Annotated in this window: 46 protein-coding genes and 1 pseudogene (1 of these 47 cut by a window edge); 24 read left to right on the top strand and 23 right to left on the bottom strand. The window is 67.1% G+C overall.

Annotation, left to right across the window (positions count from 1 at the left end):
- Window positions 1-64 precede the first annotated feature (64 nt).
- From AC6H42_RS25460 to AC6H42_RS25445, 4 genes are read right to left on the bottom strand one after another with little or no spacing between them, the layout of a single operon-like run.
- Window positions 65-775, bottom strand: coding sequence for an ABC transporter ATP-binding protein (locus AC6H42_RS25460; protein ID WP_057155095.1), 711 nt, complete (start codon window positions 773-775; stop codon window positions 65-67).
- Window positions 772-1,551, bottom strand: a complete 780-nt coding sequence (locus AC6H42_RS25455) for an ABC transporter ATP-binding protein (RefSeq protein ID WP_057155097.1) — start codon at window positions 1,549-1,551, stop codon at window positions 772-774. The genes AC6H42_RS25460 and AC6H42_RS25455 overlap by 4 nt, the downstream gene beginning before the upstream one ends.
- Before the next feature lie 8 nt (window positions 1,552-1,559).
- Window positions 1,560-2,546, bottom strand: coding sequence for a branched-chain amino acid ABC transporter permease (locus tag AC6H42_RS25450; protein ID WP_082551778.1), 987 nt, complete (start codon window positions 2,544-2,546; stop codon window positions 1,560-1,562).
- A gap of 9 nt (window positions 2,547-2,555) precedes the next feature.
- On the bottom strand, window positions 2,556-3,476 hold the full coding sequence (locus AC6H42_RS25445; protein ID WP_057155207.1) for a branched-chain amino acid ABC transporter permease: 921 nt from the start codon (window positions 3,474-3,476) through the stop codon (window positions 2,556-2,558).
- Window positions 3,477-3,696: 220 nt separating this feature from the next.
- On the opposite strand from AC6H42_RS25445, the gene AC6H42_RS25440 reads away from it, so the two are divergent.
- The 10 genes from AC6H42_RS25440 (at window position 3,697) to AC6H42_RS25395 (ending at window position 15,434) form a co-directional block, all read left to right on the top strand.
- Window positions 3,697-5,322: an AMP-binding protein gene (locus AC6H42_RS25440; RefSeq protein ID WP_497549245.1), complete on the top strand. Its 1,626-nt coding sequence runs from the start codon at window positions 3,697-3,699 to the stop codon at window positions 5,320-5,322.
- 70 nt (window positions 5,323-5,392) lie between these two features.
- The gene (locus AC6H42_RS25435; protein WP_497549244.1) at window positions 5,393-6,586 is read left to right on the top strand and encodes an ABC transporter substrate-binding protein; all 1,194 of its coding nucleotides are present in this window, start codon (window positions 5,393-5,395) and stop codon (window positions 6,584-6,586) included.
- An 81-nt stretch (window positions 6,587-6,667) separates the two neighbouring features.
- A complete protein-coding gene (locus AC6H42_RS25430) occupies window positions 6,668-9,064 on the top strand; it encodes a bifunctional salicylyl-CoA 5-hydroxylase/oxidoreductase (protein ID WP_057155102.1) in 2,397 nt (798 codons plus the stop codon).
- Window positions 9,065-9,066: 2 nt separating this feature from the next.
- Window positions 9,067-9,882 carry an SDR family NAD(P)-dependent oxidoreductase gene (locus tag AC6H42_RS25425; RefSeq protein WP_057155104.1) on the top strand — a complete coding sequence of 272 codons (816 nt, stop codon included), beginning with the start codon at window positions 9,067-9,069 and terminating at the stop codon, window positions 9,880-9,882.
- Window positions 9,883-9,893: 11 nt separating this feature from the next.
- Window positions 9,894-10,433, top strand: coding sequence for a MarR family winged helix-turn-helix transcriptional regulator (locus tag AC6H42_RS25420; protein ID WP_057155106.1), 540 nt, complete (start codon window positions 9,894-9,896; stop codon window positions 10,431-10,433).
- A gap of 11 nt (window positions 10,434-10,444) precedes the next feature.
- Window positions 10,445-11,299 (top strand): enoyl-CoA hydratase family protein, encoded by an 855-nt coding sequence (locus AC6H42_RS25415; RefSeq protein ID WP_497549243.1) that lies wholly within the window; start codon window positions 10,445-10,447, stop codon window positions 11,297-11,299.
- 9 nt (window positions 11,300-11,308) lie between these two features.
- The gene (locus AC6H42_RS25410) at window positions 11,309-12,466 is read left to right on the top strand and encodes an acyl-CoA dehydrogenase family protein (RefSeq protein ID WP_057155110.1); all 1,158 of its coding nucleotides are present in this window, start codon (window positions 11,309-11,311) and stop codon (window positions 12,464-12,466) included.
- Between the two features lie 49 nt (window positions 12,467-12,515).
- On the top strand, window positions 12,516-12,914 hold the full coding sequence (locus tag AC6H42_RS25405) for a RidA family protein (RefSeq protein WP_057155112.1): 399 nt from the start codon (window positions 12,516-12,518) through the stop codon (window positions 12,912-12,914).
- Between the two features lie 2 nt (window positions 12,915-12,916).
- Window positions 12,917-14,542, top strand: a complete 1,626-nt coding sequence (locus AC6H42_RS25400) for a 3-hydroxyacyl-CoA dehydrogenase (protein WP_497549247.1) — start codon at window positions 12,917-12,919, stop codon at window positions 14,540-14,542.
- Window positions 14,535-15,434 (top strand): alpha/beta hydrolase, encoded by a 900-nt coding sequence (locus tag AC6H42_RS25395; protein ID WP_057155114.1) that lies wholly within the window; start codon window positions 14,535-14,537, stop codon window positions 15,432-15,434. Before AC6H42_RS25400 ends, AC6H42_RS25395 begins: the two co-directional genes overlap by 8 nt.
- Before the next feature lies 1 nt (window position 15,435).
- Here AC6H42_RS25395 and AC6H42_RS25390 read toward each other — a convergent pair whose 3' ends face one another.
- Window positions 15,436-16,032 (bottom strand): YdcF family protein, encoded by a 597-nt coding sequence (locus tag AC6H42_RS25390; protein ID WP_497549242.1) that lies wholly within the window; start codon window positions 16,030-16,032, stop codon window positions 15,436-15,438.
- 11 nt (window positions 16,033-16,043) lie between these two features.
- Window positions 16,044-16,469, bottom strand: a complete 426-nt coding sequence (locus tag AC6H42_RS25385) for a GNAT family N-acetyltransferase (protein ID WP_497549241.1) — start codon at window positions 16,467-16,469, stop codon at window positions 16,044-16,046.
- Between the two features lie 333 nt (window positions 16,470-16,802).
- On the opposite strand from AC6H42_RS25385, the gene AC6H42_RS25380 reads away from it, so the two are divergent.
- The 3 genes from AC6H42_RS25380 to AC6H42_RS25370 all read left to right on the top strand — a co-directional run bounded on the left by AC6H42_RS25380 (window position 16,803) and on the right by AC6H42_RS25370 (window position 18,863).
- Window positions 16,803-17,402, top strand: coding sequence for an FMN-dependent NADH-azoreductase (locus tag AC6H42_RS25380; protein ID WP_497549240.1), 600 nt, complete (start codon window positions 16,803-16,805; stop codon window positions 17,400-17,402).
- Between the two features lie 41 nt (window positions 17,403-17,443).
- Window positions 17,444-18,322, top strand: a complete 879-nt coding sequence (locus tag AC6H42_RS25375; protein ID WP_157200911.1) for a pirin family protein — start codon at window positions 17,444-17,446, stop codon at window positions 18,320-18,322.
- Between the two features lie 70 nt (window positions 18,323-18,392).
- On the top strand, window positions 18,393-18,863 hold the full coding sequence (locus tag AC6H42_RS25370) for a hypothetical protein (protein WP_497549239.1): 471 nt from the start codon (window positions 18,393-18,395) through the stop codon (window positions 18,861-18,863).
- A gap of 153 nt (window positions 18,864-19,016) precedes the next feature.
- Here the strand turns inward: AC6H42_RS25370 and AC6H42_RS25365 are convergent, their stop codons facing one another.
- The gene (locus AC6H42_RS25365; RefSeq protein ID WP_497549238.1) at window positions 19,017-20,195 is read right to left on the bottom strand and encodes an acyltransferase family protein; all 1,179 of its coding nucleotides are present in this window, start codon (window positions 20,193-20,195) and stop codon (window positions 19,017-19,019) included.
- A 71-nt stretch (window positions 20,196-20,266) separates the two neighbouring features.
- On the opposite strand from AC6H42_RS25365, the gene AC6H42_RS25360 reads away from it, so the two are divergent.
- On the top strand, window positions 20,267-21,229 hold the full coding sequence (locus AC6H42_RS25360; RefSeq protein ID WP_057155128.1) for a M14 family metallopeptidase: 963 nt from the start codon (window positions 20,267-20,269) through the stop codon (window positions 21,227-21,229).
- A 112-nt stretch (window positions 21,230-21,341) separates the two neighbouring features.
- Entirely contained in the window at window positions 21,342-21,665 is a 324-nt protein-coding gene (locus tag AC6H42_RS25355; protein WP_057155131.1) for a putative quinol monooxygenase, read from the top strand.
- On the opposite strand, the gene sugE is transcribed toward AC6H42_RS25355, so the two are convergent.
- The gene (gene sugE / locus AC6H42_RS25350) at window positions 21,662-21,976 is read right to left on the bottom strand and encodes a quaternary ammonium compound efflux SMR transporter SugE (RefSeq protein ID WP_057155133.1); all 315 of its coding nucleotides are present in this window, start codon (window positions 21,974-21,976) and stop codon (window positions 21,662-21,664) included. The two genes, AC6H42_RS25355 and sugE, sit on opposite strands and share 4 nt — an antisense overlap.
- Window positions 21,977-22,043: 67 nt before the next feature.
- On the opposite strand from sugE, the gene AC6H42_RS25345 reads away from it, so the two are divergent.
- The 3 genes from AC6H42_RS25345 (at window position 22,044) to AC6H42_RS25335 (ending at window position 23,902) form a co-directional block, all read left to right on the top strand.
- Window positions 22,044-22,403, top strand: coding sequence for a DUF1304 domain-containing protein (locus tag AC6H42_RS25345; protein WP_057155135.1), 360 nt, complete (start codon window positions 22,044-22,046; stop codon window positions 22,401-22,403).
- 105 nt (window positions 22,404-22,508) lie between these two features.
- Window positions 22,509-22,811, top strand: a complete 303-nt coding sequence (locus AC6H42_RS25340) for an ArsR/SmtB family transcription factor (RefSeq protein WP_057155137.1) — start codon at window positions 22,509-22,511, stop codon at window positions 22,809-22,811.
- 35 nt (window positions 22,812-22,846) lie between these two features.
- Complete coding sequence (locus AC6H42_RS25335; protein WP_497549237.1) at window positions 22,847-23,902, top strand: alkene reductase; 1,056 nt, start codon at window positions 22,847-22,849, stop codon at window positions 23,900-23,902.
- A gap of 85 nt (window positions 23,903-23,987) precedes the next feature.
- Here AC6H42_RS25335 and AC6H42_RS25330 read toward each other — a convergent pair whose 3' ends face one another.
- The 8 genes from AC6H42_RS25330 to ssuE all read right to left on the bottom strand — a co-directional run bounded on the left by AC6H42_RS25330 (window position 23,988) and on the right by ssuE (window position 31,688).
- Window positions 23,988-24,410, bottom strand: coding sequence for a DoxX family protein (locus AC6H42_RS25330; protein WP_057155139.1), 423 nt, complete (start codon window positions 24,408-24,410; stop codon window positions 23,988-23,990).
- Window positions 24,407-26,179: an amidohydrolase gene (locus AC6H42_RS25325; RefSeq protein ID WP_057155141.1), complete on the bottom strand. Its 1,773-nt coding sequence runs from the start codon at window positions 26,177-26,179 to the stop codon at window positions 24,407-24,409. Before AC6H42_RS25325 ends, AC6H42_RS25330 begins: the two co-directional genes overlap by 4 nt.
- A gap of 77 nt (window positions 26,180-26,256) precedes the next feature.
- Entirely contained in the window at window positions 26,257-26,823 is a 567-nt protein-coding gene (locus AC6H42_RS25320) for a YceI family protein (RefSeq protein ID WP_057155143.1), read from the bottom strand.
- Window positions 26,824-27,043: 220 nt separating this feature from the next.
- Complete coding sequence (locus tag AC6H42_RS25315) at window positions 27,044-27,937, bottom strand: ATP-binding cassette domain-containing protein (protein WP_497549236.1); 894 nt, start codon at window positions 27,935-27,937, stop codon at window positions 27,044-27,046.
- An 11-nt stretch (window positions 27,938-27,948) separates the two neighbouring features.
- The gene (gene ssuC / locus AC6H42_RS25310; RefSeq protein WP_497549235.1) at window positions 27,949-28,848 is read right to left on the bottom strand and encodes an aliphatic sulfonate ABC transporter permease SsuC; all 900 of its coding nucleotides are present in this window, start codon (window positions 28,846-28,848) and stop codon (window positions 27,949-27,951) included.
- Window position 28,849: 1 nt separating this feature from the next.
- Window positions 28,850-29,992: an FMNH2-dependent alkanesulfonate monooxygenase gene (gene ssuD / locus AC6H42_RS25305; RefSeq protein ID WP_497549246.1), complete on the bottom strand. Its 1,143-nt coding sequence runs from the start codon at window positions 29,990-29,992 to the stop codon at window positions 28,850-28,852.
- Window positions 29,993-30,010: 18 nt separating this feature from the next.
- Window positions 30,011-30,988, bottom strand: coding sequence for a sulfonate ABC transporter substrate-binding protein (locus AC6H42_RS25300; RefSeq protein ID WP_497549234.1), 978 nt, complete (start codon window positions 30,986-30,988; stop codon window positions 30,011-30,013).
- Between the two features lie 34 nt (window positions 30,989-31,022).
- The gene (gene ssuE / locus AC6H42_RS25295; protein WP_082551781.1) at window positions 31,023-31,688 is read right to left on the bottom strand and encodes an NADPH-dependent FMN reductase; all 666 of its coding nucleotides are present in this window, start codon (window positions 31,686-31,688) and stop codon (window positions 31,023-31,025) included.
- 205 nt (window positions 31,689-31,893) lie between these two features.
- Here ssuE and AC6H42_RS25290 point away from each other — a divergent pair, with 205 nt between their 5' ends.
- The 5 genes and pseudogenes from AC6H42_RS25290 to AC6H42_RS25270 form a co-directional block, all read left to right on the top strand.
- A complete protein-coding gene (locus AC6H42_RS25290) occupies window positions 31,894-33,072 on the top strand; it encodes an acyl-CoA dehydrogenase family protein (RefSeq protein WP_497549233.1) in 1,179 nt (392 codons plus the stop codon).
- Between the two features lie 10 nt (window positions 33,073-33,082).
- Entirely contained in the window at window positions 33,083-33,916 is an 834-nt protein-coding gene (locus AC6H42_RS25285; protein ID WP_057155153.1) for a methionine ABC transporter ATP-binding protein, read from the top strand.
- Entirely contained in the window at window positions 33,909-34,571 is a 663-nt protein-coding gene (locus AC6H42_RS25280) for a methionine ABC transporter permease (protein ID WP_057155155.1), read from the top strand. Before AC6H42_RS25285 ends, AC6H42_RS25280 begins: the two co-directional genes overlap by 8 nt.
- Before the next feature lie 15 nt (window positions 34,572-34,586).
- Complete coding sequence (locus AC6H42_RS25275) at window positions 34,587-35,450, top strand: MetQ/NlpA family ABC transporter substrate-binding protein (protein WP_497549232.1); 864 nt, start codon at window positions 34,587-34,589, stop codon at window positions 35,448-35,450.
- A gap of 222 nt (window positions 35,451-35,672) precedes the next feature.
- Window positions 35,673-35,972 (top strand): annotated as a pseudogene (locus AC6H42_RS25270) (5,10-methylene tetrahydromethanopterin reductase); the annotation flags it as partial.
- Here the strand turns inward: AC6H42_RS25270 and epsC are convergent.
- Window positions 35,969-36,898 (bottom strand): serine O-acetyltransferase EpsC, encoded by a 930-nt coding sequence (epsC, locus tag AC6H42_RS25265; RefSeq protein ID WP_057155161.1) that lies wholly within the window; start codon window positions 36,896-36,898, stop codon window positions 35,969-35,971. The pseudogene AC6H42_RS25270 and the gene epsC overlap by 4 nt on opposite strands.
- A gap of 192 nt (window positions 36,899-37,090) precedes the next feature.
- Here epsC and AC6H42_RS25260 point away from each other — a divergent pair, with 192 nt between their 5' ends.
- Window positions 37,091-38,275: a multidrug effflux MFS transporter gene (locus tag AC6H42_RS25260; RefSeq protein WP_057155163.1), complete on the top strand. Its 1,185-nt coding sequence runs from the start codon at window positions 37,091-37,093 to the stop codon at window positions 38,273-38,275.
- Here AC6H42_RS25260 and AC6H42_RS25255 read toward each other — a convergent pair.
- The 6 genes from AC6H42_RS25255 to AC6H42_RS25230 all read right to left on the bottom strand — a co-directional run.
- Window positions 38,253-38,510: a hypothetical protein gene (locus tag AC6H42_RS25255; protein WP_057155164.1), complete on the bottom strand. Its 258-nt coding sequence runs from the start codon at window positions 38,508-38,510 to the stop codon at window positions 38,253-38,255. The two genes, AC6H42_RS25260 and AC6H42_RS25255, sit on opposite strands and share 23 nt — an antisense overlap.
- 80 nt (window positions 38,511-38,590) lie before the next feature.
- Window positions 38,591-40,318: a ShlB/FhaC/HecB family hemolysin secretion/activation protein gene (locus AC6H42_RS25250; protein ID WP_497549231.1), complete on the bottom strand. Its 1,728-nt coding sequence runs from the start codon at window positions 40,316-40,318 to the stop codon at window positions 38,591-38,593.
- A complete protein-coding gene (locus tag AC6H42_RS25245; RefSeq protein ID WP_497549230.1) occupies window positions 40,318-50,196 on the bottom strand; it encodes a YDG domain-containing protein in 9,879 nt (3,292 codons plus the stop codon). Before AC6H42_RS25245 ends, AC6H42_RS25250 begins: the two co-directional genes overlap by 1 nt.
- Before the next feature lie 59 nt (window positions 50,197-50,255).
- Window positions 50,256-50,714, bottom strand: a complete 459-nt coding sequence (locus AC6H42_RS25240; RefSeq protein ID WP_057155170.1) for a DUF6916 family protein — start codon at window positions 50,712-50,714, stop codon at window positions 50,256-50,258.
- Window positions 50,715-50,716: 2 nt separating this feature from the next.
- A complete protein-coding gene (locus AC6H42_RS25235) occupies window positions 50,717-51,217 on the bottom strand; it encodes a GNAT family N-acetyltransferase (RefSeq protein WP_057155172.1) in 501 nt (166 codons plus the stop codon).
- Window positions 51,218-51,219: 2 nt separating this feature from the next.
- Window positions 51,220-51,438, bottom strand: the final stretch of a protein-coding gene (locus AC6H42_RS25230) for a phage tail protein (protein ID WP_057155174.1). It continues 303 nt past the right edge of the window; only the last 219 of its 522 coding nucleotides appear in the window; its start codon lies off the right edge, out of view; the stop codon is at window positions 51,220-51,222.

Raw genomic sequence — 51,438 nt, 5'->3', positions numbered from 1 at the left:
GTTGCGCCGCCCGGCGGCTTACGCGCGGCGCGCCCCGCTAACCCGCCGGGCGGCGCGCCTGCCATCACACCCCCACGTAGCGGTGCCATACATCGGGCGCCGCGCGCAACGTGGGGGAATCCCCAGACCATACCACCTTGCCGCGTTCGATGATCGTATGCTGGTCCGCAAAGCGCGTCAGCCGCTCCACGTATTTGTCGATCACCAGCGTCGTCTGGCCCACGCTGCGCAGCCGCTCCAGGCAAGCCCAGATCTCTTCCCGTATCAGCGGCGCCAGGCCTTCGGTGGCCTCATCGAGTATGAGCAGGTGCGGATTGGTCATCAGCGCGCGGCCGATGGCCAGCATCTGCTGCTCGCCGCCGGACAGCTGCTTGCCCATGTTGCGCGCGCGCTCCTTCAGGCGCGGGAACAGCTCGTAGATGCGCGCCAGCGTCCATGGCGCGGCCGATTGCGAGCGGTTGGCGGCGAACGCCACCAGATTCTCCTCCACCGTGAGGTTGGGGAAAATCTGCCGCCCTTCGGGCACAATCGCCAGCCCTGAGCGGGCGATGCGGTCCGTAGTCATGGCGTCGATACGCTGGCCATTGAACGTGATGCTGCCCTTGCCGATCCGGTTCAGCCCCAGGATCGAACGTATGGTGGTGCTCTTGCCCATGCCGTTGCGCCCCAGCAGCGTGGCGATGTCGCCGCGCTTGATCTCGAACGTCACGCCGAACAGCACCTGGCTGCTGCCGTAGGCGGCCGTAATGTCCTGCACCTTCAGTATCGCGCTCATGCCGTCACCTCATCGCCAACTTCATCGCCCAGTTCGTCGCCCAAATAGGCTTTTTTCACTTCGATATTGCCGCGGATCTGGTCCGGCGTGCCGGTGGCGATGATGCGCCCGGCCACCAGCACCGAAATCCGGTCCGCCATGCGGAACACGGCATCCATGTCGTGCTCGATGATCAGCACCGCAATCTCCGGCCGCAGGCTTTCGATCAGCGGTATCATCTCCACCGACTCCTCGTGCCCCATGCCGGCCATCGGCTCGTCCAATAGCAGCAGGCGCGGACGCGTGGCCAGCGCCAGGCCTAGTTCCAGCTGCCGCTGCGCGCCGTGCGCCAGGCTGCCGGCCAGCTTGTCCACGTGCGGCCCCAGGCCGACCCGCTGCGCCAGGTCGCGCGCCTGGTCGAACAGCGCGCGCTCGCTCAGCGCCGCACGCCAGAAGCGCATGCTGGAGCCGCTGCGCGCCTGCACCGCCAGCGCCAGGTTGTCCAGCACCGAGAAGCGCGGGAAGATATTCGTGATCTGGTAGGAGCGCGCCAGCCCGGCCTGCACCCGCAGGTGCATCGGCATGCGTGTGACATCGTTGCCGGCAAACGCGATCCGGCCGCTGTCGGACGCCAGCGCCCCGGAGATCTGGTGGATCAGCGTGGTCTTGCCGGCGCCGTTGGGACCGATGATGGCGTGGATCTCGCCCGCATTCACGGTCAGGTTCAGATGGTCGGTGGCGGTCAGCCCGCCGTAGCGCTTGACCAGCCCCTGCAATTCCAGGATTGCACCGCTCATTGCCTCGCTCATTTCCGCTCTCCCTTAAAACGGTCCGCCAGGCTGGCCATACCCTTCGGCAGCAGCAGTACCACGATCAGCAGAATCACGCCCAACGGCAACTGCCAGTGTTCGGTGTACCCGGCCAGCACTTCCTCCAGTACCAGCAGGCCGAAGGCGCCCAGCACACCACCCCAAAAATAGCCGGCGCCTCCCAGGATCACCATCACCATCAGGCTGCCGGACTGGGTCCAGTGCACCAGGCTTGGGCTGACCAGCATGTTCTGGTTGGCGATCAGCGCTCCCGCCAGCCCGGCCAGCCCGCCGGCGATGGCGAAACAGGTCAGCTTGTAGCGGAACACGGGGTAGCCGATGGCGGCCATGCGGGTTTCGTTGTCGCGCACCGCCTGCAGCACGCGGCCGAAGCGCGAGTTGACCAGGCGGTGCATCAGCAGCAGGCAGCCGGCCAGCAACGCCAGCACCACATAGTAGAAGGCAGTGTCACCCGCCAGATCGAGGCCGGGCACGCCCAGCGAAGAGCGCGACATCAGGTTCAAGCCGTCCTCGCCGCCGTAGCTGCGCAGCGAAATGAACAGGTAGTAGACCATCTGCGCGAAGGCCAGGGTGATCATGATGAAGTAGATGCCGCGCGTGCGCAGGCACAGCGCGCCGATCGCCAGGGCCATCAGCCCGCCCACCAGCATGGCGGCCGGCCAGCTTATCCAGGCCGACACCACGCCATGCTGCATCAGGATACCCACCGCGTAGGCGCCGGCGCCGAAATAGGCCGCGTGGCCCAGGCTGACCATGCCGCCGAAGCCGAGTATCAGATTCAGGCTGCTGGCGGCCAGCGCGAAGATCATCAGCCTGCAGGCCATGCTGATGTAGAACTCCAGTCCCAGCGCCTGCGCGCCCAGCGGGAAAAGCAGGAACAGCGCCAGCAGCACCAGGGTGCGCGGCAGCGCAATGCGGTGGTGCAGCTTGCTGTGCAGATTGGTCTGTGAAATGCCATACATGATGGGCTCCTAGCCTCGTGCGGGGAACAAGCCCTCGGGTTTGAAAAACAGCACGGCGGCCATCAGGATATAGATCAGCATCGACGACAGGGCTGCCCCCAGGTCGGCCATCAAGCCTTCCGGCGCCAGCGCTGCCGTCAGCACCGGCAGCAGCGTGCGGCTCAGCGTGTCGACCACGCCGACCAGCAGTGCGCCGGCCAGCGCACCGCGGATCGAACCGATGCCGCCGATGACGATCACCACGAACGCCAGTATCAATATGCCCTCCCCCATGCCCGACTGCACCGTGAGTATGGGGCCGAGCAAGGCTCCCGCCAGCCCGCACAGCGCGGCGCCAAAGGCGAACAGCAGCGTAAACACGCGGCCGATATTGGCGCCCATCACCACCGCCATTTCGCGATTCGAGGCGCCGGCCCGCACCACCATGCCGATCCGGGTCTTCACCACCACGAAATACAACAGCAGCGCCACGGCGAAGCCGGCGCCGATGATGAACAGGCGGTAAGAGGAGTAGCTGAAGTGTTCAGTGAACTGCACCGGCGTGGCCAGCGCGGCCGGCACGTTGAGCGAAATTGGTGCCGCGCCCCACAGCATGCGCGCGGCCTGGTTGAAGATGAGGATCAGCGCGAACGTGGCCAGCACCTGGGACAGGTGGTCGCGCCCGTACAGCCGCCGCACCACCGCCAGTTCCAGCACCACGCCCAACAGCGCGGTGGCGCCCACCGCCAGCAGCAGTCCTATCCAGTACGATCCGGTCAGCCCGGTGAAGCTGGCGGCGAAATACGCGCCCGCCATATAGAGCGAGCCGTGCGCCAGGTTCACCAGGTCCATAATACCCAGTACCAGTGTCAGCCCGGCCGCCAGCAAAAACAGCATCAGACCGAATTGCAGGCCGTTCAGGCCGTGCTCGATCAGTAGCGCGATATCCATGCCCATCCCTCTCCGAAGAAGTGCCTTGAAAAATACTTTAAGCTTCAAGCATGCTACCCGAATTTGGCTCAGCATCAAGCTTTTTCGCTTGCTGGCGCGGCTTTTTTTCAGCCCCGGATATTTTTCTTGACGCCTATATATTTTAAGCTTAAAGTATATTTCAATCGCAGTGCACCAGCAGTTCGGACTCCCCCGCAGACATCGTCAACACGGAGCAGAAATGATCGCTACAGGCTACACCGACACCTTCGCACGGGACAATTTACCGCCGCGCGAGCTATGGCCCGACATGACCCCCTTGCTGCCGGCACTGCACTACCCCGAGCGCCTGAACTGCGCCGCCGCACTGCTGGACCAGATGGTGGCCAAAGGCCACGGCGCCAGCCCCGCCATCCACAGCTACAAACTATCCTGGACCTACGCCGAATTGCTGGAAAAAGTGGACCGCATCGCCCATGTGCTGCGTGCCTCCCGAGGCAACGGCCTCGGCCTGGAGGCCGGCAACCGCGTCCTGCTGCGCGGCGCCAACAGCCCGATGATGGCGGCGTGCGCGCTGGCTGTGCTGAAGGCCGGCTGCGTGCTGGTGCCCACCATGCCGCTGCTGCGCGCCAAGGAACTGTCCGTGGCCATCGACAAGGCCAAGGTCAGCGCGGTGCTGTGCTGCGCCGCGCTGGCCGAGGAAATGGAACTGGCGCGCAGCCAGACCGGCATGGCAGGGCCTGCCGTCTACTTCGGCGAAGGCGGCACGCTGGAACGGATGATGGAGGCCCAGCCGTCCAGTTTCGCAGCCGCCGATACCGCCGCCGACGACGTCTGCATCATCGGTTTCACATCGGGCACCACCGGCGTTCCCAAAGGCACCATGCACTTTCACCGCGACGTGCTGGCCATTTGCGACTGCTTCCCCCGCTCCACGCTGGGCTCCGCCGCCAGCGACGTTTTCATCGGCACGCCGCCGCTGGCCTTCACCTTTGGCCTCGGCGGCCTGCTGCTGTTCCCGCTGCGCGTGGGCGCCGCCGCCGTGCTGCTGGACCGCCTGACGCCGGACTTGCTGCTGAAGGCGATCCAGGACTTCCGCGCCACCATCTGTTTCACCGCCCCCACCTTCTACCGCCTGATGGCGCCGCTGGTCCAGGACTACGACCTGACTTCGCTGCAGAAGGCCGTGTCGGCCGGCGAAGCGCTGCCGAACGCCACGCGCACACTGTGGCGCGAGAGCACCGGCCTGGAGATCATCGACGGCATCGGCGCCACCGAAATGCTGCACATCTTCATCTCGGCTTCCGGCGACGCGGTGCGCCCCGGCGCCACCGGCAAGGCCATCCCCGGCTACCAGGCTTGCGTGCTGGGACCGGACGGCGAAGCGCTGCCGCCCGGCGAAGTCGGGCAGCTGGCCGTCAAGGGCCCCACCGGCTGCCGCTACCTGGACGACGCGCGCCAGCAACAGTATGTGCGCAACGGCTGGAACCTCACCGGCGACGCCTACCGCATGGACCAGGACGGCTACTTCTGGTACCACGCGCGCACCGATGACATGATCATCTCGGCTGGCTACAATATCGCCGCGCCGGAAGTGGAGGAAGCGCTGATGTGCCATCCGGCCGTGGCCGAATGCGCGGTGGTGGGCTGGCCGGACGAGGAACGCGGCCAGATCGTCAAGGCCTTCGTGGTGCTGCGGCCGGGCCACGAGGCCGGCGCCGAACTGGCGCGCACGCTGCAGGAGCACGTCAAGCAGACCGTGGCGCCTTACAAGTATCCGCGTGCCGTAGAATTCCTGGCGGCGCTGCCGCGCACCCAGAGCGGCAAGCTGCAGCGCCATGTGCTGCGCAGCGCGCCGCTCAAGTAAGCCCGTCACCAGGCCGATTGCCATCACACATAAGCACAACAACCATCCACCACCCAGCCAGGAGCCGCCAGTGAAACTCACCGCCACCGCATTCCGCCACACCGCCCTCGCCGCCGCTTCCGCCGCCGCCCTGCTGGCTGCGACCGCCCCGGCATCCGCCGCCGACAGCGTGAAGGTAGGCATGGTCACCACGCTGTCCGGCGCGGGCGCCGGCCTGGGCGTCGACATCCGCGACGGCTTCGCGCTGGCGCTCACCCACCTGGGCAGCAAGATGGGCAACCTGCCGGTGGAAATGGTCACCGGCGACGACCAGCAATCGCCCGACGTGGCCAAGCAGATGGTCGACAAGATGATCAAGAAGGACAAGGTCGACTTCATGACCGGCATCGTGTTCTCCAACCTGATGCTGGCAGTCGGCCCCACGGTGTTCAACTCCAAGACCTACTTCGTCAGCGCCAACGCCGGCCCGTCGCAGTATGCGGGCGAGCAGTGCAACCCCTATTTCTACAACGTCGCCTGGCAGAACGACAACCTGCACGAGGCGGTGGGCCAGCAGGTGCAGCAGCGCGGCTTCAAGAACGTGGCCCTGATTGCGCCGAACTACCCGGCCGGCAAGGACGCGCTGACCGGCTTCAAGCGTTACTACCGTGGCCAGGTGGCCGGCGAAATCCTCACCAAGCTGGGCCAGCTGGACTACGGCACGGAAATGGCGCAGCTGCGCGCCATGAAACCGGACGCGGTCTACATCTTCCTGCCGGGCGGCATGGGCGTGAACTTCATCAAGCAGTTCGTCGACGCCGGCCTGTCCAAGAACCTGCAGCTGTTCGGCCCTGGCTTCTCGGCCGACGAGGACATCATCCGCGCGGTGGGCGCGCCGATGCTGGGCATGTTCAACGCGTCCCAGTGGGGACACGACATCGATAACCCGCAGAACAAGCGTTTCGTGGCCGACTTTGAAAAGACCTACGGCCGCCTGCCCAGCCTGTACGCATCCCAGGGCTACGACGCGGCCATGCTGATGGATTCGGCGGTGCGCGCCGTGAAGGGCAACCTGGCCGACAAGGCCGCCGTGGGCAAGGCGCTGCAGGCAGCCAGCTTCAAATCGGTGCGCGGCGACTTCAAGTTCAACCGCAATCACTACCCGATACAGAAGTACTACGCGCGCATGATCGGCAAGGACGCACAGGGCCGCATCACCAACCGCACGCTGGGCGTGGTGTTCGACGCCCACCAGGACGCCTACGTCGGCGCCTGCAAGCTGTAATGAACGCAGGGGGGTTAGCGGAGGACGCCGAGTCCGGAACGCGTAACCCGCCACCACAGGTAACGGAAACAAGGAGTCACGATGAACATCACATGCATAGGCGGCGGACCGGCCGGACTGTATTTCGGCCTGCTGATGAAGAAGCAGAACCCTGCCAGCCAGATCACCGTCGTCGAGCGCAACCGCCCGTACGACACCTTCGGCTGGGGCGTGGTGTTTTCGGACCAGACGCTGGGCAACCTGGTCAACGCCGATGAGCAGACCGCGCGCACCATCCTGCAGTCCTTCAACCACTGGGACGACATCGACACCCACTTCAAGGGCGCCACCGTCACCTCGGGCGGCCACGGCTTCTGCGGCATCGGCCGCAAGCGCCTGCTCAACATCCTGCAGCGCCGCTGCGAAGAGCTGGGCGTGAAGCTGGTGTTCGAGACCGATGTGGCCGACGACCAGGAGATCGCGGCGGCCTACGACGCCGACCTGGTGATCGCCAGCGACGGCTTGAACAGCCGTATCCGGGGCCGCTACGCCGCCAGCTACCAGCCGGACATCGAGCAGCGCCAGTGCCGCTTCGTCTGGCTCGGTACCAAGAAGCTGTTCTCCGCCTTCACCTTCGCTTTCGAGGAAACCGAGCATGGCTGGTTCCAGGCGCACGCCTACCAGTACGACGGCGACACCTCGACCTTCATCGTCGAGACGCCCGAGGACGTATGGCGCAAGGCCGGCCTGGACCAGATGAGCCAGCAGGAATCGATCGCCTTCTGCGAGCGCCTGTTCGCCAAGCACCTGGACGGCAATGCCCTGATCAGCAACGCCACCCATTTGCGCGGCTCGGCGGCATGGATCACCTTCCCGCGCATCATCTGCAACAACTGGGTGCACTGGAACACCGTGGGCGGAAAACGCGTGCCAGTGGTCTTGATGGGCGACGCCGCCCACAGCGCCCACTTCTCGATCGGCTCCGGCACCAAACTGGCGCTGGAGGACGCGATCGAACTGGCGCGCTGCTTCGAGAAACACGGAGAGGCCGGCATGGAGCAGGTGCTGCAAGCCTACCAGAAAGTGCGCGCGGTGGAAGTGCTGAAGATCCAGAGCGCTGCCCGCAACTCCATGGAATGGTTCGAGAACGTGGAGCGCTACACCGCCATGGAAGCCGAGCAGTTCGCCTACTCCATGCTGACGCGCAGCCAGCGCCTGTCGCACGAGAACCTGCGCGTGCGCGACGCCGGCTACGTGGAACGCTACGAACGCTGGATCGCCGAACAGGCCCACGCCCAAGCCGGCTTGCCGCCGCCACCCGCCGGCCGCCACAGCATTCCGCCCATGCTCACGCCCTTCAAGCTGCGCGGCACGGTACTGAAGAACCGCATCGTGGTATCGCCCATGGCCCAGTATTCGGCGGTGGACGGCGTGGCGGGCGACTACCATCTGGTGCACCTGGGCGCCCGCGCCATGGGCGGCGCCGGCCTGGTGTTCGCCGAAATGACCTGCGTCTCCGCCGATGCCCGCATCACCCCGGCCTGCCCGGGACTATACGCGCCGGAACACACGGCGGCATGGAAACGCATCGTCGACTTCGTACACAACAACACCAGCGCCAAGATCGCCATGCAGATCGGCCACGCCGGCGCCAAGGGCTCCACCCGCCGCGCCTGGGACGGCATCGACCAGCCGCTTGAGTCGGGCAACTGGCCGCTGGTGTCGGCTTCCGAACAGCAGTACCTGCCCGGCGTGTCGCAGACGTCGCGCGCGGCGACGACTGAAGACATGGACCGCATCAAGGCCGATTTCGTGTCCGCCACCGTGGCGGCGGCCGAAGCGGGCTTCGACTGGCTGGAGCTGCACTGCGCGCACGGCTATCTGCTGTCGTCGTTCATCTCGCCGCTCACCAACCGGCGCCAGGACGAATACGGCGGCTCGCTGGAAAACCGCTGCCGCTATCCGCTGGAAGTGTTCCAGGCGGTGCGCGCCGCCTGGCCGCAGGACAAGCCGATCAGCGTGCGCATTTCGGCACACGACTGGGTCGAGGGCGGCATCACGCCGGACGACGCGGTGGCCATCGCCCGCCTGTTCAAGCAAGCCGGCGCGGACATGATCGACTGCTCGTCGGGGCAGGTCAGCAAGCAGGAAAAGCCGGTGTATGGCCGCATGTTCCAGACCCCGTTCGCCGACCGCGTGCGCAATGAAGCGGCTATTCCCACCATCGCCGTGGGCGCCATCTTCGAAGCGGACCACGCCAACAGCATCATCGCCGCCGGCCGCGCCGACCTGTGCGCGGTGGCCCGTCCCCACCTGGCCAATCCGGCCTGGACGCTGAACGAAGCCGCCAGGATCGGCTACCTGGACGTGGAATGGCCGCAGCAGTACACGGCGGGCAAGGTGCAGCTGGAGCGCAACCTGGAGCGCGAACGCCAGGTTGCGGCGGCCAACAGCGGCATGACGCCGCAGCAGATCGCAGCCAAGCTGCTGGAAGGATGAGCATGAATTCCCTCACCAGCGCCGGCGCCGGCCCGCTGCACGGCAAGCATGCCCTTGTTACGGGCGGCGGGCGCGGCATCGGCAGCGCCATCGCGCTGGCCCTGCTGCTGCAAGGCGCACGCGTCACCCTGGCCGGCCGCACCGCCGCCGTGCTGGAGCAGACCGCGCATGAGCTGGCGTCCGCGCTGGCCGGCGCGACCGCGCCCGCCGTAGACTACGTCACCGTCGACGTCACCAGCCGCGACTCGGTGGACCAGGCCATGGCCGAAGCGGCGCGCCGGCACGGCCGCATCGACATCCTGGTCAACAATGCCGGCCAGGCCGCGTCCGCGCCCTTCGCCAGGACCGGCAGCGACATCTGGCGCCAGATGATGGCGGTGAACCTGGACGGCAGCTATCACTGCATCCAGGCCGCCTTGCCCGGCATGCTGGCCGCGGGCTGGGGCCGCATCGTCAACGTCGCCAGCACCGCCGGACTCACCGGCTACGCTTACGTATCTGCCTACTGCGCCGCCAAGCACGGCGTCATCGGCCTTACCCGCGCGCTGGCGCTGGAACTGGCTACCAAGGGCATTACCGTCAACGCGGTGTGCCCGGGCTACACCGAAACCGACATCGTCAAGGACGCCGTCGCCAACATCATGGCCAAGACCGGCCGCAGCGAAGAGCAGGCGCGCGCCGAACTGGCCGCCGGCAATCCGCAGAAACAACTGGTGCAGCCCGAGCAAGTGGCCGACGCCGTGGCCTGGCTGTGCCAGCCCGGCGCCAGCGCCATGACCGGGCAATCGCTGGCAGTGGCCGGCGGCGAGATCATGTAAGGAAGCAGAGAATGGCTATCAAAAACCCGGCCGCGCAGGCCACGGACGCCCAAGCCGCGCCGTCCGCCCAGGTATTCGACCTGGAATCGCGCCTGACGCAAGACCACCACCAGTCGCTCAAGCTGTGGCTGCGCATGCTCTCCTGCACCACCATGATAGAGAGCGAAATCCGCACCCGCCTGCGCAATGAATTCGGCATCACCCTGCCCCGCTTCGACCTGATGGCCCAGCTGCAGCGCCATCCCGACGGCTTGCGCATGGGCGAGCTGTCCAAGCGCATGATGGTCACCGGCGGCAATATCACCGGCATCACCGACCAGCTGGAGCATGAAAAGCTGGTGCTGCGCGTGCCCGATCCTAAGGACCGCCGCGCCTACAGCGTCAAGCTCACCGCCGCCGGGCGCCGCTCGTTCGAGCGCATGGCGCAGGTGCACGAAAGCTGGATCGCCGAGCTGCTGGACGGCCTCTCGGTGAAAGAGAAGAACGACATGATCGCGCTGCTGTCGCGCATGAAAGGCCATCTGAGCGATGGCCCCCACCAGGACGAATAAGGAACACCGCCATGCGCTACCTCCAGGGAACCCCGCACCAACTGCCCGGCAACAGCCGGGCGCTGGCCGACTACCAGGCCGCGCACTTCAAGTTCGAAGTGCGCGCCGGCGTCGCCACCGTCACACTGAACCGCCCCGAACGCAAGAATCCGCTCACCTTCGGCTCTTACGCCGAGCTGCGCGACCTGTTCCGCGCGCTGGCCTACGCCGACGATGTGAAAGCGGTCGTCATCACCGGCGCCGGCGAGAACTTTTGCTCCGGCGGCGACGTGCACGACATCATCGGCCCGCTCACCAAGCTGGACATGCCCGGCCTGCTGGCCTTTACACGCATGACGGGCGACCTGGTGAAAGCCGTGCGCGCCTGCCCGCAGCCGGTGATCGCCGCCATCGACGGCATTTGCGCCGGCGCCGGCGCCATCCTGGCCATGGCGTCCGACATGCGCCTCGGCACGGAGCGCAGCAAGACCGCCTTCTTGTTCACCCGCGTGGGCCTGGCCGGCTGCGACATGGGCGCCTGCGCCCTGCTGCCGCGCCTTATCGGCCAGGGCCGCGCCGCCGAGCTGCTGTACACGGGCCGCTCGATGGGCGGTGCCGAAGCCGAACGCTGGGGCTTCTTCAACAGCCTGCACTCGCCCGATGCCTTGCTGGCCGCCGCGCAGGCGCTGGCGCAAGGCCTGGCCACCGGCCCCACCTTCGCGCACGGCATGACCAAGAAAATGCTGCAGCAGGAGTGGAACATGGGCGTGGACGAAGCCATCGAAGCCGAAGCGCAGGCGCAGGCCATCTGCATGGCCACCAACGACTTCCACCGTGCCTACCACGCCTTCGTGGCCAAGCAAAAACCCGAATTCGAAGGCAACTAAGGAGCCGCAATGTCCGACAAAGATTACCTGAGCTGGCCCTTCCTGGAGCCGCGCCACCGCCAGCTGGAGCAGGAGCTCGACAGCTGGGCCACGCAGCACATCGCCCAGGAGCACGAACACGACGTGGATACCGCCTGCCGCACGCTGGTCACGCAGCTGGGCCAGGCCGGCTGGCTGTCGCACGCCATCGCCGGCACCGGCCACGGCGGCGCATCCAACGCGATCGACACCCGCGCCCTGTGCCTGATCCGCGAAACGCTGGCGCGCCACAACGGCCTGGCCGATTTCGCCTTCGCCATGCAGGGCCTGGGCTCCGGCGCCATCAGCCTGTTCGGCAGCGACGCCAACCGCGAAGCTTACCTGCCCCGGGTGGCGCGCGGGGCAGCCATCGCCGCCTTCGCACTGTCCGAGCCGCAAGCCGGCTCCGACGTAGCGGCCATGCAGTGCGCCGCCGTGCGGGACGGCGACAGCTACATCCTGAACGGCGAGAAGACCTGGATCTCGAACGGCGGCATCGCCGGCTTCTACGTGGTGTTCGCCCGCACCGGCGAACAGCCGGGCGCACGCGGCATCTCGGCCTTCATCGTGGACGCGGGCACGCCCGGCTTCGAAATTGCCGAGCGCATCAACGTCATCGCGCCGCACCCGCTGGCGCGGCTGAAATTCACCGACTGCCGCATCCCCGCCGCGCAGCGGCTGGGCGAAGCGGGCCAGGGCTTCAAGGTGGCCATGGCCACGCTGGACGTGTTCCGCACCTCGGTGGCGGCCGCCGCGCTGGGCTTCGCGCGCCGCGCGCTGGACGAAGCGCTGGCGCACGCCAAGCAGCGCAAGATGTTCGGCCAGACGCTGGCAGACTTCCAGATGACCCAGGCCAAGCTGGCGCAGATGGCCACCGGCATCGACGCCGCAGCCCTGCTCACCTACCGCGCCGCCTGGCAGCGCGACCAGGGCCGCAACGTGACCAAGGAAGCGGCCATGGCCAAGCTGACCGCCACCGAAACCGCGCAGCAGGTGATCGACGCGGCAGTGCAGATGTTCGGCGGCCTGGGCGTGGTCAGCGAGCACCCGGTGGAGCGGCTGTACCGCGAAATCCGCTCGCTGCGCATCTACGAAGGCGCCTCCGAAGTCCAGCAGCTGATCATCGCGCGCGAAATGCTGCGCGCGTGATCCGGCACCCAACAACTGAGCACAACCGCGCATAACTGAGAGGTACACCATGCAATTCCTGCAACCACCAGGCTGGGTTCAGCCCAAGGGCTACGCCAACGGCGTGGCCGCCAGCGGACGCACCATCTGCGTCAGCGGCATGATAGGCTGGGATGCCGAAGGCCGCTTCCAGACCAGCGACTTCGCCGGCCAGGTCGAACAGGCCCTGCGCAACATCGTCGCTGTGCTGGCCGAAGCCAATGCCGGCCCGGAGCACGTAGTGCGCATGACCTGGTACGTCACCGACAAAAAAGAATATGTCGCCGCCTACAAGGAAATCGGCGTGGCCTACCGTGCCGTGTTCGGGCGCCACTTCCCCGCCATGACGGCGGTGCAGGTGGCGGGCCTGATCGAAGACGAAGCCAAGGTGGAAATCGAAGTCACCGCCATCGTGCCGGAAGCGGCGTGACCATGCAGCCCGTCCCGCAAGGCCCGCTCACACAAGGCCGCCTGACGCTCGGCGTGGCCGGCGCCGGCGCCATGGGGCGCGGCATCGCCCAGGTGGCGGCGCAAGCCGGCATCGACGTGTACCTGTACGACGTGCAGGACGGCGCAGCAGCCAAGGCCGTGGCCACCGTGCGCGGGCAGCTGGCCACGCTGGCCGGCAAAGGCAAGCTCACCGCCGAAGCGGCCGATGCCGCCGGCGCGAAGCTGCACGCGGCGCCATCGCTGCAGGCGCTGGCCGATTGCGGCATCGTCATCGAAGCCATCGTTGAACAGCTGGAATCCAAGCGTGCGCTGTTCGACGCGCTGGAAGGCATCGTACGCCCCGGCTGCGTGCTGGCCACCAATACATCTTCCCTGTCAGTGACCGCCATTGCCGCAGGCGCGCGCCTGCCGGACCGCATCGCGGGCTGCCACTTTTTCAATCCCGTGCCGCTGATGAAGGTGGTGGAGGTGATCTCCGGCGCGTTCACCGGCGCCGAGGCAACGCAGGCACTGACCGCCTTCGTGCGGCGCCTCGGCCACACGCCGGTGCAGGCCAGCGACACGCCCGGCTTCATCGTCAACCACGCGGGGCGCGGCTACCTCACCGAAGCGCTCAGGATCGTACAGGAGCGTGTCGCCAGCTTCGAGCAGGTGGACACAGTGCTGCGCGGCGCCGCCGGCTTCCGCCTCGGCCCCTTCCAGCTGCTGGACCTGACCGGGCTCGATGTCTCCCATCCGGTGATGGAATCGATCTACCGCCAGTATTATCAGGAGCCGCGCTACCGTCCCAGCCCCATCACCGCGCAGCGCCTGGCCGCAGGGCTGCTGGGTAAAAAGACCGGGCAAGGTTTCTACCGCTACGACGGAGACAGCACGGCCCCGCAGGCCGCCGCCCCTGCCGCCGCCAACGCTGGCGCGCCCATCTCCTCGCCCCAGCCCTGGACCGGGCCAATCTGGATCGACACAACCGATGCCGATACCCACGCCAGCCTGGCAAGCCTGCTGCGCGGCCTCGGCGCCTTCATCGACATCTCCGCCCGCCCCTCAGCCAGCGCCTTGTGCCTGGTGGCGCCTTGGGGTGAAGACACCAGCGCCAGCATCGCACGGCTGGAACTCGACGCCGGCCGGACCTTGGGCATCGACCCGCTCTGCGCGACAGGAACGGACGGCGCCGTCCCCGTGCACGCAACGCTGATGCTCAGTCCCGCCACCGATACCGGCCTCGCCGGGCGCCTGCTCGCGCTGTTCGAGCAAGGCGGCCACCCGGCGACGCTGATCAACGACAGCGCAGGCTTCATCGTCCAGCGCGTACTCGCCACCATGATCAACATCGGCTGCGACATCGTCCAGCAAGGCATCTGCACGCCGGCCGACCTGGACAGCGCCGTCACCCTGGGCCTGGGCTACCCGCGCGGCCCGCTCGCCTGGGGCGACCATCTCGGCCCACAGCGCGTGCTGGCCATCCTGCGCAAGCTGCAGCAGCTGAGCGGCGACCCGCGCTACCGCCCCAGCCCCTGGCTGGTGCGCCGCGCGCAGCTCGGCCTGTCCCTGCTGCACACCAACGGCGCCAGAGAGCAGCAGGCCGAACAAGGGCAGCAGCATGCGTAATCCCGTGGACAACCTCAGACAGGACGCCGCCGCCCTCTACCAGGGATACAGCGCGGCAGAGCTGGACCGCCAGTACAACGCCCGCGCCACGGTGCCGGACGCCACCATCTACCTGCGCGCCTACGCCGAACAGAGTGCCGCCATGCGCGCCGTGCTACCTTGCCGCTGCGGCGTGGCTTATGGCGAGCACGAAGACGAACAGCTCGACATTTTCCCTGCACCCAAACCCGACAGCCCGGTGCTGGTGTACATCCACGGCGGCTACTGGCGCGCCCTGTCCAAGGACGACTCCAGCTTCATGGCCGCCACCTTCACGGCGGCCGGCGCCACCGTGGTCGCGGTCAACTACTCGCTGGCGCCCGGTGTCACGCTGGACCGCATCGTCGAGCAGAACCGCCGCGCACTGGCATGGGTGCACCGCCACATCGCCCAATACAACGGCGACGCGGCGCGGATCTACCTATGCGGAAGTTCGGCCGGCGGCCACCTGGTCGGCATGCTGCTGGCGCCCGGCTGGCAAAAGGCGCATGGCCTGCCCGAGTACGCCGCCGCAGGCGCCTGCCCGATCAGCGGCCTGATGGACCTCGCGCCCATCCCCGCCACGCATATCAATGAATGGGCCAAACTGGACGCCGCAGCCGCGCGCCGCCTGAGCCCCATCCACCACCTGCCCGAACAAGGCGGCCCGCTGCTGGCTGTCGTCGGCGCCACCGAGACTGCGGAATTCCGCCGCCAGAGCCGCAGCTACGCCGACGCCTGGCGCGCCAAAGGCCTGCAGGCCGACTACCTGGAGATCGCCAGCACCAACCATTTCGACGTGGTGCTGGAGCTGGCCAAAGCCGACAGCCTGCTCACGCGCGCACTGCTGCGCATGATGGGCATGGGCGGCTGATTCAACGCCCGGCCAAGTGCGGGTAGGCCGGGCAGCCGGCGATCTCTTCGAGAAAGCCTTCGGCCGTGTAACGCGGGATCTTGTCGAATTCGCTGAGCACGCGCGCGCGGAATTCTTCGTGCTCATGCCAGCGCTCGGCGGGCATGCCAAAATAGTTGACGGGCGAGACCGACACGCTCAAACCCGGCCAGTGCTTCTGCAGCGTCATCAGGTAGCGCCGGGTCGCGCATACTTTTCCGATGACCAGCACACTGCGAACCGCAGCAATGTCCATCACCTCCGCCACCCTGGCCCGGCCGAAGCGCACGTTCTCGCCGGTGTTCATCGCCGCCGTCTCCAGTATAAGGGCCGATCCCGGCATGCCAAGCGCCACCAGCCGCTCGGCAATCATATCGGCCTCGGCCTCCGGCGAGAATCCCGTCCGCCCGCCCGATACCAGCAGGCGGCGGAACATGCCGGCCTGCCACAGGCTATGCGCCACCTCGCAAAACTCGCGCACGCCGTGACGGGTACCAAACAGAAATCCGAGGTCCGAAACACGTGCCGGAAATGACGGCATGATGTATTCGGCAATGCGCTGCAAATCGTCGTGTGACATGCGCGTTGAAGTTACAGCTTTTTGGTCATGAAAATGCGGCTGATACCGTCCGTTGCGGAGTCTATCTCGCCAAACGCTACCCACCCATTCTTTTGGTAGAACCCGGGGGCCTGGAAGCTGATGGTGTAAAGCACGGCGGAACGGCAGCCGCGTTCGCGCGCTTCTTCCTCGAACGCCTTCAGGATTTTCGTTCCCAAGCCCGAGCCGCGCAGACAATCCGGAAGGTGGAACAGGTCCAGAAACGCCAGCCCCAGCGAAGTCCTGCCGACAATGCCGCCGACCACTTCGTCGCTGTCGGGGTCTCGCACCATCACGCACAACGGGCGGCGATCATTCAGGCCCGCAGCCTGCTGATTGAACTCATCCAGCCCTTTGCCGAGGATCTCCTCAAATTGAGGCTCCGCGCTATCGGTGACAACAATAATGCTCTGTTTCAAAGTACTTCCTTTTTGTTCCGAGCTCGCAGGCCGCCGATGTTCGATCACGAGACACCGACACGGTCACGCTTCGGGGTTTCAGGGCGCATCGCTAGTCCAGATCCAGATGCCGGAATAGGTATATGGAATTGCAATGATTGTCGAAGGATAGCACCGCGAGACCGCCTCGGACTGCACGCATTTCCACTAAATCTGCACTCGCCGCGTCAGGCCACGCGGCGATTGTCCCACTGACGATCCAATGAAACCCATTTACCCAGCTTAATCAAACAATTTGGGACTGTTAAAGTACATCCATCGCAGCACACAACCCAACACGAAGGAAACCACACCATGAACATCCTGCAAATCAACTCCAGCGCCCGCAGCACCGGTTCCGAATCCACCCGTCTGGCCGACTCCATCGTCGCCAAGCTGACCGCCGCCAATCCAGCCGCCTCGGTCGAGCGCCGCGACCTGGCAAGCAACCCGCACCCTGTGATCGACGAGCCCACCCTGCAAGCCCTGTTCACCCAGGCCGACCAGCGTACCCCGGAGCAAGCGGCCCGCGTGGCGCTGGACGATGCCCTGATCGCCCAGGTGCAGGCAGCGGACGTGATCGTGATCGGCGCGCCGATGTACAACTTCGGCATCACCGTGCAGCTGAAATCGTGGTTCGACGCTATCGCCCGTGCCGGCGTGACCTTCAAGTACGGCCCAACCGGCCCGGTCGGCCTGCTGAACGGCAAGAAAGTCTACGTGGCCCTGTCGCGCGGCGGCCTGCACCGCGACGCGCCGAGCGACACGCAACTGCCGCACGTGAAAGCGTTCCTGAGCTTCGTGGGCCTGACCGACGTGCAGTTCGTCTACTCGGAAGGCCTGGGGATGGGTCCGGACGCCGTCGCCAAGGCACAAGCCGAAGCGGACGCGCAAGTGGACGCGGTCCTGGCATAAAAGCGGTACCGGCTGCGCCCATCAACTAAAGGAGTATGGCAATGACACAAGTAACCAAGGAAAGCGTGCAGCAATCGCGCGGCGTGGAGCGCATCATCAACGGCCAGGCCGTGATGGATGGCGCGGGCGTGAAGATCAACCGTGTCCTCACCCAGCCTTTGCAGCGCCGCCTCGACCCGTTTTTGATGCTGGATAACTTCGGCAGCGACTCGGCCAACGACTACATCGCCGGCTTCCCCGAGCACCCGCACCGCGGCTTCGAGACGGTCACGTACATGCTCACCGGCCGCATGCGCCACAAGGACAGCGCCGGCAACGAAGGCTTGCTGACCAACGGCGGCGTGCAATGGATGACGGCCGGGCGCGGCGTGATCCACTCCGAGATGCCGGAGCAAGAGGAAGGCCGCATGGAAGGCTTCCAGCTGTGGCTGAACCTGCCCGCCAGGGACAAGATGCGCGACCCGTGGTACCGCGACTTCAACGCCGGCGAAGTGCCGTCGTTCAGCACGGATGGGGCGCAAGTGCGGGTGATCGCCGGCAGCAGCCACGGCGTGGCCGGTGCGGTGCAGCGTGAAGTGACCGAACCGATCTACATCGACGTGGAACTGAAGGCGGGCGCCAGCTTCAGCCAGCAGATCCCGGCCGGGCACAACGCGTTCGTGTTCACCTATCGCGGCGGCGTGCACATCGGCGGCAAGCCGGTGGCCAGTGGCCGCATGGCGATCCTGGAAAACGTCGCCGGCGCCGACGGCGTGACGGTGCAGGCGGCCGAAGACAGCCGCTTCATCCTGATTGCGGGCAAGCCGCTGAACGAGCCGATCGCCCAGTACGGTCCGTTCGTGATGAATACCCAGGCCGAGCTGATGCAGGCGGTGGAAGACTTCCGCGCCGGCAAGCTGGGCGAGGAAGCGCACGCTTAGCAACCATCAAACCAGCCGCTGGGGGAGCAAGACCCCCAGGGCTGTTCCCATTTTCCGCTAAAATGCCGCCATGACATCCCCACTCATCGGTTGGCTCAAACATCTGAGCCGTATTTGCGGCTTCGACACCGCCGACTCCTTCCCACCCGGGCATGCGCACGCGCGCACGCGCTGGAACGCCGCGTATTTCGACATTGCCTCGGACGTGAAGGCGGACGAAATGGAGCGCCGCATCTGCGAGGCCATCGGCAACACACCGCTGGTATTCATGCACATCACCGCGCCCACACCCGGCATGCAGCGGGCGCTGCTGGGCGTGATCGAATCGCGGCTGCGGCACAACCATGGCAAGGAAGCGGCGCAACTGGCCGCCCTGCTGATCAAGGCCTACCAAAGTCCCCACACGATGGAAGCGATGCCCGGCCTGCGCCGCGCCATCGACAGCACCCGCGACGACGAAGCCCCCGCCCGCGTACGCAGCCTGCTCGAATTCCTCAACAGCATGCAATCGCCCTACGACGTCATCGAAATGCGGCAATAGCCCCGCCAGCCTGAGCCGCATTTTCCCCACTTCAGGGTCAGACCCCGAGGTTGGTGCAGAGTCTGCCAGGCACCAGATCAGTGCCGCACCACGGGCAAAACCGGCGGAGGATCGATTCGCAACATGGTCTCCGCGTCCGCAAATTCCTACTCTTTAAGCCATTTCTGACAAGCGACCTGAGCCGCATTTCGCGGAGTCGGGGTCTGACCCCGATGTGGGGGCATGCGGCTCAGCTCGCTTGACGGGGCAGTAGCGGTCGCGCAATTTCATGAACGGGGTTTCGATGGCGGCGTAGAGTAGCCAACCGGCAGGCAGGCTGATCGCTGTCATGATGCCGATCCCGCTCCAGCTGGCGACGCTGATGCCGTGCTGGGCTAGCTCGGGCTTGAGTAGCAGGAATAGCTGCTTGTGCGTGAGGTAGATGGCGTAGGACCATAGCGCCAGCTTGCCGAAGCCAGGTATCGGCGTCTTTTCCAGCAGCGAGCCGGGACTGAGCGCGGCGATCAGCAGCAGTGTGACGCCCAGCGCCAGCAGCGGGTAGCCGAATACGGTCATGCCGTAGCCGTAATGGTCTTCCGCGAACAGGTACAGCGCCGTGCCGCCCACCGCCATGCCGGCCGCCAGCGCCCAGTTGCCGTGCGCGGTGAGCTTGCTCCATGCGCCGGCGTGGTGGTTTTTCAGCAGCGCCAGCGCCACGCCGGCCACCAGCTCGTCGAAGCGGCATAGCGAGGAGTAATAGATCACGTTGTAGTACGGGAAGCCGCCGTCGCTGTTGCCCACCTGGGTCTGCCACAGGTAGCTGCGGATGGCCATGCCGCCCAACAAGCTGGCGGCGACCGCCACCCAGGCCCACGCCAGCGAGCGCCGCATGGCGGCGATCAGCAGCGCGATGGCCGGCAGCAGCACGTAGAACTGTTCTTCCACGCACAGCGACCAGGCGTGCGAGAACGCGGTGCCGGGGGTGAGATTGAAATTTTGCGTGAAGGTGAGGAATTGCCACAGCGGCGGCAGCGTCAGCCCGGCGCGGAACCAGGGCCAGAAGGCGTACAGGGCGAGCACCGCGTAGAACGCGGGCAAGGTGCGCAAAAAGCGCCGGATGTAGAACGTGCGCAGCGAAAAACCGCCTTCGCTGCGCATGGCGCTGAAGATCTGGTTGCCGATCAGGTAGCCGGACAGCCCGAAAAACAGGTCGACGCCGGTCCATCCAATCTCTCCCCAGAAGCCGAACGGCGCGCGGTTGCTGACGAACAGGACGTAATGGTTCATGAACACGAGCACGATCGCTAATGCGCGCAGCGTGTCTAAACCATGAATTCGGGTTATGGATTTCATATGCTATTTTAAGGGCGAACGGCTGAATCCCCGCTAGAATAACGGCCATTCATCAGTTTCGGGGAACCAGCATGACTGTAGCAAGCGATCTGCATTTTAAATCCGTCAACTATACCGGCCAGGGCAAGGGCCCGCGCGTAATTATCACCGGCGCCGTGCACGGCAACGAGACCTGTGGGACCAAGGGCATCTCCCGCGTGATGGAGGAGATCGACAGCGGCAAGCTGCGCATCCTGAACGGCATGGTAACGTTCGTGCCCATCGTCAATCCGCTGGCGTACGCCAAGGGCGAGCGCTCGGGCGACCGCAACCTGAACCGCAACCTGTTCCCCAACGAAAACCCGCAGGATTTCGAGGACCGCATCGCCAACTGGCTGTGCCCGCTGCTCGGCCAGCACGAGGTGCTGCTGGATTTGCATTCGTTTAACGCGCAGAGCCAGCCTTTCGTGATGGTCGGCCCGCGCAACAACGATGGCAAGCTGCAGCCGTTCCAGCACGAGGAGAAGGAACGCGCGCTGGCGCGCCGCCTGGGCGTGAAGCGTTTTGTCGATGGCTGGATGGCGACTTACGGCGCCGGCGTGCAGCGCCGCCTGCGCGATGATTCGCAGCTGGAGACCGTGCTGCGCTATGGCGTGGGCACCACCGAGTACATGCGCTCCACTGGCGGCTACGCGCTGACGCTGGAGTGCGGCCAGCACGCCGATCCGCAGGCGCCGGAAGTGGCGTACCGCGCCATCATGAACACGCTCGCCTTCCTGGGCTTGATCGATGCGCCGCAGCCGGTGCCGCTGGCGCCGGAGGATAGCGAGTACCTGAGCATGGTGGAAGTGCATGACAAGCAGGATGCGGCCGACAAGTTCAGCCGCGTGTGGTCGAGCTTTGACCGCGTGGCCAAGGGCGATGAGATCGGCCGCCGCGCGGACGGCACGCCGGTGCTGGCGTCCGAGGACGCTATCGTGCTGTTCCCGGACACCAACGCCCGCGCAAACGCCGAGTGGTACTACCTGGCGAAGGCTAATCCGGCAGGCTTCTGAGGCAAGGCTAGGCGTTCAGTTTTCCTGAATAATTCCTTCCGAGTCCGTGCGTTGATTCGGATATTGATGGCTTCTATACTGGGTTTCATTCACCCCTCCACAGGAAACCATCATGTCCGATCAAACTGCCTTCATCGTCCGCCTGACCGCCAAACCCGAAGTGCGCGAGCGTTTTCGCGCCGAACTGTTCAATGTCGTGAACCGCATGGCGCAGGAGCCTGACTTCATCAACACCTGGGTGCATGAGGATGCCAACGACCGCAACACCTTTGTGCTGTACGAAACCTGGGGCTGCAGCCGCGACTTCTTCCTCGGCACCCACCTGGCCAAGGACTACCGTGTGCAGTACGAGGCCTTGCTGCCCGAGCTGCTGGCGAAGGAGCGCACCATCGATTTCCTCGATATCGTCGCTTCGTATCCGGGCCGCAGCGCTTAGTGCGCCAGTTTCAGGCCCAGAATGCCGCAGGTAATCATGGAGATGCAGACCAGCCGCAGCACGCCGGCTGGTTCGCCCAGCACCAGGATGCCGAACAGCGCCGTGCCCACGGTGCCGATGCCGGTCCACACGGCGTAAGCCGTACCCAGCGGCAAATCGCGCAGCGCCAGGCCCAGCAGCGCCATGCTGCCGCCCATGGACAGCAGGGTCAGCACCGACGGTACCAGCTTGCTGAAGCCTTCCGTGTATTTCAGGCCGACCGCCCAGCCTATCTCCAGCAGTCCGGCAACAAACAGGAACATCCACGCCATTTTCTCTCCTTATCGGGCCAGCGCGCAGTATATCATTGCAACATTTCCATCATGAAAAGGACGCCCGATGATATTCATTGCACAAGTCGTCACCGGCCTGGTGCTGTTGATCCACGTCTATATTGTGCTGCTGGAGACGGTGCTGTTCCGCACGCGCGGCCGCCGCGTATTCGGCCTGAGCGCCGAAAAGGCGGAGATCGTGCAGCCGGCCATGTCCAACCAGGGCTGTTACAACGGTTTCCTGGTGGCCGCATTGGCGGTGGGATTTTTGCACCCGGACCCGGCCACGGCGCGCGCTTTCACCGTGTTCGGCCTGTGCTGCGTGGCGGTGGCGGGTGTGTGGGGCGCGGCCACGGTAGCGCGCCGCATCCTGTTCGTGCAGACGGTGCCGGCGGGGATCGCCCTGCTGCTGCTCCAGCTGGCCTGACCTTCTTTGAGTTGCCGACGTGCCGCCAGCACGTTTTTTCTTTATATCGTAGAATACCGATATACGCATCGGATTTTATAGATGCGAGTATCGCTAAAGCCCAATATGGACATTGACATCGACGCAATCCACAAGGCGCTGGCCAATCCGGTCCGGCGCCAGATCCTGGCCTGGCTCAAGGAGCCGGAAGCCTATTTCGCCGACCAGGCCCACCCGCTGACCTTCGGTGTCTGCGCGGGCCTGATCGACCAGCGCACCGGCCTGTCGCAATCGACCGTGTCGGCCCACCTGGCGACCTTGCAAAAAGCAGGCCTGGTGACGGTGCAGCGGGTGGGACAGTGGAATTTCTTCAAACGCAACGACGACGTGATCCAGGGCTTTATCGACCATATGAACCAGGGCCTGTAATCAATGACCGGCCCGGCAACTCAAGGAAGATAACCATGGCTAACCTGTTTGACCCTATCAAGATCGGCGACCTGACCCTGAACAACCGCGTCATCATGGCGCCGCTGACGCGCGCCCGCGCCGTGGGCGGCGGCCGCGTGCCGAACGCGCTGATGGCGGAATACTACGTGCAGCGCGCCTCCGCCGGCCTGATCCTGAGCGAAGCGACCGCCGTCACGCCGCAGGGGGTGGGCTACGCGGACACGCCGGGGATCTGGTCCGATGAACAGGTTGCGGGCTGGAAAGTGGTCACCGACGCGGTGCACGCGGCCGGCGGCAAGATCTTCCTGCAGCTGTGGCACGTGGGCCGCATTTCGGACCCGAGCTTCCTGAACGGCGACGCGCCGGTGGCGCCAAGCGCCATCGCGGCCAAGGGCCATGTCAGCCTGCTGCGCCCGCAGCGCGAGTATCCGGTGCCGCGCGCGCTGGACCTGGAAGAAATCCCGGGCATCGTGGCCGCCTACCGCAAGGGTGCGGAAAACGCCAAGCTGGCCGGTTTTGACGGCGTGGAGATCCACGGCGCCAACGGCTACCTGCTGGACCAGTTCCTGCAGGACGGTACCAACAAGCGCACCGACGCCTACGGCGGCCCGATCGAGAACCGCGCCCGCCTGATGCTGGAAGTGACCGACGCCGTGGTCGAGGTGTGGGGTGCGGGCCGTGTCGGCATGCACCTGGCGCCACGCGGCGACGCCCACGATATGAGCGATTCCAACCCGGCCGAGACCTTCGGCTATGTGGCGCGCGAGCTGGGCAAGCGCGGCATCGCTTTCATCTGCGCGCGCGAAGCGGTGGGCGAGGATAGCCTGGGGCCGCTGCTGAAGAAAGCATTCGGCGGCATTTACATCGCCAATGAGAAGATGGACAAGGCTACGGCCAACGCCATCCTGGCGGCGGGCACCGCCGATGCGGTGGCCTGGGGCAAGGACTTCATCGCCAACCCCGACCTGCCCGCGCGCCTGCGGCAGGACGCGGCGCTGAATCCGCAGCGTCCGGAAACCTTCTACCATTCGACGGCGGAAGGTTACACGGACTACCCTGCCCTGGCGTAAGCCATCGGCGGTTCCGGCGGGTTGCGCGGCTGCGCCGCTAACCCGCCCTACGGCATCTACCGGCGCCGTAAGGCGCCGGCCTCATCTAGCCCACCAGCTTGGCGTCAACCGAATACCGTCCAGCGCCGGCCAGCGCGATGGTGCCGAACACGATCACCAGCAGCCAGCCGAACTGCCCTTCTGCAATGCTCCAGTCCGGGTGCACCAGCACCATGGACACGGCCAGCAGGAACACCACCGGCAATGCCGCCAGGCGGGTAAACAGCCCCAGCGCGATCAGCACCGGACACACCACCTCGGCAAACAGCGCGCACCACAGGGTGAGCGCGCGCCCCATGCCTAGCGGGTCGTCGATGTGCGCCAGCTCTTGCTGGTAGTGCACGATCTTGGGCACGCCGTGCACGTGCAGCAGCAGGGCCGCCCCCGCGATGCGGGCAAACAGCAGCCCCGCATCGGGCATGAAGGGGCCAATCAGTCTACGCAGCAGCGCCGTCTTTTGCGCCGTCATTTGTTCTGGTACCCGCCGTAGTATTTGACCGGGCTCCAGTCAGGCGAAACGTCCGGCACCGGCTGCGCGTACTGGCCGAATTCCTTGCCCGCATACACCACCTTGCCGTTGACCACGGTGAGCGCGCTTTCCAGGTTCTTGATCTGCTCTACCGGCATGCTGAAGTAGTCCTGCGGCAAAATCACCAGGTCGGCGTACTGGCCCTTGGCAAGCGTGCCCTTGACCTTTTCTTCGCCGCTCATCCAGGCGCTGCCGCTGGTCATCAGCTTGAGTGCTTCGTAGCGGCTCAGGATGTCCTTCGGCTGCCACAGGCTCAGGCCGCCGGCGGTCTTGCCCGTCACCGCCCAGTACACCGACGGCCACGGGCCGTAGCTGCTCACGCGGGTGCCGTCCGTGCCCAGGCCGACCGGCACTTTCATCTCCAGCATCTTGCGGATCGGCGGCATCTGGCGGGTTTGGGCGCCGTATTGCTTCCAGTAGTGCTCGCCCTGGAAGTACATGCGGTCCTGCACGGCGATGCCGCCGCCCAGCGCTTTCACCCGCGCCAGCTGCGCGTCGCTGATGGTTTCAGCGTGGTCGAAGAACCAGCGCAGGCCTTTCAGCGGCATTTCTTTGTTCACTTTCTCGATCACCGCCAGGTCGCGGTCGATCGATTCGCCGTAGGTGGCGTGGATGCGGAACGGCCAGCGGTTCTTCACCAGCAGGCGCAGCACGGCTTCCAGTTCGCCTTCCATGTGCTCCGGCATGTCGGGACGCGGTTCGAGGAAGTTCTCGAAGTCGGCCGCGCTCCAGACCAGGTTTTCGCCTGCGCCTTCGGTGGTGTAGCCGTTGGCATAGAACATGTGCTGGTTGCTGTCCGGCTTGGTCAGCGTGAGCCAGCGCTGGTAGTCTTCCAGTTCCTTGCCCGGCTTTTGCGCGAACAGGTAGTAGGAGGTGCGCACGGTCAGCTTGCCGTCCTTGGCAAGCTCGACGGTCACGCCGTAGTCGTCCGGGAAGTTCTGGCCGCCGCCGCCCGCGTCGATCGCGCTGGTCACGCCCAGGCGGTTCAGCTCGCGGTAGTAGTGCAGCGTGGAGTTGATCTGCTGGTCGCGCGGCAGCACGTTGGTCTTGGCCAGCGTGGTGTACAGGATCAGCGCGTTCGGCTTGGCGATCAGCTTGCCGGTCGGCTTGCCTTGCGCGTCCAGCTCCACCACGCCGTCCTTGAACTTGGTGTCCTTGTTGTAGCCCAGGGTCTCGATACCCTTCTGGTTCAGGAAGCCCAGGCCGTACAGGTACAGCAGGAAGACCGGTTTGTCCGGCACGGCGGCGTTGATTTCCTCCAGCGTCGGCAAGCGCTTTTCCTCGAACTGGAATTCGTTCCAGCCGCCCACCACCTTGATCCAGGCGCCGTCCGGCGTGCGCGCGGCCTGCTCCTTCAGCATTTCCATCGCTTTTTTCAGCGAGGTCACGCCGTCCCAGCGCAGCTCGGCGTTATAGTTCAGGCCTTCGCGGATGACGTGCAGGTGCGAGTCGTTCAGGCCGGGAATGACGGTGCGTCCGCCGGCGTCGATCACTTGCGTGTTGGCTTTTTTGAGCTTGAGGATCTGGGCATTGCTGCCGACGGCTTCGATTTTGCCGTCTTTCATCGCCACGGCCTGGGCAAAACTGCCCTCCTTGACCATGGTGGCCACTTTGCCGTTGGTGATGATAAGGTCGGCCGCGAAGGCCGGCGTGAGGAACGCCGCGGACAATGCCGCAGGCAGCACCAGCCTGGTGAATACCGGATTCATGTTGTAGTCCTTGTTTTTTCTAGGGCACATCAAAAATGGCGGCCGGCCGGCACTGCTTTACTGCTTACTTCAAATACTTATTCCTTGATCGCTTCGATGGCGAAGGTCAGGGTTACTTCATCGCCCACGTGCGGGGCGTATTTGCCGGCGTTGAAGTCGGACCGCAGGATCTTGGCGACGGCGTTGGCGCCGCAGGCGTCCTTCTTCAGCATCGGATGCGGCATGCACTGGAACGAGGTCACGGTCAGGGTCACCGGCTTGGTGATGCCTTTGATGGTCAGGTTGCCGTCCACCGAAGCCACTTTGTCGCCGGCGAAGTTCACCTTGGTCGATTTGTAGGTGATGGCCGGGAACTTGGCGGTGTCCAGGAAGTCCGCACCCTGGATGTGGGTGTTAAACAGCGGGAAGCCGGTGTTGACCGACTTGGTGTCGATGGTCACGTCCACCGAGCCGGTTTTCGCCGCTTTGTCGATCACGATCTTGCCTTCGGTCTTATCGAAACGGCTGACCTGGTTGGAATAGCCGAAGTGCGAGTACTCGAAGCGCGGCGCGGTGTGGGCAGCGTCCAGAACGTAGGTTTCCGGTGCAGCATTGGCAGCCATGGACACGCCAGCGGCGATCAGCAGAGCAACGATTTTTTTCATAGTAAGACTCCAGTCGGTAATGATTATCGGAACGGGCTGGTTGCCCGTGATCTTTGTGATTGAAGGCGATTATGCGCTGGCACAAATCGATTGTAAAACGGAAAATATACCGGTTTATTATCGAAAAAATCGATCATAGTCGCGTAGACTGAAGCAATCATGTGCGCAGTGTACAGATGGGCGCACGCAGCGCCCATCTGCCAAAGGTAGCATCTTTAACTCAGGCTTGTGCGCGCAGTACGTGCGAGAGAATGCGCTGCTCGAACGCGGCAAAGGCGGCGGCGGCACCGCCGTCGTGTCCAGCGGTGCGCACGGCGGCGCGGGGACGGGGGAGATCGATCGCCAGGTCCAGCGCAATGGCGCCATCCTCGATCAGCAGCACGCGGTCGGCCAGGGCCACGGCTTCGCTCACGTCATGCGTCACCAGCACGGCGGTGAAGCCGCGCGCCAGCCACAGGGATTCGATCAGCTGCTGCATTTCAATGCGGGTCAGCGCGTCCAGCGCGCCCAGCGGTTCGTCCAGCAGCAGTACTTGCGGCTGGTGCACCAGCGCGCGCGCCAGCGCCACGCGCTGCTTCTGCCCGCCGGACAAGGCCGACGGCCAGTCGTCGGCGCGCTCGCCCAGGCCGACCGTGGACAGCGCGGCGGCAGCGGCGTTCAGCGCGTGCGGCAGGCCGAGCGCCACGTTTTCCACCACGGTTTTCCAGGGCAGCAGGCGCGCTTCCTGGAACATGATGCGCAGCTGCGCCGAACGCAGGCCGGCGCTGTCGTCCTCGGCCCGGTTGCCGGCGGCGCCGAAGCCGATATCGCCGCTGTCGGCACGCTCCAGGCCCGCCAGCGCGCGCAGCAAGGTGCTCTTGCCACAGCCGCTGCGGCCGACAATGGCGACGAACTCCCCCGCCTGCAGTTGCAGGTCCACGCCGCGCAGCACCTCCCGCGCGCCGTAAGACTTCCTCAGCGCCGAGATGCCGACGGCGACGCCCGTGCGTCCGGGTGCGCCGCGCGCCGCCGGTTGCCGTTGCTGCCGCGGCTGCGGCCGGACCTCGTCCGGCAAGGCGCGTTCCTGCACATCGGCCAGCAGGTCGGATTCAAAGTAAGTGGGTGCGGGCAGCATGGCGCTCCTTGTCAACGGTAGGCGGGATTCCAGCGCAGGAAGTGCTTCTCCATGGCGCGCGAGGCCAGGTCGGCGAGCTTGCCGAGCAAGGCGTACAGCAATATGCCGACCAGCACCACGTCCGTTTGCAGGAATTCGCGCGCGTTCATGGTCATGTAGCCGATGCCGGCTTGCGCCGAAATGGTCTCGGCCACGATCAGCAGCACCCACACCAGGCCAAGCGAGAAACGCACGCCCACCAGTATCGAAGGCAACGCGCCGGGCAGGATCACGTCGCGGTACAGCGCCCAGCCGCCCACGCCATAGCTGCGCGCCATCTCGATCAGCGCCGGGTCGGTGGAGCGGATTCCGTGAAAGGTATTCAGGTAGACCGGGAAGAACACGCCCACCGCCAGCAGGAACAGCTTGGCCGTCTCGTCGATCCCGAACCACAGGATCACCAGCGGTATCAGCGCCAGCGCGGGGATGTTGCGTATCATCTGCAGCGTGGTGTCGAGCAGCGTTTCGGCCCGGCGGAAGCTGCCGGTCAGCAGTCCCAGCGCCAGCCCGGCCCCGGCGCCAACCGCAAAGCCGGTGCCGGCACGCCACAGGCTGGTGCGCAGGTGCGTCCACAACTCACCGGAGACCGCCAGCGTCCAGAAGGCCTGCGCCACCGACCACGGCTCCGGCAGCACACGGCTGGACAGCCAGCCCATGCGGGCCGACACTTCCCATGACAGCAGCAGCCCCACCGGCAGCAGCCAAGGCGCGAGTGCGGGCACCCGCCGCGCGGCCGCAGGGCCACTCCCCTTCAGCGCGCCGCGCGCCAGCGCCAGAAAGGCCGCCAGCCAGCCCGCTGCGGCCGGGCGCCCGCTGGCCGGCACGGCGTCGCAGGATGAGCAAGTGTCGGCGCGCTCCCCGGTGTGCGCCATGTCAGGCCGCCTTCTTCGGCAGGATATTGCTGGCCATGATTTCGCCGAACGGTCCGCTCAGCGACTGCTCGGTGGCGGCCTTGCCCTTGCCCAGCAGCGGAAACACCAGCTCCGCGAAGCGGTACGACTCTTCCAGGTGCGGATAGCCGGAGAAGATGAAGGTATCGATGCCCAGGTCCGCGTATTCCTGGATGCGGGCATGCACCGTCTCGGCGTCGCCCACCAGCGCGGTGCCCGCGCCGCCGCGCACCAGGCCCACGCCGGCCCACAGGTTGGGCGACACTTCCAGCTTGTCGCGCCGGCCGCCATGCAGCTCGGCCATGCGGCGCTGGCCTACCGAGTCCATCTTGCTGAACGCCGCCTGCGCCTTGGCGATTACCTCATCGTCCAGATGGCTGATCAACTCCTCGGCCGCGCGCCACGCCGCCTCATTGGTCTCGCGCACGATCACGTGCAGGCGGATGCCGAAACGCACCGTGCGGCCGTGCCTGGCGGCGCGTGCGCGGATATCGGCTATCTTATCGGCCACGGCGGCGGGCGGCTCGCCCCACGTCAGGTACACATCCATCTGCTCCGCCGCCAGGTCGTGCGCCGGTTCGGACGAGCCGCCGAAGTACAGCGGCGGATACGGCTTCTGCACCGGCGGATACAGAGTGCGCGCGCCCCTCACCTGGATATGCTTGCCCTCGAAATCGTAACCCGCGTCGCCGCCCTCGCCCGCCAGCGAAGCGCGCCACACGCGGATGAACTCATCGGAGATCTCGTAGCGCTTGGCGTGGTCGGCGAACAGGCCGTCGGCCTCCAGCTCGCCCTGGTCACCACCGGTGACCACGTTGATCAGCAGGCGGCCATTCGACAGCCGGTCGAAAGTGGAGGCCATGCGCACCGCCAGGCCGGGCGTGGACAGGCCGGGACGCACCGCCACCAGGAACTTCAGCTCTTTAGTGACGTTGATCAGCGACGACGCCACCACCCACGCGTCCTCGCAGGAACGGCCGGTGGGTAGCAGCACACCGTCGTAGCCGAGCGTGTCGGCCGCCACGGCCACTTGCTGCAGATAGTCCGCATCGACCGCACGCGCGCCCTTGGACGTACCGAGGTAGCGGCTGTCGCCATGCGTGGGAATGAACCAGAAAATATTCAACGGCATTGCAAATCCTCTTTAAAGCTTAAACGGCAGCAGCGCATCCTTGACGGCGATCGGCTTGGGTATCAGCTTCAGGCCCGCGAACGCATCCGCGACCTTCTGCTGCGCGGCGATCACTTCCGGCGTCACCGGTTTCACGCCGTAGGCGTAGCGCGATGCCGCCAGCTCCACCACGCCGGTATCCAGGCCGGTCTGCACGGCCAGGATGGCGGCAACTTCCTTCTGGTTCTTCACGCCCCATTGGTCCACCTTGGCCAGCTCATCGATGACGATACGGACGATTTCCTGATTCGTTTCGGCGTAGGGCCGCGCCGCCAGGTAGAACTGGTGGTTGGCGACCAGGCCCTGCCCGTCCACCAGGACCCGCGCGCCCAGCTGCTTCTCGGCTGCCGCCAGGAACGGGTCCCAAATCGCCCAGGCGTCCACGCTGCCGCGCTCGAAGGCGGCGCGCGCGTCGGCCGGCGGCAGGAATACCACTTCCACGTCCTTGTACGCGAGCCCGGCCCTCTCCAGCGCTTTCACCAGCAGGTAGTGGACGTTGGAGCCTTTGTTCAGGGCGATCTTCTTGCCTTTCAGGTCGGCCAGGCTGCGCGCCCTGGAGTCCCTGGGCACCACGATGGCCTCGCTGGACGGCGACGGCGGCTCGTTGCCCACGTAGACCAGGTTGGCGCCGGCGGCCTGCGCGAAGATCGGCGGCGCTTCGCCCACCGTGCCGAAATCGATGCTGCCCACGTTCAGGCCTTCCAGCAGCACCGGGCCGGCGGGGAACTCGGTCCACTTCACGTCCACGCCTTTGGCTGCCAGGCGCTTTTCCAGCGTGCCGCGCCCTTTCAGCAGCGTCAGCGTGCCGTATTTCTGGTAGCCGATGCGCAGCACCGGGCGAGCCTGCGCCTGGGCCATGCCCGGCAGGCCGGCCACGGCCGCCCAGGCGGCGCCCGCGAACAGGTAGCCCAGGGTGCGGCGGCGGGCGGCGCGCTTGTGTTGATTGCTCATGTAGTTTTCTCGCTTCTGTCTTTTTTCTTTGTTCTTATGCTGCCTGGCTCGCAGGCGTGTACGGATGCTCTTGCAAGGTGCGCACCGGGGCGCCGTTTGCGATGTGGACGCCGTGCGCGGCGTGCCCGCCCAGGCCGATCGCAGCGGCGCCGCCGACGGCGCGCGGGCGGCCCAGCGGCGCGAGCGCGGCCACCAGCTCGTCCACGCCGGCGGCCACGCGCACCGCAATCGGCGGCGCCAGGGCCAGCCCTTCCTCATCCTGCCAAACCAGCTGCTGGCTGGTGGCGAAGATGCTGGTCAACACCTGCTTCGCGGCCAGCGCATGCAGCACCGGCCGCAGCGCGTAGTCCAGCGCCAGCATGTGCGACTGCGTGCCGCCGGTGGCGATCGGCAGCACCACCTTGCCCGCCAGGCCGTCCTGCGGCAGCAGGTCCAGGAAAGCCTTCAGCACGCCCGAGTAAGAAGCCTTGTAGACCGGCGTGGCGATCACGATGGCCTGGGCGGAGGCCACCGCCCGGATGGCGCGCTGGACGCCTTCATCGCCGATTTCGGCATGCAGCAAGGCCTGCGCCGGCAGGTCGCGCACATGCACCCGCTGCAGCTGATGGCCGTGCACCGCCAGCTTGTCGCCGATGTGCAGCAGCAGCCGGCTCGAACTGGAAGGAAGCGCTGGACTGCCGCCAAGAAGTAGGATGCTCATTTTTCTCCCCGTGTCTGGATGGTTTTTTCAGACTACGGCCGTCCGCCTGAAAGCAGAACGAATTGTTTTGCGCATCGATATTTGGTTTCCGCCGCATGACGTTTCCGCATATTGAAAGCCGGATTTCTTCGTGTACGGCGTCGCAATCCCGGTGCGATACTGGTCCGCATCGATACCACCGGAATCCGTATCATGGATCTGTACCATGGATGAACCCTTCTTCGCCGAAGACCCTATCGCAGTCGCCTCGGCCCTGGCCGCCCGGCTGGCGGAAAGCGCCGTCGCGCGCGACCGCGCCGGTGGCCATGCCGCCACCGAACGCGAATGGATACGCGCCTCAGGCCTGCTCACGCTGTCCATTCCAAAGGAGCATGGCGGCCAAGGCGCAAGCTGGAGCACCGTCTGCCAGGTGATCCGCGTCCTGGCGCGCGCCGACAGCGCACTGGCCCATGTCTTCGGCTTCCACCACCTGCAACTGGCGGGCATCAGGCTATCCGGCAGCGCGCAGCAGCAGCGCCGCCTGCTCTCGGACACCGTCGAACAGAATCTGTTCTGGAGCAACGCCCTCAATCCGCTGGACAAGCGCACCACAGCAGCGGAAACTCGCGGCGGTTACGAGCTGAATGGCCTGAATAGCTTTGCGTCCGGCTCTGCCGGCTCCGACTGGCTCACGCTGTCGGCCTGGCACGCGCCCACGCAAAGCGCGCTGATCGCGGTGCTGCCCACGCGCCAGGAAGGTCTGCGCGTGCAGGCCGACTGGGACGCCTTCGGCCAGCGCCAGGCCGACAGCGGCAACGTCTCATTCAACGGCGTGCGCCTGCCGGAGGAACTGGTGCTACAGGCTCCGGGCCAGACGCCCACGCCGCAGGCCACGCTGCGTTCGCAGGTCGCGCAGCTGATCATGGCCAATCTCTATCTGGGTATCGCCGAAGGCGCGTTCGAGGCGGCGCGCCGCTACACCAACGACGAGGCGCGGCCGTGGCTCCAGTCCGGCGTGCCGTCCGCCAGCGACGACCCGCTGGTGCAGCACCGCTACGGCCAGTTGTGGACGCTGCTGCGGCCGGCCCAAGTGCTGGCGGACCACGCCGCGCAAGAGCTGGACCGGGTATTCGCACAAGGCGCGCAAGTGAGCGCGCGCACGCGCGGCGAACTGGCGGTCGCCGTGGCGGAAGCGAAGGTGCTGGCGCACAAGGCCGGGGGCGAGATCAGCAGCCAGCTGTTCGAGCTGACCGGCGCGCGTTCAACCTCGTCCAAATATGGCTTCGACCACTACTGGCGCAATGCGCGCGTGCATACCTTGCGCGATCCGGTCGACTACAAGTACCGCGACCTGGGGCGCTTTGCGTTGCAAGGCGCGCTTCCTGAACCAAGCGCCTATTCCTGAAACGAGCTTCATGACGAAAACCACGCAAGTCCCCCGCGCGCCGCTGATACAGATCCGTGGCGCCAGCAAAACGTTCGCCCTTCCCAAGGGCGGCCAATTCCACGCCGTCAAAAACGTGTCGCTGGAAGTACGCGAGGGCGAAATCTTTGGCCTGATAGGCAAGAGCGGCGCCGGCAAGTCCACCTTGCTGCGTTTGATTAACCTGCTGGAGCGGCCGGACGGCGGCAGCGTGACGGTCGATGGCCGCGAGCTGACCACGCTGGGCAAGCGCGATCTGCGCGAGGCACGGCAGAACATCGGCATGATCTTCCAGCAGTTCAACCTGCTGCAGAACGCCTGCGTGTTCGACAACGTGGCCTTCCCCTTGCGCATCCACGGCGGACGCAACGCGGCGCAAATCGCGGCGCGCGTGCGCGACTGCCTGGAGCTGGTGGAACTGGGCGGGAAGGCCGACAGTTATCCGGCCCAGCTGTCGGGCGGGCAGAAGCAGCGCGTTGCCATTGCGCGGGCGCTGGCCAGCGGACCGGCGGTGCTGCTGTGCGACGAGCCTACTTCGGCGCTGGACGCGGAGACCACGCGCGCCCTGCTCGCCACGCTGAAGGACATCAACCAGCGGCTGGACGTCACCATCGTCATCGTCAGCCACGAACTTTCCGTGCTGGACGCCATTTGCGACCGCGTGGCCGTGATCGAGGATGGCGCCATCGCCGAACAATTCTCGCTCAACGGCAGCGAAGTCCGCCAGACGGCCCTCGGCCGCGAACTCGCCAGCCTGCGTCCCGTAGCAGCAACCGCGGCAGCAACAGCGGCAGCGGCCCTCCGCCAGGAGGCCGCCCATGCTTGAGAAAATCATCACCCTGCTGCCCGAGCTGTGGACCGCGCTGGGCCAGACGCTCACCATGCTGGGCATCGGCCTGTCCGCCGCCGTGGTAATCGGCGGCCCGCTGGGCGTGCTGCTGTTCCTGGTAGCCGACGGCCAGTCGCTGCAGAACAGGCCTGCCTCACTGCTGCTGGGCTGGTTCGTCAACACGGTGCGCTCCTTCCCCTTCATCATCCTGCTGGTGGCGCTGGTACCGCTGACGCGCATCATCGCCGGCACCTCGATCGGCCCGCTGGCGGCCGCCGTGCCGCTGTCCTTCGCGGCCATCCCCTACTTCGCCCGCATGGTCGAACAGGCGCTGCGCGAAGTGCCGCGCGGCGTGCTCGAAGCGGCGCACGCCATGGGCGCGTCCGAACTGCAGATCGTGCTGCGCGTGCTGCTGGTGGAAGCCCGTTCCGGCCTGGTGCTGGCGCTCACCGTGCTGTCCATCAGCTTCCTGTCCTATTCCGCCGTGGCGGGCGTGGTGGGCGGCGGCGGCATCGGCGACCTCGCCATCCGCTACGGCTACTACCGCTTCGAAACCGACATCATGATCGCCACGGTCGCCGTGCTGATCCTCATCGTCCAGACCATCCAGTTCACCGGCAACCGCATCGCGCGCCGGCTCGACAAACGTTAATCCAAAGGAGTACCCATGACCACTTTCCACCACGCCCGCCGCCGCACCCTGATCCTTCGCGCCGTCAGCATCGCCGTGCTGGCCAGCGCCGGCCTGGCTGCCGGCCTGGCCTCCGCGCCCGCCAACGCCAGAGATCCCAAGGAAGTCGTAATCGGCACCAGCGCCGGCCCCTACGCGGACCAGATCAAGCTGGGCATCAAGCCCATCCTCGAGAAACAGGGCTACAAGGTCAAGCTGGTTGAGTTCAACGACTACATCCAGCCCAACTTCGCACTGGCCGAAGGTTCGCTGGACGCCAACGTTTTCCAGCACATCATCTACCTGAAGAAGTTCGCCAGCGAGCACAAACTGGCGCTCAGCGAGCTGGTGACCATTCCCACCGCGCCCATCGCCATCTACAGCAAAAAGCACAAGACCCTGAACGACGCCAGGGAAGGCACAACGGTGGCCCTGCCCAACGACCCGGCCAACCAGGCGCGCGCGCTGGTGCTGCTGGATCAGCTGGGCTGGATCAAGCTGCGCAGCGGCACCGATCCGATCCGCGCTTCGGAGAAGGACATCGCCACCAACAACAAGAAGATCAGGCTGGTGCCGCTGGAAGCCGCGCAATTGCCGCGCTCCCTGCAGGATACCGACTACTCCTTCGTCAACGGCAACTACGCACTGGCTTCCGGCCTGAAGCTGAAGGAAGCGCTGGTAACGGAGACAATCTCGCCGAACTACATCAACCTGGTGGCGGTGCGCACCGCCGACAAGGACAAGCAGTTCGCCAAGGACCTTGAAGCGGCCTACCGCTCGCGCGAATTCCTTGCCGTGACGAACAAGCACTTTGCCGACTACTCGAAGACCGACTACCAGCTGGCGCTCGAGGCAAAGTGAGCAAGCAAATCCGCTTCAACGCGTTCCAGATGAACACGGTGGGACACCAATCGCCCTGCCTGTGGACCCATCCGCGCGACACCAGCCACCGCTACACCGAACCGTAGCACCGAACTGGCGCGGCTGCTGGAAGCGGGCCGGTTGGACGCCGTGTTCCTGGCCGACGTACTGGGCGTTTACGACGTCTGCCAGGGCGATGTGCAAGCGGCGCTGGCTTCCTTCAGCCAGGCCGACCCGGAGCGCAAATGGACCGTGCGCGAGGCTGCCGGGTTCATTGGCCTGGGCGGGCGCGGCCCGGTGCTGTTGGGCGATGCGCGCCGGGTGGCGGACCAGCTGGAGGGCTGGCAGGACGACACCGGCATCGACGGCTTCAACCTGGCGTTCGCCGTGGCGCACGAATCGATGCGGGACGTGGTGGACTGCAGCGTGCCCGAACTGCAGCGCCGCGGGCGCTACCAGCGCGAGTACGCGCCGGGCACGCTGCGGCAAAAGCCAGGGAGCCGGCTGCCGTCGCCGCCCTAGCGGCAGTCGTTGCGCATCTGCGCCTGGGACACGTTGCTGTTGGCAGGCACGCTCTGCGTGAGCCACACATTGCCGCCGATGGTGGAACCGGCGCCGATGGTGATGCGGCCCAGGATGGTGGCGCCGGCATAGATGACCACGTCGTCCTCGACGATGGGATGGCGCGGCGTTCCCTTGATGAGCGCGCCGTTGGCGTCGGCCGGGAAGCGCTTGGCGCCCAGCGTGACGTGCTGGTACAGCCGCACGCCCTGCCCCAGGATCGCGGTTTCGCCGATCACCACGCCGGTGCCGTGGTCGATGAAGAAGCTGGCGCCGATTTGCGCCGCCGGGTGGATGTCGACCCCGGTCTTGGAGTGCGCGATGTCGCAGATCAAGCGCGCGATGAACGGCGCGCCCAGCTGGTGCAGCAGGTGCGCCAGGCGGTAATGCAGGATGGCGATGGTGCCCGGGTAGCACAGCATGATCTCGGCCACCGACGTGGCGGCGGGGTCGCCCGCGAACGCGGCCTGCACGTCCGACACCAGCAGCGCGCGGATGCCGGGCAGCCCGGCGGCGAACTCGCGCGTGATGTTGTTGGCCTGCTCGGTCAGCGCTTCCTCGCTGCTGTGGTTGGACTGCTCGCGGAACTGCAAGCCGCGCCGCACCTGCTCGGTGAGGCGGTTCAGCGTGGTGTTGAGCGTGTCGCCGACGAAGTAGTCGATGCTCTCGTCGGTGAGGTTGGGCCGGCCGTAGTGGGTGGGGAACAGCACGGCCGACAGGCCATTGACGATGGTGGTCAGCGCCTCGCGCGACGGCAGCTCGCGCACCCGGCCCTGGTGGCGGATATTGTGCGTCGCCTCGCGCGAGATGCGCAGCTGCTCGATCACCGGTCCCAAATTCCAGTGCGGAGGACGCACGCCGGTGCCGTCATAAGTATCGATAGTCATGGGATCTCAAAAAACAATGTTATAGCCTTGGGAGCATAATCACCCGCCCCCGCAAAGCGAAGGAATTATTTCGCCGTTCGATATGCAAAATACGCATATCGATATACCTCTGGCGGCCTGCCTGCGGCGGCGCCACCGGCAGAAGCTGCGCGCGTGACGTAAAATACCGCTCCAGGCAACAATAACCGATCTATGAATATTCTGCTGACACTGCTCCTGGCCGGGCTCACCATGGTCGGGCCGCTGGCCATCGACACCTATCTGCCATCCTTCCCGGCCATCGCCCTGGCCTTCGATGCCAGCCCCATCGCCATCCAGCAGACCCTCAGCCTGTTCCTCTTCTGCTTCGCCTTCATGATGCTGTTTTACGGCACCATGTCCGACTCCTTCGGCCGCCGCCCCGTCATCCTGGTCTCGCTGGTGATCTACACCGCCGCCTCCATAGGCGCCGCGCTGGCGCCATCCTTCGGCGTGCTGCTGGCCTGCCGCATCCTGCAAGGCCTGTCGGCCGGCGCCGGCATGGTGGTCAGCCGCGCCATCGTGCAAGACCGCTTCGAGGGCGCGGAAGCACAAAAGATCATGTCGCACGTGATGATGGTGTTCGGCCTGGCGCCGGCGCTAGCGCCCATCCTGGGCGGATGGCTGCAGGTGTCCTTCGGCTGGCGCGCCATCTTCTGGTTCCTCACCGGCTTTGGCGTGCTGATGTACTTCGCCGTGCTGCGCCTGCTGCCGGAAAGCCTGCCCAGGCAGGACCGCCATCCCTTCCACGCCGGTGCAATCGCCGCCAACTACTGGAAAGTGCTGTGCCACCGCCAGTTCCTGCTGCTGTCCGTGAGCGTGGGCATGGCCTTCGGCGGCTTTGCGCTATACATCGGCTCCGCCGCCTACTTCGTGATGCACATCCTGCACCTGCCGGAGACGGCATTTGCCTGGCTGTTCTTCCCGCTGATCAGCGGTTCGGTGGCGGGGTCCGCGCTGTCGGGCAAGCTGGCCAGGCGCTATTCGCAGAGCGCCCAGATCTGGGCCAGCTACGCCATCATGGGTGCGGCCGGCGCGGTCAACATGGCGTACAACTACTACTTCGCCGCGGAAGTGCCGTGGGCGGTACTGCCGCTGTTCGTGTACTCGTTCGCACTGGCCATCGCCATGCCGCCGATGACGCTCATCGCGCTGAACCACTTCCCCAACAACAGCGGGCTGGCTTCGTCGATGCAGTCCTTCATCCAGATGATCTTGTTCGCGCTGATTTCAGGCGTGGTGGCGCCGCTGCTGTTCGACAGCGCCTACAAACTGGCTTGCGGCGTGATGGCGGGCCTGGCGATCAGCTTCGCCGCCTGGGTGGCGGCGCACCGCACTACGGCCACGGCGCCGGCGTAACCTCGATATACTGCGCGCCGCCCTGCTCGGGCTCGGGTTCGCCCGCCTGGGCGGGATGATCCAGGCGCGCATCTCCCGTCAGGCCCAGCGCCAGGATTTCCTTGCGCGCCTCGACAAAGTCGGAACTGGAAAGCGGCCGGCCGCGGTCCGGCCAGTTGGCGATGGCCCAGTTCTGCACTTCCTCGAAGCGCTGCCATACCTCGTTGATAAACTGGCGCCGCTGTTGCTCATCCATTGCTGTTCTCCAAGATAGCCCTGGAGCCAGTATAAGCCTGCCGCAGCGCGCCGGGGCGCACGGCAGGCTATCACCCCTCTTTAGAAATAGCGGGCGATCTGCACCCAGGCACGGGTGCGCGAGGAGGTGCCGTCCGAGTCGTCGCCGTTGGCGGCGCGCGCCGGATTGCTGCCGATCTTGGTGGCGATCTGCAGCGAGGCGACAGTTTTCGCCATCGGGCGCCAGCTCAGGCCCACGCCCGCGCCCTGCAGGCTGTACTTGTTGGCCGCGCCGGCCGCCAGCGCGCCCGCGTAAGGCGAACGCACCAGCGTGACCCGCCCAATGTCGTAGAACACCGACAGGTCCAGCTTGTAGGCCGGCACGTCCCAGTGGGTTTCCAGCGTCAGGGTATGGCCTGCGTCGCCGCTCGCCTCGCCGGCCGGGTAGGCGCGCACGCGGCCCACGCCGCCCAGCGACAGCTTTTCGCCCGACTCCAGGTTGCCCGATGCGAGCTGGCCGCCCACGCTGGCCAGCAGCGTCACGCCCGGCACCAGCGCCTGGATGCGGCTGACCTGGTAGTTGAAACGGGTGAACCTGCCGGCGGTGCCCGGGCCGGCTGCGTCGCCGGCGGCAAAGGCCGCGTTGCGCGACAGGTCCACGTCGCCGCGCGTGACGTCGGCAATGGCCGACACCAGGCCGCCGCCGCCCAGGCTGTCCTGCATGTTCAGGCTAACACCCACGGTGAGGTTGCGCACCAGCTTGTCGCTGATCTGGACGTCCTTGGCCGAGTTCTCATAGCGCTTGTCGTCGTAGCCGGCGCGCAGCTGGATGCTGCGAAAGCGCGAACGCAGCAGCGGATGCGTGACCAGCACCTGGCTGATGTTGGCGCTGCCGCTGGAGTCGAGCGACGCGAATTCCTTGCCCAGCTTGTAGCGCATGCGCGAGTGCGCCACGCCGGCGCGCGTGCCCGCGCCGCCCACCGGCATCACGTAGCCCAGCCGGCCGTAGTTGAAGTCGGAGCCGGTGGTGGATGCCAGTGCGGACAGCTGTCCGCCCTGCCCGCCGATGTCGTCCACATTCAGCCCGCCGGAAATGCGGGTGCGGCCGGTGTAGCGGTTCGATGCGTTGTCCAGGCTGACGTTACCGTTGAACATGGGGCCTTCCGACAGGCCGATGTCGACTGCGGTCTCGCCGAACTGCGCGCCGGGGCTCAGCTCGGCGCGCGCGTTCACGCCGGGCAGGTCTTCCACCAGCAGCATGGCGCGTTCCAGCTCCGCCTCCTTCAGCGGCTGGCCGGTCTGCAGCACGCCGTCGAGGTAGCGGCGCACCAGCGCCTGGCTGACGCGCACGCTGGCGTCCGGCACCAGCCGCACGCTGGACAGGCGGCCCTCGAGCACCTGGATGGTGACCACGCCCTGCGCCAGTTCCTGCGCCGGCAGCGTGGCCGACGCGATCAGGTAGCCATGGGCACGGTAGTGGGCGGAAACGGCCAGCGCGGCCTCGCCCAGTTCCTTGAAGCTCACTTCACGGCCGGCGTACGGCGCCAGCACCTTCGCCAGCTCCTGCTCGGTGAAGGCGCTATTGCCCCTGAAAGCGTAGCCCTTGACGAACACTTTCTGGTCGCCCGGCAGCGCGGCGCTGCTCTGCGGCTTCACGTCCGGCACCACCTTGGCGCCGGCGCGCAGCGGCGGGATCAGCGCCGGCGGGCGGTTCGATTCCAGTACGCCGCCGGCGTCCGGCACGGTCTGCGCGAACACGGCGGCGGGCGCCAGCAATATCGCCAGTGCGGCGGCGCGGGCTTTGACTTCCATGTGATTCATGTTGCTCATTACTCCAGGTTCCTTACGCCGCCATTGCGCGACACGATCTTCGAATTGCCGTTCACATAGGTGACACCCACCGGTGCGCCAGGCACACCCGGCGTAGCAGCGTTATTGCCGCTGCTGCCGTTGCCGCCGTTCGGGTTGCCGCCTTCGTCGCGCGCCTCGGCCAGCAGCGTCTGCGGCGTGCTGCTGCCGTTGGAAGCGCCAAAGCCGCCCACATTGCCGCCAAAGCCCAGCCCGCCGTTGCCCGCGCCATTGGCGCCGGCCGAAGCGGTGCTGCCGACAATGGCAGCCACCGGATCGAACCTGCCCGGCTGGACCCCGGCCGACGTTACCGTCAGCACGCCATCCAGGTAGAACACCTTGTAGTCATTGAGTGCCGCGCCGCTGGCGGTGATGGCGTACTGGCCGGCAGCCGATTGCGTGGTGGCGCTGGTGGCCAGGACCAGGTTGCCCAGGATGTCGCGCGTGTCGCCGCCCACCAGGCCGCTGACGCTGCTGGTGAATGCCGGATTGGCCGTTCCCTGCACGCGCGTTTTGTCGTCCACCACCACCGTCAGCGTGGCTTGCGAGATGGTGCCGGTGCCGCTGGCCGTGCTGCTGGCCAGCGCGTAGTTCGATGCGCGGCCGGTGCCGCCGTCGGCCAGCGAGTAGCCGCTGGCGGTGACGGTCTTGCCGCTGCCTGCGCTGCGGGTGTCGAACGCGCCGTTGGCCGGGCCGTTCAGGGTCAGGCTCTCACCCGCCACCAGGCCGGCCAGCGTGCCGCGGCTGCTCAAGGTGGCGGCGGTGCTGCCGTCGTACACCTTGGTGGCCGCCTGCACGCCGGTCACCGTGACGGTGCGCGCCGTGATGGCGCCCGCGCCGGTGGCCACCGACGGCAGCAGATAGTTCGACAGCAGCGTGCCGCCCGTTGCGCTGAAATTCGACGCCGCCAGGTCCGCGGTGACCGTGCTGGCGCCCGCCACGTTGGCGTCGTTGTAACGGCCAGTGCTGCCGCTCTGCAGCGTGGCGCCCTGTCCCGCCACAAAGCCGGACAGCGATACCGAACCCGGATTGAGCACGGCGCTGGTGGTACCGTCGTAGGTCTTGACGGTGGTGCCGGCGATGGTGGCCTGCAGCGCGCGCTGCGTGATGGTGCCGCTGCCGCGTGCGCTACCGCCAGTGAAGGTGTAGTTGGCCGCGTCCGCGCCGCTCAGCGCCAGGCCGGTGATGTTAACCGTCTTGCCGCTGCCCGCATTGGCGTCGCTGAAGCTGCCCTGGCCGCTCACCTGCAGCGCATCGCCCGCAACACGGTCGTCGCTCAGCACCACGGTGGCGCTGGTGCTGCCGTCGTATACCTTGGTCACGTTGGCGGCGCTGGCGTTCAGCACGCGCTGGGTGATGGCGCCGGTGCCGCTGGCGGTGCTCGATGCCAGCACGTAGTTGCCCGCGTCCGCGCCGGACAGCGCGATGCCGCTGACGCTGACGGCCTTGCCGCTGCCCGCGTTCTTGTCGGCGAAGGCCGCCGCGCCGCCGGTAAGCGACAGCGCATCGCCCGCGACGCGGTTGTCGGCCAGCGCCACGGTGGCGCCGGTGGTGCCGTCGTACACCTTGCTGTTGACCGTGACGACCGCGTTCAGCGTGCGCTGTGTGATGCTGCCGGTGCCGCTGGCCGTGGTCGAGGCGAGCGTGTAGTTGGCCGCGTCCGTGCCCGACAGCTCGATGCCGCTGACCGAAACGGCCTTGGCGTTGCCGGCGTTCTTGTCGGCGAAGGCTCCGCCGCCGCTGGCCAGGGCCAGCGAGTCGCCCGCCACGCGGTCGTCGTCCAGCGTGACGGTGGCCGTGGTGGTGCCGTCGTACACCTTGCTGGCGGCCGACGCATTCACGTTGAGCAGGCGCGGCGTGATGCTTCCGGTGGCGCGCGCCGTGGTGGAACCGAGCACGTAGTTGGCCGCGTCGGCGCCGGACAGGGAAATGGCGCTCACGTTGATCGCCTTGCCGCTGCCCACGTTCTTGTCGCCGAATGCCGCCTGGCCTGCCAGCGACACGCTATCGCCCGCAATGGCGTCCGAGATGAAGCTGACGCTGGCGTTCAGGCCGCCGTCGTACACCTTGCTCTGGCCGGTGGCGCTGGCGTTCAGCGCGCGTGGCGTAATGGTGCCGGTGGTGCTGACGGCGCCCGGCGCCATCACGTAATTGCCGGCGTCCGCTCCGCTCAGGACGATGCCGCCAACGGTGATGACCTTGTTGGCGCCTGCGTTCTTGTTGGCGTAGCTGCCGGTGCCGGCCAGCACCAGATCGTCGCCCACGACGCGGTTGTCTGCCAGGGTGACGACAGCGCTCACGTTACCGTCGTACACCTTGGTGCTGCCGGTGGCGGTGGCGACCAGTGCGCGCTGGGTGATGCTGCCGGTGGTCGCCAGCGAGGTGGAGGCCAGCGTGTAGTTGAGCGCGTCCGCGCCGCTCACGGCGATGCCGGTCACGTTCACGGCCTTGCCGCTGCCGGCGTTCTTGTCGGCAAAGGCGGCCGCGCCGGTGATGGCCAGCACGTCGCCGGCGATGGCGTCGCTGCTCAGGGTAGCGTTGCTCACCAGCAGGCCGTCGTACACCTTGGTGACGCTGCCGCCGGCCACGTTCAGCGTGCGCTTGCCAATGTCGGCCGTGGCGCTGGCGGTGGTCGAAGCGAGCGTGTAATTGGCCGCGTCGGCGCCGGAAGCGGCGATGCCGCTGACGGTGACGCTCTTGCCGGTGCCGGCGTTCTTGTCGGCGAAGGCCGCGCTGCCGCTCAGGGCCAGCACGTCGCCCGCCAGGCGGTCGTCGCCCAGCGTGACGGTGGCGGCGGCCGAGCCATCGTAGACCTTGTTGGCGGCGGTGGCGGTGGCGTTCAGCACCCGCTGCGTGATATCCGCGCTGGCTGTGGCGCTGGTGGAAGCCAGCGTGTAGTTGGCGGCGTCGGCGCCGGACAGCGCGATGCCGTTCACGGCGACGAGCTTGCCCGCGCCCGCGTTTTTGTCCGCGAAGGCCGCGCCGGCGCTGCTCAGTGTCAGCGCGTCACCGGCCACGCGGTTGTCGCCCAGCGTGACGGTGGCGCCGGTCTGGCCGTCGTAGACCTTGTTGTTGCCGGTGGCGCTGACGGTCAGCTGGCGCGCGGTGATACTGGCGCTGCCGGTCGCGGTGGCAGATGCCAGCGTGTAGTTGCCCGCGTCCGCGCCGCTCAGGGTCATGCCGCTGATGGCCACGGACTTGCCGCTGCCGACGTTCTTGTCGGCGAAGACGGCGTTGCCGCTGATGCTCAGCACATCGCCCGCCAGGCGGTTGTCGCTATAGTTCACCCCGGCCGCCAGGTTGCCGTCGTATACCTTGTCCAGCGCGGTGGCGCCGGCGGTCAGTGTGCGGGCAGTGATGTCGGCGCTGCCGGTGGCGGTCGACGAGGCCAGCACGTAGTTGCCCGCGTCGGCGCCGGTCAGCACCAGGCCGCCGATGGTGACGGCCTTGCCGCTGCCCGCATTCTTGTCCGCGAAGCTGGCGCTGCCGCCGGTCAGCGTCAGCGCGTCGCCGGCCACGCGGTCGTCGGCCAGCGTGGCCGTGCTGGCGGTCAGGCCATCGTAGACCTTGCCGCCGCCGACTGTGGTCGCGTTCAGGGTGCGCGCGGTGATGCTGCCGGTGCTGTTGGCGGCAGTCGACGCCAGCGTGTAGTTGCCCGCGTCGGCGCCGGACAGCGCGATGCCGGTGACCGACACAGTCTTGCCGCTGCCGACGTTCTTGTCCGAGTAGACGGCGCTGCCGCTGGTGACCAGCACGTCGCCGGCCACGCGGTCGTCGCCGAGGGCGATGGTGGCTGCGGCCAGGCCGTCGTACACCTTGTCCACGGTGGAGGTGGTGGCCGTCAGCGTGCGGCGCGAGATGTCCGCCGTGGCGGTGGCGGTATTGGAAGCGAGCGCGTAGTTGCCGGCGTCCGCGCCCGAGATGGTGATGCCGTTCACGGTGACCGTCTTGCCGGCGCCGGCGTTCTTGTCGGCGAAGGACGCGCCGCTGCTCGACAGGGACAGCACGTCGCCGGCCAGGCGGTCGTCACCCAGGGTGGCGCTGGCGGCGGTCTGGCCGTCGTAGACTTTGCCGCTGGCCGTGGCGCTGGCGTGCAGCGCGCGCGGCGTGATGCTGGCGGTGGTGCTGGCCGTGCTGGACGACAGGGTGTAGTTGGCGGCGTCCGCGCCGCCCAGGGCGATGCCGCTGACGGAGACGGTCTTGCCGTTGCCGGCGTTCTTGTCGCCGAAGGCGGCGCCCGTGCTGCTCAGCGACAGCGCATCGCCTGCCACGCGGTTGTCGCCCAGCGTGACGGTGGCCGTGGCCAGGCCGTCGTACACCTTGTCGATGCCGGTGGCGCTGGCGGTCAGCGCGCGCGGCGTGATGGCGGCGGTGGCGCCGGCGGTGGTGGCGGCCAGCGTGTAGTTGGCCGCGTCCGCGCCGGACAGGGCGATGCCGGTCACCGTCACCGCCTTGCCGCTGCCGACGTTCTTGTCGCCGAAGGCGGCGCTGCCGCTCAGCGCCAGCACATCGCCGGCCAGGCGGTCGTCGCCCAGCGTGACGGCGGCGCCGGTCAGGCCGTCGTACACCTTGTCGATGCCGGTGGCGCTGGCGGTCAGCGCGCGCTTGGTGATGTTGGCGGTGCCGGTGGCGCTGGCCGAAGCCAGCGTGTAGTTGCCCGCGTCGGCGCCGCCCAGCGTAACGCCGTTGACGGTGACTGTCTTGCCGTTGCCGGCGGTCTTGTCGGCGAAGCTGGCGCTGCCGCTGGTCAGGGTCAGCGCGTCGCCGGCCACGCGGTCATCGGTCAGCGTGGCGCTGGCGGTGGCCAGGCCGTCATACACCTTGTTCACGCCCACGGCGCCGGCCGTCAGCACGCGTTGCGTGATGGTGCCGGTGGTGCTGACGCTGGTCGAAGCGAGCGTGTAATTGCCCGCGTCCGTGCCGTTCAGCGCAATGCCGGTGACGTTGACCGTCTTGCCGGTGCCGACGTTCTTGTCGATAAACGCGCCGGTGCCGCTGGTGGTAAACACGTCGCCGGCCACGCGGTCGTCGCCCACCGTCACGGCGGAGGTGGCCAGGCCATCGTACACCTTGTCCACGCCGGTGGCGCTGGCGTTCAGCGTACGCTTGGTGATGTTGCCGATCGCCGTGGCGGTGGTGTTGGCCAGCGTGTAGTTGCCGGCGTCGTCGCCCGACAGGGCAATGCCGCTCACGTTGATGGTCTTGCCGTTGCCGGCATTCTTGTTGGTGTAGCTCGCGCCGGTGCTGCTCAGGGTCAGCAGGTCGCCGCCCAGGCGGTTGTCGCCCAGGGTGACGGTGGCGCCGGTCAGGCCGTCGTAGACCTTGCTCACGCCGGTGGCAGTTGCAGTCAGTGAACGCGGCGTGATGGTGCCCGTGCCGGTGGCGGTGGCCGAAGCCAGCACGTAGTTGGCGCTGTCGGCGCCGCCGCTGATGGCGATGCCGGCGTAGTTGACGGCCTTGCCGTTGCCCGCATTCTTGTCGCTGAAGCTGCCGCTGCCGCTCAGCGTGAGCAGGTCGCCCGCCACGCGGTCGTCGCCCAGCACGCCGTTCATGTCGGTCACGCCGGTCAGGCCGTCGTACACTTTGCTCACGCTGCCGGCCGTGGCGTGCAGCGTGCGCGGCGTGATGTTGCCGGTGGCGGTGGCGGTGCTGCTGGCCAGCGTGTAGTTGGCAGCGTCCGCGCCGGACAGCGCAATGCCGCTCACGCTGATGGTCTTGGCATTCCCCACGCCTTTAGAGCCGAAACTGGCGGTGCCGCTCAGGCTCAGCGCGTCGCCGCTGACGCGGTTGTCGCCGAGGTTCACGGTGGCGGCGGTGAGTCCGTCATACACCTTGTTGTTGCCGGTGGCGGTGGCTGTCAGCGCGCGCGGCGTGATGCTGTAGGTGGCCGGCGCCACCGCGATGGTATAGCCCAGCGAGCTGGCCAGCGAGCCGATCTGCACTGCGTAGCTGCCGACGTTCTTGTTGTTGATGCCGGACAGGCTGCCGGTCAGCGCGCCGTTGGCGTCGCCGTCGATCAGTCCGCTCACCGAGCCGAAACCGATGGCGCCCATGGCCAGGCCGTCGTAGACCTTGCTGATGCCGCCGGCCGGCGTGACCGTCAGCACCGGCGCCACCTTGTACAGGAACCAGTTGCCGCTGCCCGCGTACGAGGGGTCGGCGCCGGTATAGACCTGGTTGTAGTGCTTGTTATAGCCGGTCATGCCTTCCGTGGTGCTGGTGGGCGCGTCCGAGTACACCAGGTAGCGGCTGCCGGCGCCGGCGCTGATGGTATTGGAGCCGGCGGCGCTGACGAACGTGCCGCTGGCGGTGGCGCCGCTGCCGGCGCCGCCCGACGCCACCAGCACCGATGTGCCGGAGGTGGCGGTGCCGACCAGGCGGCCGGTGCTGGCAACGCGCACGTCGCTGCCGGCGCTCAGGCCGCTGTTGATCAGGCTGATGCGCGCGCCGCGCACGGTGCCATCGATCTGGATGTCGCCGCTGGCGTCGTCGCCGGCGCGGGCGCCGGTGCCGATGGTCAGCGCGGTCTGGCCGCTGCCGCTGTCCAGGGTATAGCCGCTGGCCACGGTGATGCCGGCATCGCCGTCGTCACGGTCGGCCGCCGACACCAGGCTGTTGGAGGAATTGGCCAGCAGGGACAGGTTGCCGCCACTGGTGGTAATGCTGCGGTTGACGGTGATGCTGCGGCCGGCCTCCAGCGTGAGGTTGCCGCGGATACCCGCGCCGGTGCCGACCAGCACGGTGCCGTTGACCAGCAAGTCGTTGCTGGCGCGCAGCGTGACCGAGGTGCCGTTGAACAGCTGCTGCGCCAGGCCTGAGGCGTCGATGCCCACGTTCAGGCCGGTGGCGTCGGTGTAGTTCACGTCGCTGAACACCGGGGCCGCCAGCGAATAGGCGTACACGGCGCCCGTGCCTTCAACGCTGCCGCTGGCGCTGTTCGCGTAGGGCGCGCCAACGACCAGCCGGCCGCCGGCGCCGTTCAGCGCCACCGCATAGCCAAAGCCGGAATAGTCCGGCGCGGTGTGGAAGGTGCCGTCACCCAGCCGCAGGCCGCGCTGCAGCACCGCCTTCAGTACCGGCGTGCCGCCGGAGGTGTCGATCAGGCGCACGCTGCCAGGCCCCAGGCCGGCGTCGACCACGCCGCCGGTAGATGGCGAGCCGACCGCCAGGCGCGTGCCGTCAGCGCTGAAGGACAGCGCGGAGCCGAACAGCTCGCCGCTCGACAAGTTAACGTTCAGGTTGGCGCCGCCGGTGGTGGCGGTGCTGCTGTAAGTGGCGGTCTGCGCCACCGAACCGCCCCAGTTGAAGGTGTACACCGCGCCCTTCAGGTCGTCCACGCCGACCGCGCCCACCGCCAGCTTGTCGCCGGCCGCGTTGAGTGCAACGGCCGAGCCCAATTGCGCGTCGGCGCCGGCGCCGGCGATGAAGGGACTGGCGTAATTGGCGCCCAGCGTGGTGGTCAGCGCGCCGTTGGTAAACAGGTAGACCGCGCCGCAGCTGAAACAGTTGGCGTTGCCGCCGCTGTCGTTCACGGCGCCGACCGCCAGCCTGGTGCCATCGCCGTTCAGCGCCACCGACGTGCCGAACTGCCCGGCGTTCGCCGTGCCGCTCAAGCCGCCCGCGCCGGCGTTGATGGTGCTGGTCAAAGCCGGCTTGCTGGTGCCGGCGGCCAGGTCGAACAGGCGCACCGAACCGGCGCCGCTGTTCTCGCCCACCGCGCCCACGGCCAGCTTGGTGCCGGCAGCGTTGAGCGCCACCGAGCTGCCAAACAGGGCGCCGTCGGCCAGGGTCAGGTTGTAGTCGGCCGTGCCGTTGTAGCCGGAACCGATGTTGCTGCGCAGCGCGGCGCCGCTGAAATTGCCATCGGTAAAGCCGAACAGGCGCACCGCGCCGCGCGCCTCGCCGCTGCCGGCCGCATAGTTCGGGCTGGCGGCGGTGTTGCTGTTGGTCACGCCGCCATCCATCGGCACCCCGACCGCCAGCACGGTGCCGTCCGCGCTCATGGCCACGGACGAGCCGAAGCTGGCGCCGCTGGCCAGCAGGCCGCCGCTGGCGTTCTTGCCGCCCGAGTAGCCGCTGCCCAGGATGGCTTCGGCGGTCCAGGTGTAGGCGTAGTTGAAGTCGCCGATGACCAGGTTTTTCGGGTCCAGCAGCAAGGCGCCGCCCTGGCCGGGCGTGATGCCGTCCAGCCCCACATAGCGCAGGTCGCCCAGCGAAGACACTTCCACGGCGCCGCCGCGCGCGCCCGCGCCCGACCCGCCGCGCGCATTGATCGTGCCCAGCAAGGTGGTCTGCCGGTCGGACCAGATCACGGCGGTGCCGCCCTGGCCGCCCACGCCGCGCGCGCTGACGTCGATGGCGCTGCTGTCGTTGACGAAGGTGCGTTCAGCCGAGACGATGGACGCGGTCTGGCCCCAGCGCTGGGCGAAGCGCGGGTCGGCGCTGCCGTCCTGCGCCTTGCCCCCCTGGAAAGCGCCGCCTACGCGCACCAGGCCGCCCTGGTGCGCGCCGGATGCGTCGATCTTGGCGCTGAGCAGGCTGACCGTGTCGCCGCTCAGGTCGATGCGGCCGCCGCCAGCCGCACCGCCGCGCGCGCTGTAGCTGCCCGACGTGAGCAGGCTGCCGCCGGCTTGCACGGCGATATTGCCGCCGTTGTGCGCGCCGCTGGCGTTGGCCGTGGCGCCGCTGGTTTCCGTGAAACTGCCGCCGGCGCGGTAGCTGATGCTGCCGCCGCCGCCCTCCGTGCCTTGCGCGGACACGCTGCCGCCCGCGGCCAGCGCGCCGGCCGCCGTGACGCCGACGCTGCCGCCCTGCTTGCCGTCCACGCTGATGGCGCCGCCCAGCGACACGGCCGCGCCGCTGACGGCGATGCTGCCGCCGCGCGCGTCGCGGCTGGACGCGTCCAGCGCACCGGCCGCCACGTCGCCGCCCTCGGCCACCAGGCGGATGCTGCCGCCGTGCGTGCTCAGGCCGCCGGCCTGGATCAGGCCGGTGTTGTTGACGCTGGCGCGCGCCAGCGCATCGGCCGCGCTCGCGCTCAGCAGCACCTGGCCGCCGCCGGCCTGGATCAGGCCCTGGTTCTCGGCCAGCGCGTTCAGCGCGCCCTGGCTGGTGCGCACGGTGATCAGGCCGTCGCCGCGCAAGTCCACGCCGATTTGCCGGCCGGCAGCCAGCGCCACGCTGCCTTGCGGTGCGCTGATTGCGCCACTGTTCGCCACGCTGGGCCCCAGCAGGGCCACGTAGCCGCCCGCCGCAGCCGCAATGCTGCCTTCGTTGCGCACCGCGCCGCCGCCCTGGCCGGCAAAGCTGTAGTAGCGCGCCAGGAAGTCGCGGTCCGTCAGCTCCAGCGACGAGGCCACCAGGCCGCCCACGTTCACTTGCGCGCCCGGCGCGAACAGCACGCCGTTCGGGTTGACCAGGAACACCTGGCCGTTGGCGTCCAGCTTGCCGTAGATTTGCGACGGGTTGGCCGACTGCACGCGGTTCAGCGCCACGGCGCTGGCCGACGGCTGCTGGAACTGCACCGTGGCCTGCGCGCCGATGTCGAACGTGCCCCAGTTCAGGATGGCCTGCCCGGTGGCCTGGCTCACCGTCATGTGGTTGCCGCTGGTGCTGATCTGCGCCTGCCCCGCCACCACCTGGCCTCCGGTCGGCAGCGCGGTCGGCAAAGGCGGCGCCGCGTACGCACTGCCCGCCCCGGCCACGCCCGCCGCCGCCAGCGCCGCCATCAGCGTGGCCTTGCGGCGCCGCGCGCCGCCCTTGCCATGGCCGCGCGCCCCTTCGGCCACGGCCACCCAGCAGGCGTGCACATGGCTCCAGACAAGGCGGTAGTAGCGGTTCATAGTGGCGTGTTTGTGCATGGAAGTTCCGTAGCGGTTGAATCGGGTGGAGACGGTAAGCTGGCGTGCGGCGCGGCCAATCAGGCCTTGGCGGCGCCCGCGAGCAGCAAGTTGAAGTCGGCGCGGAAGTTGCTCAGGCCCTTGACGCGGCCCAGCGGCACCAGGTGCAGCTGGAACGTGCCGGTGCGGCTGTTCTGCAGCTCGTAGGTGCCTTCCGCCACGGCCAGCAGGGCCGCGCCCTCGAACACCAGCGAGAACTGCTGCATGGCCGGATCGGGCTGTTTGGCCGGCTTGCTCACGCGCGCCAGCTTCAGCGGCTGGGCGCGCAGCGCTGGGTGGTTCAGCCAGAATTGCTGGCCCACCAGCGCGCTGGCGCCGGCCAGGCTCCAGGCGTAGCCGTCGTCGCCGGGGATGGCCGCGGCTGCAGCCGCGCCGGCGGCCGTGGTGGTGGCCGCCGCAGCGGCGCCGGTGGCCGCCATGGCCACGCCGCCCATGACGGCGGAGCCCGCGTACAGTTTCAACACATCGCGTCGTTTCATTTTCACTCCTGGGTATTTGTTGGTTCAGCCGCGCGCCATTCCATCAGGTCGTGCATGCCGTTTTCGCGGACTTTCTGAAAGCCCAGCCGCCGGTACAGCGACAGCGCCGGATTGCCGTGCTCCACGTGGATGCTGACCACGCCGGCCTCGCGCTGCAAGGCCTGCAGCAGTTGCGTACCGTAGCCGCGCTGGCGGAACTCCGGCAGGACCGTGATCTCCACGATGTGCAGCGCGCCGGGCCGGCGCCACACGTACAGGCGGCCGACCGCAACCCGCCCCTGCCCGTCCGCGCGCTGCGCCTCGGCCACGCAAAACTGTCCGTCCGCGTACTGCTGGCGGTAGTGCTGGTGCTGAGCCTGGAACTGCATCTGCACGAAGGCCGCCTTGGCCGCCTCGTCCCACGGCACGGCGGCCAGTTCGGCCGCGCGCGTGCTGGCGTAGATGCGCAGCAGCAGCGGCATGTCCGCTTCGGCGATCGGGCGCAGGTGCAAGGCGTCGCTCATGCTCAGGGCCGCTGCGGGAACACGCCTTGCAGCGCGATGCAGAAGTACAGGCCCAGCGTAGGCTGGCGGTTGTTGTGCGGCTGTCCGCCGCCGGCGGCCGCCATGGCCCCGGTATAGGCGTAGGCCGTGGCGCCGGACGCGGAGTAAAGCTGCACGCCGGGCGTGGTTCCCATCACGGCCGACGGGCCCGGCACGGAATAGCCCGCCGGGCTGCCGCCCAG

The sequence above is a fragment of the Massilia sp. NBRC 108631 genome (assembly GCF_059704565.1).
Note: the sequence above shows the minus strand (reverse complement) of the source record. Positions and strands in the feature narration are given on the sequence as shown.

What these genes read in the sequence shown, in the direction of transcription:
- AC6H42_RS25460 (WP_057155095.1), bottom strand. Translation starts at nt 775, where the DNA reads ATGAGCGCGATACTGAAGGTGCAGGACATTACGGCCGCCTACGGCAGC.
- AC6H42_RS25455 (WP_057155097.1), bottom strand. Translation starts at nt 1,551, where the DNA reads ATGAGCGGTGCAATCCTGGAATTGCAGGGGCTGGTCAAGCGCTACGGC.
- AC6H42_RS25450 (WP_082551778.1), bottom strand. Translation starts at nt 2,546, where the DNA reads ATGTATGGCATTTCACAGACCAATCTGCACAGCAAGCTGCACCACCGC.
- AC6H42_RS25445 (WP_057155207.1), bottom strand. Translation starts at nt 3,476, where the DNA reads ATGGATATCGCGCTACTGATCGAGCACGGCCTGAACGGCCTGCAATTC.
- AC6H42_RS25440 (WP_497549245.1), top strand. Translation starts at nt 3,697, where the DNA reads ATGATCGCTACAGGCTACACCGACACCTTCGCACGGGACAATTTACCG.
- AC6H42_RS25430 (WP_057155102.1), top strand. Translation starts at nt 6,668, where the DNA reads ATGAACATCACATGCATAGGCGGCGGACCGGCCGGACTGTATTTCGGC.
- AC6H42_RS25425 (WP_057155104.1), top strand. Translation starts at nt 9,067, where the DNA reads ATGAATTCCCTCACCAGCGCCGGCGCCGGCCCGCTGCACGGCAAGCAT.
- AC6H42_RS25420 (WP_057155106.1), top strand. Translation starts at nt 9,894, where the DNA reads ATGGCTATCAAAAACCCGGCCGCGCAGGCCACGGACGCCCAAGCCGCG.
- AC6H42_RS25415 (WP_497549243.1), top strand. Translation starts at nt 10,445, where the DNA reads ATGCGCTACCTCCAGGGAACCCCGCACCAACTGCCCGGCAACAGCCGG.
- AC6H42_RS25410 (WP_057155110.1), top strand. Translation starts at nt 11,309, where the DNA reads ATGTCCGACAAAGATTACCTGAGCTGGCCCTTCCTGGAGCCGCGCCAC.
- AC6H42_RS25405 (WP_057155112.1), top strand. Translation starts at nt 12,516, where the DNA reads ATGCAATTCCTGCAACCACCAGGCTGGGTTCAGCCCAAGGGCTACGCC.
- AC6H42_RS25400 (WP_497549247.1), top strand. Translation starts at nt 12,917, where the DNA reads ATGCAGCCCGTCCCGCAAGGCCCGCTCACACAAGGCCGCCTGACGCTC.
- AC6H42_RS25395 (WP_057155114.1), top strand. Translation starts at nt 14,535, where the DNA reads ATGCGTAATCCCGTGGACAACCTCAGACAGGACGCCGCCGCCCTCTAC.
- AC6H42_RS25390 (WP_497549242.1), bottom strand. Translation starts at nt 16,032, where the DNA reads ATGTCACACGACGATTTGCAGCGCATTGCCGAATACATCATGCCGTCA.
- AC6H42_RS25380 (WP_497549240.1), top strand. Translation starts at nt 16,803, where the DNA reads ATGAACATCCTGCAAATCAACTCCAGCGCCCGCAGCACCGGTTCCGAA.
- AC6H42_RS25375 (WP_157200911.1), top strand. Translation starts at nt 17,444, where the DNA reads ATGACACAAGTAACCAAGGAAAGCGTGCAGCAATCGCGCGGCGTGGAG.
- AC6H42_RS25370 (WP_497549239.1), top strand. Translation starts at nt 18,393, where the DNA reads ATGACATCCCCACTCATCGGTTGGCTCAAACATCTGAGCCGTATTTGC.
- AC6H42_RS25365 (WP_497549238.1), bottom strand. Translation starts at nt 20,195, where the DNA reads ATGAAATCCATAACCCGAATTCATGGTTTAGACACGCTGCGCGCATTA.
- AC6H42_RS25360 (WP_057155128.1), top strand. Translation starts at nt 20,267, where the DNA reads ATGACTGTAGCAAGCGATCTGCATTTTAAATCCGTCAACTATACCGGC.
- AC6H42_RS25355 (WP_057155131.1), top strand. Translation starts at nt 21,342, where the DNA reads ATGTCCGATCAAACTGCCTTCATCGTCCGCCTGACCGCCAAACCCGAA.
- sugE (WP_057155133.1), bottom strand. Translation starts at nt 21,976, where the DNA reads ATGGCGTGGATGTTCCTGTTTGTTGCCGGACTGCTGGAGATAGGCTGG.
- AC6H42_RS25345 (WP_057155135.1), top strand. Translation starts at nt 22,044, where the DNA reads ATGATATTCATTGCACAAGTCGTCACCGGCCTGGTGCTGTTGATCCAC.
- AC6H42_RS25340 (WP_057155137.1), top strand. Translation starts at nt 22,509, where the DNA reads ATGGACATTGACATCGACGCAATCCACAAGGCGCTGGCCAATCCGGTC.
- AC6H42_RS25335 (WP_497549237.1), top strand. Translation starts at nt 22,847, where the DNA reads ATGGCTAACCTGTTTGACCCTATCAAGATCGGCGACCTGACCCTGAAC.
- AC6H42_RS25330 (WP_057155139.1), bottom strand. Translation starts at nt 24,410, where the DNA reads ATGACGGCGCAAAAGACGGCGCTGCTGCGTAGACTGATTGGCCCCTTC.
- AC6H42_RS25325 (WP_057155141.1), bottom strand. Translation starts at nt 26,179, where the DNA reads ATGAATCCGGTATTCACCAGGCTGGTGCTGCCTGCGGCATTGTCCGCG.
- AC6H42_RS25320 (WP_057155143.1), bottom strand. Translation starts at nt 26,823, where the DNA reads ATGAAAAAAATCGTTGCTCTGCTGATCGCCGCTGGCGTGTCCATGGCT.
- AC6H42_RS25315 (WP_497549236.1), bottom strand. Translation starts at nt 27,937, where the DNA reads ATGCTGCCCGCACCCACTTACTTTGAATCCGACCTGCTGGCCGATGTG.
- ssuC (WP_497549235.1), bottom strand. Translation starts at nt 28,848, where the DNA reads ATGGCGCACACCGGGGAGCGCGCCGACACTTGCTCATCCTGCGACGCC.
- AC6H42_RS25300 (WP_497549234.1), bottom strand. Translation starts at nt 30,988, where the DNA reads ATGAGCAATCAACACAAGCGCGCCGCCCGCCGCCGCACCCTGGGCTAC.
- ssuE (WP_082551781.1), bottom strand. Translation starts at nt 31,688, where the DNA reads ATGAGCATCCTACTTCTTGGCGGCAGTCCAGCGCTTCCTTCCAGTTCG.
- AC6H42_RS25290 (WP_497549233.1), top strand. Translation starts at nt 31,894, where the DNA reads ATGGATGAACCCTTCTTCGCCGAAGACCCTATCGCAGTCGCCTCGGCC.
- AC6H42_RS25285 (WP_057155153.1), top strand. Translation starts at nt 33,083, where the DNA reads ATGACGAAAACCACGCAAGTCCCCCGCGCGCCGCTGATACAGATCCGT.
- AC6H42_RS25280 (WP_057155155.1), top strand. Translation starts at nt 33,909, where the DNA reads ATGCTTGAGAAAATCATCACCCTGCTGCCCGAGCTGTGGACCGCGCTG.
- AC6H42_RS25275 (WP_497549232.1), top strand. Translation starts at nt 34,587, where the DNA reads ATGACCACTTTCCACCACGCCCGCCGCCGCACCCTGATCCTTCGCGCC.
- epsC (WP_057155161.1), bottom strand. Translation starts at nt 36,898, where the DNA reads ATGACTATCGATACTTATGACGGCACCGGCGTGCGTCCTCCGCACTGG.
- AC6H42_RS25260 (WP_057155163.1), top strand. Translation starts at nt 37,091, where the DNA reads ATGAATATTCTGCTGACACTGCTCCTGGCCGGGCTCACCATGGTCGGG.
- AC6H42_RS25255 (WP_057155164.1), bottom strand. Translation starts at nt 38,510, where the DNA reads ATGGATGAGCAACAGCGGCGCCAGTTTATCAACGAGGTATGGCAGCGC.
- AC6H42_RS25250 (WP_497549231.1), bottom strand. Translation starts at nt 40,318, where the DNA reads ATGAGCAACATGAATCACATGGAAGTCAAAGCCCGCGCCGCCGCACTG.
- AC6H42_RS25245 (WP_497549230.1), bottom strand. Translation starts at nt 50,196, where the DNA reads ATGCACAAACACGCCACTATGAACCGCTACTACCGCCTTGTCTGGAGC.
- AC6H42_RS25240 (WP_057155170.1), bottom strand. Translation starts at nt 50,714, where the DNA reads ATGAAACGACGCGATGTGTTGAAACTGTACGCGGGCTCCGCCGTCATG.
- AC6H42_RS25235 (WP_057155172.1), bottom strand. Translation starts at nt 51,217, where the DNA reads ATGAGCGACGCCTTGCACCTGCGCCCGATCGCCGAAGCGGACATGCCG.